This is a genomic window from Microcystis sp. 49638_E5 (genome assembly GCF_021300285.1).
GTDB classification, from domain to species: Bacteria; Cyanobacteriota; Cyanobacteriia; order Cyanobacteriales; family Microcystaceae; genus Microcystis; species Microcystis aeruginosa_C.
Genome location: NZ_JAJTDH010000036.1, coordinates 1 through 57671, shown reverse-complemented (window position 1 = coordinate 57671; position 57671 = coordinate 1). Strand labels below are relative to the sequence as shown.

The 57671-nt window shown below is 42.9% G+C and carries 40 protein-coding genes, 1 tRNA gene and 5 pseudogenes (1 of these 46 running past the window's edge); 24 read left to right on the top strand and 22 right to left on the bottom strand.

What is annotated here, in order from left to right; translation table 11 throughout:
• Both LW728_RS12225 and LW728_RS12220 read right to left on the bottom strand, forming a co-directional pair.
• Positions 1 to 3970 carry the 5' portion of a pentapeptide repeat-containing protein gene (locus LW728_RS12225; RefSeq protein WP_287766805.1) on the bottom strand. 5 nt of this gene lie to the left of the window's left edge, so only the first 3970 of its 3975 coding nucleotides appear in the window; its start codon is at positions 3968 to 3970; its stop codon lies off the left edge, out of view.
• 429 nt (positions 3971 to 4399) lie between these two features.
• Positions 4400 to 4690: a DUF2288 domain-containing protein gene (locus tag LW728_RS12220; RefSeq protein ID WP_002749972.1), complete on the bottom strand. Its 291-nt coding sequence runs from the start codon at positions 4688 to 4690 to the stop codon at positions 4400 to 4402.
• Between the two features lie 135 nt (positions 4691 to 4825).
• On the opposite strand from LW728_RS12220, the gene LW728_RS12215 reads away from it, so the two are divergent.
• The 6 genes from LW728_RS12215 to LW728_RS12190 all read left to right on the top strand — a co-directional run bounded on the left by LW728_RS12215 (position 4826) and on the right by LW728_RS12190 (position 9610).
• A complete protein-coding gene (locus LW728_RS12215) occupies positions 4826 to 5398 on the top strand; it encodes a TetR/AcrR family transcriptional regulator (RefSeq protein WP_287668203.1) in 573 nt (190 codons plus the stop codon).
• A 31-nt stretch (positions 5399 to 5429) separates the two neighbouring features.
• Positions 5430 to 6713, top strand: a complete 1284-nt coding sequence (locus LW728_RS12210) for an HlyD family efflux transporter periplasmic adaptor subunit (RefSeq protein ID WP_287766804.1) — start codon at positions 5430 to 5432, stop codon at positions 6711 to 6713.
• Between the two features lie 7 nt (positions 6714 to 6720).
• Complete coding sequence (gene devC, locus LW728_RS12205) at positions 6721 to 7893, top strand: ABC transporter permease DevC (RefSeq protein WP_287668199.1); 1173 nt, start codon at positions 6721 to 6723, stop codon at positions 7891 to 7893.
• Positions 7894 to 7911: 18 nt separating this feature from the next.
• Positions 7912 to 8631 carry a DevA family ABC transporter ATP-binding protein gene (locus LW728_RS12200; protein WP_004268947.1) on the top strand — a complete coding sequence of 240 codons (720 nt, stop codon included), beginning with the start codon at positions 7912 to 7914 and terminating at the stop codon, positions 8629 to 8631.
• A gap of 61 nt (positions 8632 to 8692) precedes the next feature.
• Positions 8693 to 8784: transfer RNA gene (locus tag LW728_RS12195), tRNA-Ser, on the top strand.
• Between the two features lie 19 nt (positions 8785 to 8803).
• Positions 8804 to 9610, top strand: coding sequence for a radical SAM protein (locus LW728_RS12190; RefSeq protein ID WP_287668195.1), 807 nt, complete (start codon positions 8804 to 8806; stop codon positions 9608 to 9610).
• Here the strand turns inward: LW728_RS12190 and mrdA are convergent.
• On the bottom strand, positions 9607 to 11481 hold the full coding sequence (gene mrdA / locus LW728_RS12185; protein WP_287766802.1) for a penicillin-binding protein 2: 1875 nt from the start codon (positions 11479 to 11481) through the stop codon (positions 9607 to 9609). The two genes, LW728_RS12190 and mrdA, sit on opposite strands and share 4 nt — an antisense overlap.
• Before the next feature lie 604 nt (positions 11482 to 12085).
• On the bottom strand, positions 12086 to 13195 hold the full coding sequence (locus LW728_RS12180; RefSeq protein WP_149107667.1) for an S-(hydroxymethyl)glutathione dehydrogenase/class III alcohol dehydrogenase: 1110 nt from the start codon (positions 13193 to 13195) through the stop codon (positions 12086 to 12088).
• Between the two features lie 83 nt (positions 13196 to 13278).
• Between LW728_RS12180 and LW728_RS12175 the strand changes: the two genes are divergently transcribed.
• Positions 13279 to 16917, top strand: coding sequence for a tetratricopeptide repeat protein (locus LW728_RS12175; RefSeq protein ID WP_287766801.1), 3639 nt, complete (start codon positions 13279 to 13281; stop codon positions 16915 to 16917).
• A 229-nt stretch (positions 16918 to 17146) separates the two neighbouring features.
• Here the strand turns inward: LW728_RS12175 and LW728_RS12170 are convergent, their stop codons facing one another.
• A complete protein-coding gene (locus LW728_RS12170; protein WP_287766799.1) occupies positions 17147 to 17446 on the bottom strand; it encodes a hypothetical protein in 300 nt (99 codons plus the stop codon).
• Positions 17447 to 17497: 51 nt separating this feature from the next.
• Positions 17498 to 17806 (bottom strand): hypothetical protein, encoded by a 309-nt coding sequence (locus LW728_RS12165; protein ID WP_287766798.1) that lies wholly within the window; start codon positions 17804 to 17806, stop codon positions 17498 to 17500.
• A gap of 312 nt (positions 17807 to 18118) precedes the next feature.
• Here LW728_RS12165 and LW728_RS12160 point away from each other — a divergent pair, with 312 nt between their 5' ends.
• From LW728_RS12160 to LW728_RS12130, 7 genes are all read left to right on the top strand, one after another.
• On the top strand, positions 18119 to 18616 hold the full coding sequence (locus LW728_RS12160) for a DUF29 domain-containing protein (RefSeq protein WP_002798842.1): 498 nt from the start codon (positions 18119 to 18121) through the stop codon (positions 18614 to 18616).
• Positions 18617 to 19042: 426 nt separating this feature from the next.
• Positions 19043 to 19675, top strand: coding sequence for a type I restriction endonuclease (locus LW728_RS12155; RefSeq protein WP_287766796.1), 633 nt, complete (start codon positions 19043 to 19045; stop codon positions 19673 to 19675).
• A gap of 219 nt (positions 19676 to 19894) precedes the next feature.
• Positions 19895 to 21025 (top strand): SpoIID/LytB domain-containing protein, encoded by a 1131-nt coding sequence (locus LW728_RS12150; protein WP_106908419.1) that lies wholly within the window; start codon positions 19895 to 19897, stop codon positions 21023 to 21025.
• Positions 21026 to 21149: 124 nt separating this feature from the next.
• The gene (gene metH / locus LW728_RS12145; RefSeq protein WP_287766795.1) at positions 21150 to 24713 is read left to right on the top strand and encodes a methionine synthase; all 3564 of its coding nucleotides are present in this window, start codon (positions 21150 to 21152) and stop codon (positions 24711 to 24713) included.
• Between the two features lie 517 nt (positions 24714 to 25230).
• Positions 25231 to 25833: a J domain-containing protein gene (locus tag LW728_RS12140; protein ID WP_149979390.1), complete on the top strand. Its 603-nt coding sequence runs from the start codon at positions 25231 to 25233 to the stop codon at positions 25831 to 25833.
• A 2-nt stretch (positions 25834 to 25835) separates the two neighbouring features.
• Positions 25836 to 26900: a hypothetical protein gene (locus LW728_RS12135; RefSeq protein WP_287668173.1), complete on the top strand. Its 1065-nt coding sequence runs from the start codon at positions 25836 to 25838 to the stop codon at positions 26898 to 26900.
• A gap of 232 nt (positions 26901 to 27132) precedes the next feature.
• Positions 27133 to 28191, top strand: coding sequence for a D-alanine--D-alanine ligase family protein (locus LW728_RS12130; RefSeq protein ID WP_002749933.1), 1059 nt, complete (start codon positions 27133 to 27135; stop codon positions 28189 to 28191).
• A 57-nt stretch (positions 28192 to 28248) separates the two neighbouring features.
• Here LW728_RS12130 and LW728_RS12125 read toward each other — a convergent pair whose 3' ends face one another.
• The 5 genes from LW728_RS12125 to cpcB form a co-directional block, all read right to left on the bottom strand.
• On the bottom strand, positions 28249 to 28992 hold the full coding sequence (locus LW728_RS12125) for a Uma2 family endonuclease (protein WP_287766793.1): 744 nt from the start codon (positions 28990 to 28992) through the stop codon (positions 28249 to 28251).
• Positions 28993 to 29058: 66 nt separating this feature from the next.
• Positions 29059 to 30735, bottom strand: a complete 1677-nt coding sequence (gene ribBA, locus LW728_RS12120; protein ID WP_287766791.1) for a bifunctional 3,4-dihydroxy-2-butanone-4-phosphate synthase/GTP cyclohydrolase II — start codon at positions 30733 to 30735, stop codon at positions 29059 to 29061.
• 137 nt (positions 30736 to 30872) lie between these two features.
• Complete coding sequence (locus tag LW728_RS12115; protein WP_004268965.1) at positions 30873 to 31751, bottom strand: phycobilisome linker polypeptide; 879 nt, start codon at positions 31749 to 31751, stop codon at positions 30873 to 30875.
• A gap of 176 nt (positions 31752 to 31927) precedes the next feature.
• Positions 31928 to 32416, bottom strand: a complete 489-nt coding sequence (cpcA, locus tag LW728_RS12110) for a C-phycocyanin subunit alpha (protein WP_004268966.1) — start codon at positions 32414 to 32416, stop codon at positions 31928 to 31930.
• 66 nt (positions 32417 to 32482) lie between these two features.
• Positions 32483 to 33001: a C-phycocyanin subunit beta gene (gene cpcB, locus LW728_RS12105; protein ID WP_004268967.1), complete on the bottom strand. Its 519-nt coding sequence runs from the start codon at positions 32999 to 33001 to the stop codon at positions 32483 to 32485.
• A 716-nt stretch (positions 33002 to 33717) separates the two neighbouring features.
• Between cpcB and LW728_RS12100 the strand changes: the two genes are divergently transcribed.
• Together LW728_RS12100 and LW728_RS12095 are read left to right on the top strand one after the other, a co-directional pair.
• Positions 33718 to 34008, top strand: a complete 291-nt coding sequence (locus LW728_RS12100) for a hypothetical protein (protein ID WP_287668163.1) — start codon at positions 33718 to 33720, stop codon at positions 34006 to 34008.
• Positions 34009 to 34141: 133 nt separating this feature from the next.
• Positions 34142 to 34571, top strand: a pseudogene (locus tag LW728_RS12095) (reverse transcriptase N-terminal domain-containing protein); the annotation flags it as partial.
• Here the strand turns inward: LW728_RS12095 and LW728_RS12090 are convergent.
• Positions 34565 to 34807: pseudogene (locus tag LW728_RS12090) on the bottom strand (hypothetical protein); the annotation flags it as partial. The pseudogenes LW728_RS12095 and LW728_RS12090 overlap by 7 nt on opposite strands.
• 122 nt (positions 34808 to 34929) lie before the next feature.
• Between LW728_RS12090 and LW728_RS12085 the strand changes: the two are divergent.
• From LW728_RS12085 to argC, 3 genes and pseudogenes are all read left to right on the top strand, one after another.
• A complete protein-coding gene (locus tag LW728_RS12085) occupies positions 34930 to 35919 on the top strand; it encodes a DUF389 domain-containing protein (RefSeq protein WP_004268972.1) in 990 nt (329 codons plus the stop codon).
• A gap of 86 nt (positions 35920 to 36005) precedes the next feature.
• Positions 36006 to 36269 (top strand): DUF3146 family protein, encoded by a 264-nt coding sequence (locus LW728_RS12080; RefSeq protein WP_004268973.1) that lies wholly within the window; start codon positions 36006 to 36008, stop codon positions 36267 to 36269.
• Positions 36270 to 36543: 274 nt separating this feature from the next.
• Positions 36544 to 37623, top strand: a pseudogene (gene argC, locus LW728_RS12075) (N-acetyl-gamma-glutamyl-phosphate reductase); the annotation flags it as partial.
• Positions 37624 to 37983: 360 nt separating this feature from the next.
• Here the strand turns inward: argC and LW728_RS12070 are convergent.
• Positions 37984 to 39276, bottom strand: a complete 1293-nt coding sequence (locus tag LW728_RS12070; RefSeq protein WP_287766790.1) for a D-alanyl-D-alanine carboxypeptidase — start codon at positions 39274 to 39276, stop codon at positions 37984 to 37986.
• A 149-nt stretch (positions 39277 to 39425) separates the two neighbouring features.
• Here LW728_RS12070 and plsX point away from each other — a divergent pair, with 149 nt between their 5' ends.
• The 3 genes from plsX (at position 39426) to fabD (ending at position 42731) form a co-directional block, all read left to right on the top strand.
• A complete protein-coding gene (plsX, locus tag LW728_RS12065) occupies positions 39426 to 40481 on the top strand; it encodes a phosphate acyltransferase PlsX (RefSeq protein WP_004268976.1) in 1056 nt (351 codons plus the stop codon).
• 183 nt (positions 40482 to 40664) lie between these two features.
• Positions 40665 to 41666, top strand: a complete 1002-nt coding sequence (locus LW728_RS12060) for a beta-ketoacyl-ACP synthase 3 (protein WP_287668154.1) — start codon at positions 40665 to 40667, stop codon at positions 41664 to 41666.
• Positions 41667 to 41804: 138 nt separating this feature from the next.
• Positions 41805 to 42731 carry an ACP S-malonyltransferase gene (gene fabD, locus LW728_RS12055; protein ID WP_287766789.1) on the top strand — a complete coding sequence of 309 codons (927 nt, stop codon included), beginning with the start codon at positions 41805 to 41807 and terminating at the stop codon, positions 42729 to 42731.
• 175 nt (positions 42732 to 42906) lie between these two features.
• Here the strand turns inward: fabD and LW728_RS12050 are convergent, their stop codons facing one another.
• Positions 42907 to 44127 carry a molybdopterin molybdotransferase MoeA gene (locus LW728_RS12050; protein ID WP_287766787.1) on the bottom strand — a complete coding sequence of 407 codons (1221 nt, stop codon included), beginning with the start codon at positions 44125 to 44127 and terminating at the stop codon, positions 42907 to 42909.
• An 11-nt stretch (positions 44128 to 44138) separates the two neighbouring features.
• Here LW728_RS12050 and LW728_RS12045 point away from each other — a divergent pair, with 11 nt between their 5' ends.
• Complete coding sequence (locus tag LW728_RS12045) at positions 44139 to 45020, top strand: glutaminase (protein ID WP_287766786.1); 882 nt, start codon at positions 44139 to 44141, stop codon at positions 45018 to 45020.
• Between the two features lie 148 nt (positions 45021 to 45168).
• Here the strand turns inward: LW728_RS12045 and LW728_RS12040 are convergent, their stop codons facing one another.
• Positions 45169 to 48288 (bottom strand): TIGR03032 family protein, encoded by a 3120-nt coding sequence (locus LW728_RS12040; protein WP_287766784.1) that lies wholly within the window; start codon positions 48286 to 48288, stop codon positions 45169 to 45171.
• Positions 48289 to 48595: 307 nt separating this feature from the next.
• On the opposite strand from LW728_RS12040, the gene tumA reads away from it, so the two are divergent.
• Positions 48596 to 48826, top strand: coding sequence for an antitoxin TumA (tumA, locus tag LW728_RS12035; protein WP_002771674.1), 231 nt, complete (start codon positions 48596 to 48598; stop codon positions 48824 to 48826).
• Between the two features lie 353 nt (positions 48827 to 49179).
• Here the strand turns inward: tumA and LW728_RS12030 are convergent, their stop codons facing one another.
• The 7 genes and pseudogenes from LW728_RS12030 to LW728_RS12000 all read right to left on the bottom strand — a co-directional run.
• The gene (locus LW728_RS12030; protein WP_287766783.1) at positions 49180 to 54033 is read right to left on the bottom strand and encodes a beta strand repeat-containing protein; all 4854 of its coding nucleotides are present in this window, start codon (positions 54031 to 54033) and stop codon (positions 49180 to 49182) included.
• 363 nt (positions 54034 to 54396) lie between these two features.
• Positions 54397 to 54801, bottom strand: coding sequence for a hypothetical protein (locus tag LW728_RS12025; protein ID WP_287766781.1), 405 nt, complete (start codon positions 54799 to 54801; stop codon positions 54397 to 54399).
• Between the two features lie 40 nt (positions 54802 to 54841).
• The gene (locus LW728_RS12020) at positions 54842 to 55000 is read right to left on the bottom strand and encodes a hypothetical protein (RefSeq protein WP_287766780.1); all 159 of its coding nucleotides are present in this window, start codon (positions 54998 to 55000) and stop codon (positions 54842 to 54844) included.
• Between the two features lie 50 nt (positions 55001 to 55050).
• Positions 55051 to 55116: pseudogene (locus LW728_RS12015) on the bottom strand (DUF4351 domain-containing protein); the annotation flags it as partial.
• 65 nt (positions 55117 to 55181) lie between these two features.
• Positions 55182 to 56606 carry a carotenoid oxygenase family protein gene (locus tag LW728_RS12010; protein ID WP_287766779.1) on the bottom strand — a complete coding sequence of 475 codons (1425 nt, stop codon included), beginning with the start codon at positions 56604 to 56606 and terminating at the stop codon, positions 55182 to 55184.
• A gap of 122 nt (positions 56607 to 56728) precedes the next feature.
• Positions 56729 to 57286 (bottom strand): annotated as a pseudogene (locus LW728_RS12005) (Uma2 family endonuclease); the annotation flags it as partial.
• Positions 57287 to 57307: 21 nt separating this feature from the next.
• On the bottom strand, positions 57308 to 57671 hold a 364-nt coding region (locus LW728_RS12000; RefSeq protein WP_287766777.1), incomplete at its 5' end, for a DUF874 family protein.

Here is a 57671-nt window from a genome sequence, read left to right as displayed (position 1 = left end):
TATCTTCAAATGGAAATGAAGATATTAAAAACAACAATCCTATAGGCATTGTAATCCAACCTAGTAAAATCAAATTAGGCAATGTTACAAAAATTAAATATCCCACACCAATCCCAAAAGCAAAACTGCTAACAGTAAAAATAATAGAAATAAATAAATTTCTACCGTTCCGTCTTATCTTTCTAATTACTAAAGCTAAAGATAAAATAGGAAGCCAGAAAATATCTCCTAGTAGAGAGCCAGCCGATGAAAATGAAATAGAACCCGTACCACCAATATGTTCATGCTCGCCTCCAAAAAGTATACAAATTCTATAAATAATATATATTATATAAGTAGTAAATATTAAGCCAATAAAAGGAATTCTAAGTTTTTTTCTAAGTTTTGTTATATCTTTGTCAGAAAAACGAGAAAAAAGTGGAGATATTAATATAGAAAATATGAGCCATACTACAATAATTAATTTTAAAAATAAAAGAATATTTGAATTGACAAAAGGAACTATAAGAGGTATGTAGCAAGCAAAAGAAAATCCCATTAAAAATAAACCTAATAAGTTTGCCTTTTTAAAGAAATTGACTAAAAAACCAAGCCATATCGTACTAATATTTTCAATAAAAATGGTTTCATTAAAATTAGTATCAGCATTAATATTCCAATTTTTCTTATTTGTTCCTATTAATTTAGCACTAGAAAAGTCCGTACCGTTGGCGTTGGCATTAGCAAAGTTAGAATTTCGCAAAGTCGCTTTGTAGAATGTGGCATTGTTGAGGTCAGAACTAGAGAAATCGCAATTGATCAGCGTGGCTTCGATAAACTGAGTACGGGATAGGTTTGCTTTGTTCAAAAATGTTCCAGTTTTTAGTTCAAAGTCTCCAATTAACATCCATAACAAAAATAAACAAAATGGCGCAAGAATTAAGTGTAAACCAAGAATATTATCAAGAAAAAATCCAGAAAAAGAGGACATCAACAAGGTGTCATTAACAAACTCTTTGTTTAAGCTTTCAGAAAGTGAACGTAAAAATGTTATCAAAGAATGACTTACAAATAGACCTATAAGCAAACCTAAAATCATAATAGGTATACTTAAAATATATCCTCCAAAATCATAAGAAAATGTCAATACTTTCGACCCCAAAAATCCCTGAACGACACCTATCAAGACGGCCACAATGAAAGTTATTTCTTGAGTGCGGCTTCGTCCTGCCTTTGTACCTGAAAAATCTGCTCCTTCAAGATTGGCATTGGTGAAATCACAACCGCGAATATCGGCATTGCGAAAGTTTGCTCCTGCTAGGTTTTGATTATCTTTAAATGAGCGATTCCTTAGATCCTGATTGGAAAAGTCAAGGGGGTTGACATTAGATACAGTATCGGTTTCTCCATCCTGCACATTGATGGGATGTTGATTAGAGGAGTCAAGCAATGTAGTAATAAGCTCTTGACTCAAAATGGCATCATTGAAATTGGTATCCGCATCAATACTCCAATTTTGAATATTGATATTTTTGAACTTTGCTCTCGAAAAATCTGTTCCGTGAGCTTTAGCATTAGCGAGGTTAACATTTTGTAGTTTTGCGCGGTGGAATGTAGCATTGGTGAGGTCAGAATTAGAAAAGTCACAATTACTTAGTATGGATTGACTAAACTGAGCATCTAACAAGTTTGTTTTACTAAAGGATGTCCCCAATATCTTCTGAAGTTCTTTAAATCCCATCCACAATACTGCAAAAAAGAAACATGATACTAAACCCAGAAGTAAAGTGATAACTGCAAGAAGATTTCCAACAATAAGATTGCCTTTTGTAAATTCATTAAACGTAGTTATAGCAACAAAATTAAATCCGTCTATAGCCACAAACATAACCGCAGAAAAAAGTATTGCTGTGGAAGTCTCTGGAACTGTTGTAGATATAAACAAAAACGTAAAAGCTATCCCTAACGACAATCCCAACAAACCCACAACCGCCACTGCCAAATGAATTATCGATGCACTAGAACACTCAAAGGCAATTTTTGCTGCAAACGCTCCCTGAATCATAACTACTAAAGCAACTGCAATTAAAATAATTTTTTGACGGTGGCTTCGTCCTGATTTTACACCCGAAAAATCTGCTCCTTCAAGATTGGCATTGGTGAAATCACAACCTCTTATATCGGCATTGCGAAAGTTTGCTCCTGCTAGGTTTTGATTATCTTTAAATGAGCGATTCCTTAGATCCTGATTGGAGAAGTCAAGGGGGTTGACATTAGATACAGTATCGGTTTCTCCATCCTGCACATTGATAGGATGTTGATTAGAGGAGTCAAGCAATGTAGTAATAAGCTCTCGACTCAAAATGGCATCATTGAAATTGGTATCCGCATCAATACTCCAATTTTGAATATTGATATTTTTGAACTTTGCTCTCGAAAAATCCGTTCCGTGAGCTTTAGCATTAGCGAGGTTAACATTTTGTAGTTTTGCGCGGTGGAATGTAGCATTTGTGAGGTCAGAATTAGAAAAGTCACAATTACTTAGTATGGATTGACTAAACTGAGCATCTAACAAGTTTGTTTTACTAAAGGATGTCCCCAATATCTTCTGAAATTCTAAAATTATTCCATAGAAGATGAAATATAACACCAACGCAAGAAATAAGGCTATAACAGCAATAAAAATTCCCCAAAGAAAGCTTCCTTTTGTAAATTCATTAAACGTAGCTATTGACGCAAATGCGAACCCATCCATAGCCACATACATAACCGGAGAAAAAAGTAATACCGATAGCACATTATCAAATATTGGTGCTAACGAGAATATGAACAAAAATGTAAAAGTGATTCCCAATGAAAATATAAGAGAACCCACAACTGCACCAGCAAACTCAATTAAAGAAGCATTTACAAACTTAAACGCTACCGCACTAGCAAACACTCCCTGAATCAGAATCCCAAAGACAACTGCCATTAAAATAATTTCTTGAGTGCGGCTTCGTCCCGCCTTCACACCTGAAAAATTGGCTCCTTCAAGGTTGGCATTGGTGAAATCACAACCGCGAATATCGGCATTGCGAAAGTTTGCTCCTACTAAGTTTTGATCATCTTTAAATGAGTAATTCCGTAGATCTTGATTGGAGAAATCAAGCCATCCAGTCTTTGCTTTTCTACTCCAAATAACATCATCGAATTTTGTATTATCATTGATTCTACAATTCTGAATGTACGCTCCCTTAAAGATTGCACCTGAAAAATCTGTACCGTCAGCATTGATGTTAGTTAAAACAGAATTTCGTAAGTTTGCTTTGTAAAATTTAGCGTTACTGATATCAGAATTGGAAAAGTCACAACCAGTTAACGTGGATTGAATAAACTGAGCGTAGGAAAGATTTGCCTTGGTGAACGATGTTCCTGTTGCTCGTTGAAATGTACGAACTGCCAATACAATTCCAAACCATGTTAGCCAACTGCAAAATATGGCTAGACTAAAGTAAAAAATTCCTCCAAAAATATTCCCTTTTATAAATTCTCCAAATCCCATCTTTCCTAAAATTATAATTACTCCCACAAACACAGCAACTATGGATTGACCCATTGGCAAATCCTTATGGTGTGTTTTTGTAATCAGGCGAAATAATAAATACAAAAAACACAATAAAACCCCACTCCCAAACGCAACACATCCTGCAAATAAACCGTTAAATGTGGTTACATTCGCAAAAATTTTTTCAAATATAAATGTAGCCAAAACCCCAAAGGCGAAGATAGCGACTGCAATAGAAATAAGTGTTTCTGTAATCACACACGAAATCAGAATAACCTGTTGCCTGAGACTTTTACCTGTCCTTACACCTGAAAAATCGGCTCCTTCGAGGTTGGCATTGGTGAAATCACAACCGCGAATATCGGCATTGCGAAAGTTTGCTCCTGCAAGGTTTTCTCCTGCAAACGAGCGGTTGCTTAGACTTTGATTGGAGAAATTAGTCATAATCGTCGAAATAATGACTGGTATGGTACAAAACAACGCTAGTGTTTATCAACTATTTCACGGCACAGGGATCTTCATAGCAATGTTTGGGGATTTTTGTCAATTGTTTTTGATCTAGAGCGAACTAATCAATTATCTCTTGCCAGATAAGGATTTAGTCGATTTATGCCCCCCTATCGAACCAGACCAAGTAACGAAGATCCTTTTTTCTTTCATTTCTTGACACAACTTCTCTATTTTACCATAGCAGGACTTATTTACGTCTCAAATTGAATTGCTATACATCATAAGGGACTTGCGTAGGAATAATATCCCAGCCAGAAAATCGCTCTCTAGAAGAACCAGACCAGCCAGATGGTACATTATCAAAGCGCAAGTCCCTAACTACTCTAGAAGAGCCAAGTTTTTCAACAATTCCTATTTTTTCATCTAAACTACGGCCTGAATTAACACAAAAGGTTGCACGATTAGTGTATTAAAAAGGTTATCGGGATGGGAATTCCAATCGCTTAATTGCTCCTGTGTCGGTTTTTCTAGTAGTTTTTCCCCGATCCAATTCTGCACTTGAGCAACCTGATCACCAGCGATCGCTTCTGCCACTTCGATTAAATTGAGGGAATCGGAAACTAGGATCAGCGCATCCCTTTGAGCATGGGGGATCAAGTCACTCCACTCCACTTCGGCTAATTCCTCTAATAACTGCTCGTGAATATTACCCATACTGTCAATCCTTGCGAAAAAGCTCGCTCAATAACGAATTAGCTCCTCTTTCTAGCATACAGGCAAAGGGACAGCCGATTTCCCCATTCATAGTAATGTTAAGCTAAAATATAACGAACGTTCGATATTAAACTTATGCCTAAGATAGTAGATGTAGAACAATACCGAAAAGAACTCCTCTTAAAAAGTGCCGAACTCTTTGCCGAGAAAGGCTATGCTAACATGACGACGAGAGAATTAGCGCAAGGATTGGGAGTGTCCACGGGAACGCTGTACCACTACTTTCCCAGTAAAGCGGCACTTTTCGAGCAATTAGTCGAGGAGATGTGCCGGCAGGATGTTTTATTAGCTAAAGCCGAGATTGATCGAGGAAAAACCCTGACAGAAAAGCTAAAAATTCTCGGCAAATTTATGACTAATCGCGAGGATTACTGCATCAAACAATTATTCTTATGGATTGATTATTCTCAATACCAAGGACGAGAAGAACTGAGTCGTAGTCAACTTTTTGAGCGCGTTGATCGCCGCTATCATCAGGCAGTAATCGAGATTTTAGGTATTAGCGATCCGAGTGTAGCTTGGTTAGTTGTCAGCGTTATTAATGGACTGATATTAGAGCGCCTGTGGTGCAATGAACAGATTGCGATCGATGAACAAATGGAATTATTAGGTAAAATTCTTACTACTTATTTGCAGAAAAACTGTTAACCCCCAACAATCACTTATTAACTAAAAAATTATGAAAGGTAAAACTTTTGTGAAACCAAATCAAAAGTTAATAATCGGGTTAATAGTATTAGGCACAGGATTATTAGGAATAACCACCTTTTATAGTCTTTCCCAATTCGCCAGCAAACCCGAAACCAAAACCCCTGTAATTGCGTCGCCCGTACCGCAAAAAATCACCGCTTTAGGCAGAATTGAACCGAGGACAGAAATTATCAGCATATCTGCCCCGATGTTGCTTGATTCCGATCGAGTCATGCAATTATTAGTCGATGAAGGAGATAGCGTCAAAACGGGACAAATAATCGCCATTCTCGAAAGTCAGGAAAGATTAGAGGATAACCTGCGACAGGCACAAGAACAGGTGAAAGTAGCCGCAGCCAAACTAGAACAGGTTAAAGCTGGGGCAAAAGTCGGTGAAATCGATGCTAATGCCGCTAACGTGCGAAAAATCGAGGCACAATGGGTAGGGGATCAAGCAAACCAACGGACAACTATCCAAAGATTAACAGCGCAATTAGAAGGGGATAGGGCTGCCCAAAAAGCGACAATTGGCAAATTAGAAGCAGAATATCGCAATGCCAAAGCTGAATTTGATCGCTACGAAAAACTCTATCAAGAAGGGGCAATTTCCGCCTCTAGTTTTGATAGTAAAAGACTAAATTTAGAAACCAGTAATCAACAACTAACAGAAGCAAAAGTTACCCTAGAGAGAATTGAAAGCACCGGTAAACAACAGATACAAGAAGCTAAGACTACCCTAGCCCGGATTGAATCCACCGGTCAACAGCAGATCAAAGAGGCCAGATCCACTTTAAATCAAGTCTCGGAAGTGCGGGGAGTCGATGTGCGGGCAGCCCAAGCGGAGGTAAATGCTGCCCTAGTTGCCGTTAAAAAGGCCCAAACCGAGTTAAATCAGGCCTATATTCGATCGCCAATTACCGGCAAAGTGATTAAAGTCAATACCCGTATCGGGGAACAAATCAGCGATCAAGGAATTGTTGACCTTGCTGAAACCGAGCGCATGGAAGTAATTGCCGAAATCTATCAAAGCGATATCGGGAAAATTCGCAAGGGACAAACTGCCACGATTACCGGATCGGCGTTTAAGGGCGAAGTTAGCGGAAAAGTGCGCTTAATTGCTTTAAAAGTTGACCAACAAAATATCTTCAGCAATCAACCGGGAGAAAACTTCGATCGCAAAGTGATCTCTGTCCGCATTGCCTTAGATCGCGAAAACAGTCAAAAAGTGGCAGGTTTAACCAATTCCCAAGTAACTGTAACTATCAATGAGTAGGTTTTCCATGAAACTAAGCCATCTATTCAAAAAAACGCCCCTATCTTGGTTACAGGTGACGCGAGAGAAAACCCGTTTGATTGTAGCTATTGCCGGGATTGCTTTTGCTGACTTCCTAATTTTTACACAGTTGGGGTTTCGGGATGCCTTATTTGATGCTTCCGTTAAACCTCATTATGTTCTCGATGCGGATTTAGTCCTGATTAATCCCCAATTCGATACCCTCTTTGCGGTGAAAAGTTTCTCACGCGATCGCTTGTACCAAGCTAAAAGAGTCGAGGGTATTCAATCCTTAGCCTCAGTTTATATTGCTTCGGCCCAGTGGCGCAATCCCGAAACTTCCCTAGAAAGAACTACTTTAGTCTTTGGTTTTGATCCCAGTCAACGGGTTTTTACCCTCCCAGAAGTCAATCAAAAATCCAGTGATCTAAAGATGTTAAATCGCGTCTTATACGATCAAGCAGGAAGACCAGAATTCGGTCCAATTGCCGATTTACTCCAGAAAAACCCCGATTTGACAGTTCAGTTAAATAAAAAAGAGGTACAGGTAGCGGGAATTTTTACCCTTGGTGCCTCCTTTGCTGCCGATAGTAACGTCATTACCAGTGATTCTACCTTTTTAAGGCTATTTCCCGAACGTCAACCCCACGAAATCGATATAGGACTGGTGAAACTGCAACCGGGGGCAAATATCGAAGCAGTTAAGGCCAATTTACAGGCACTTTTCCCTAAAAATGAAGTAATAGTCCTTACTTTAAAAGAATTTGCTGAAAGGGAAAAAACCTATTGGGCAAATGGTACAGCCATTGGTTTTATCTTTGGTTTAGGTACAGTAGTCGGTTTTATCGTCGGTATCGTCATTGTCTATCAGATTCTCTATTCCGATGTCACCGATCACTTACCCGAATACGCTACCCTAAAAGCTATGGGTTACGGTGATTGGTATTTAGTCGGGGTTTTGATGCAAGAGGCTTTATTACTAGCGGTTTTGGGGTATATACCCGGGTTTATCGTCTCTCTCGGTGTTTATAATCTCGCTTCCTCCGCTACACTTTTACCCATAGTGATGACTACCGCTAGGGCGATCGAAGTTTTAATCCTAACAATTATTATGTGTATTGCCTCTGGAATTGTCGCCATGGGCAAATTAAGGACAGCAGATCCAGCCGATATTTTCTAAGCTATCAAGGGTGAAATAATGCCGATTTTTCAAAAAGAGCGAGAATTAGTCGATTTTAGCCCTAATGAACCCGTAATTGCCATTAAAGGCTTAAATTACTATTTTGGCACGGGGGAATTAAAAAAACAGGTTTTATACGATATCGATCTGGAAATTAAAGCGGGGGAAGTAGTGATTATGACTGGTCCTTCGGGATCGGGGAAAACTACTTTATTGAGTTTAATGGGAGGTTTGCGATCGGCACAAGCGGGCAGTTTAAAAATTCTCGGCCAAGAAATGTTAGGAATTAGTAAGGGCAAAATGCTGAAAATTCGCCGACAAATTGGCTATATTTTTCAGTCACATAATTTACTAAAATTCCTCACAGCGAAACAAAACGTAAGGATGTCTTTGGAACTGCACGAGGAGTTTTTAGAACAAGATCTCGATCAAAAAGCGGCGGCAATTTTGGAGTCAGTCGGTTTAGGCAACCGCGTTGATTATTATCCCCACGATCTATCGGGGGGACAAAAACAACGGGTTGCGATCGCTCGCGCCCTCGTCAGTCATCCCAAATTAGTCCTCGCCGATGAACCGACCGCGGCCTTAGATAAACAATCCGGGCGCGATGTGGTGGAAATCATGCAGAAATTGGCAAAAGAACAAGGTTGCACGATTTTACTTGTCACCCACGATAACCGGATTCTCGACATCGCCGATCGCATTGTCAATATGGAGGATGGTCGTTTAGGCGATTAACTGCCCAAAAATTACTTGCCAAAAATCGGCCTTTCATGTTAGACTAAAATAATGTCATCTTGGAGAGGTGGCAGAGTGGTCGAATGCGGCAGATTGCTAATCTGTTGTACGAATCGTAAGACCGTACCGAGGGTTCGAATCCCTCCCTCTCCGTCTTCTTTCGGTATTTTCGATGACTGCTCGCCAAGATTATTTCTGCTCCGTATATGGTCCGGTTGCCTCTTGGCGTTTCGGCAGTTCCTTGGGCATCGATCCGATTGGTTTAGTTTCTACCTGTTCCTTTAACTGTGCTTACTGTCAGTTAGGAGAAATTGAGCAAAAAACCGAGCAACGAAGAGTTTTTATCACCAGCAAACAAATTAGCAGGGATTTAAGTGCCTTTGCCCCCTGGGACGTGGATATAGTCACTCTCAGTGGTAGCGGGGAACCCACCCTCGCCCTCAATTTAGGGGAAATAATGGCCACCGTCAAGGAAATAACCGAGCGGCCGGTGGCGGTCTTAACCAATAGTACCCTTTTGGGAGATGCCCAAGTGCGTCAAGACTTGAGCAAAGCTGATATCGTCGCCGCTAAAATCGATGCTGTTTCCGAGGCCCAATGGCGACGGGTTAACCGTCCGGTCTCCGGTCTGGATTGGCAGGAGCTTTGGTGGGGATTAAGACAATTTCGCCAAGAATGGTCGGGAAAACTAGCAATTCAAACCATGCTACTGGCCTCTTGGTCGCCCCAAGATCAAGACCGATACATCGATTTGATGCAACAGCTACAACCGGATGAAATTCAACTTAACACCCCGACCCGTCCCCGGGCAAGACAAAGACAATTAGAAACCCGTGGTAATAATCCCCTCAGCGCGGGCGACGGAATGCAAATTCTCAAACCCGTAAACGCTGAAATATTGGCGATTTGGGCGGAAAAAATCGCCACGGCCACGGGAATTACCGTGCGCTGTGTGCCGCTTACCGCCACAGGTCTCTAGGGCTTCGGCCGGGGTTTTTCTTCTTTCGGCTTGATATTAAAATAAGCCTCCATTACCTGACGTACCATAGGTGCGGCCACTTTACCACCACCACCGCCGGAATGTTCCGCAAAGGCGACCACGACAATTTCGGGCTTATCAAAAGGCGCGAAAGCTCCAAACCAAGCGTGGGACTTGCCTGGAGGTGCTTCTGCTGTGCCGCTTTTGCCCGCTACAGGCGGTAAAGCGGGGTCTGATAGGGCCCGACCGGTTCCTTCCGCTACCACGGCTCTCAGGGACTTTCTCAGGGTGTCTAGGGTGCTAGGTTTCATGTTCAAAGACTTGCGCCATTCCTTAACATCCCGGGCATCCTGTAAAAGGTGCGGTTTCACCAAAAAACCGCCGTTAGCGGGGACAGCAAACATCACAGCTACCTGTAGGGGAGTCGCTAGGGTAAATCCTTGACCGATCGACATATTAATCGTATCCCCTACCGACCAATCCCAGTTTTTAAAATTACGCAGTTTCCAATCGCGATCGGCAATTAACCCCGGAGTTTCTTCCGCTAATTCTATCCCAGTTTTCTGACCGAAACCGTAGCGCCGAGCCGTGGCAATTAAAGTCGGTCCCCCCACTCCGCGACCAATTTGACCGTGAAAAGTGTTACTACTCATGGCCATGGCCCGGACAAAACCGATCGGACCAAAACCGGCGTGATTCCATTCCCCGAAAGCTGTCCCCCCCACATAAAGGGCAGCAAAGGTATTTAAGACCGTATTGGGGGGAAATTTACCCGATTCCATGCCAGCAGTGGCAGTGACGACTTTAAAGGTGGAAGCGGGGGGGAATCCTTGCAGAGCGCGGTTAACAAACGGGTTGCCCTCCGCTTGTAGTTTTTTCCAAGTGGCGGTGGTAATTGGGGCCGAGAAAACATTAGGATCAAAACTAGGATAACTGACCATGGCCCGCACGGAACCATCCCGGGGATCGATCGCCACGATCGCACCCTTGCGTTTTCCTAAAGCGGCCTCGGCGGCTTTTTGGAGTTTTAAATCTAGTGTCAGGGTGACATCTTGCCCCGGTTTAGCAATTTTTTGGCCGAGAATTTGGATTACTTGTCCCGATCCGTTGACCTCTAACTGCATTCCCCCCCATTCTCCCCGCAATTTTGACTCGTAGGCGGCTTCTACACCCATTTTACCGACGACATCTCCCAATCGGTAGCCCTGTCGTCTTTTGGCTTGATATTCCTCCGGGGTTAGTTCCCCGGTATAACCGAGAATATGCGCCCCGATTTTACCATTGGGATAGTAGCGCACTGATTCCACGTCCACTTCAATGCCGGTTAATTCGTCTTTGTATTCCTCTAGGGCGATAATTTGGGCCGGAGTTAAACCCCTAGCGATGCGGATCAGGGTGGAGGGGTTTTCGTCCGCTTCGTTAATGCGTTTTTCTAGGTCGCTTCTGGGAATGCCTAAAATACTGGCTAAACGGTCAAGATTGAGTTTTTGGGCGGGATTACGCTGGGATTTTGGCCAAATATAGGCCGCATGGGTTAAACGGGCCGTGGCCAAAACTTTGCCATTGCGATCGAATAAGTTGCCCCGGACTGGGGGTTTGGGAAGAATGCGAATCCGGTTATTTTCTGCCCTTTCTCGGTTAATTTGTCCTTGCTGCAGTTGTAAATAGGCCAAGCGCGAGCCAACTCCTCCTAGCAGGACAAGGCTAATTAAGCCCATAATTAGCCATGACTGACGCTGACGACCGACTAGACGCTCTTTATCTTTGATTTTATTCTGTAATTTATTCGGCGCTGGCCGCGTCGGCGAGGTGAGCGTTTTTTTCCGTTTCAGTTTGACTTTGGTTTTTGATAGGAGTCCGCTATTACGCATTTGCTTAAAGTTAAAAATTTAAAAGTTATTAGTCATCAGTTAGGGACTTGCGTGGGAATAATATCCCAGCCGGAAAATCGCTCTGTAGAAGAATTAGACCAGCCAGATGGCACATTATCAAAGCGCAAGTCCCTAACATCTCGAAGGCTCTCGCCCTACTTAGGGTGATCAGCAAACCTGAGCGATCGGAGGGCGCAAGCTTTGCGCCCCTACAGTAACGGATTTTGTCCACAATGTAGGGGCGAACTGCGTTCGCCCAAAAGGTACATTATCAAAGCGCAAGTCCCTTATCAGATTTGAGTTCTAAGTGAGTAGTTTTAAATAGCACTTTCCTGATGTCTTTTCACTGTTCACTGGACGGCTACGCCGTGCCTTTGGCAACACTGAAAAGGACGCAATACTAGGTGATTTAGCTCCTCTGTTTACTAAAGTTCAGGGTATCTGCAATATATCTTAACAAAATCGGAGTAAATACTGGGAGTGGAAGGAACCACTCCAGACACAGAGGACACAAAGATTGATCGCTTCTATAGTAAGTTAAAGAGAGCCAGAAAACTGGCGCAGACATATAGTTAAGAGTTTGTCAAGTGTTTCTTAACTATGTTCAAAATGTAATCACACTGCGGATAGAATCCCCTTGGCGCATCAGGTCAAAGGCCTCGTTAATTCTTGCCAGAGGTAGAACGTGGGTGATTAAATCATCAATGTTAATCTTGCCCTCCATGTACCAATCGACTATTTTTGGTACATCTGTACGACCTCTCGCTCCACCAAAAGCCGTACCTTTCCAGACCCGTCCGGTGACTAATTGAAAAGGACGGGTACTAATTTCCTGGCCGGCCCCGGCTACACCGATAATAGTGGCAACACCCCAACCTTTATGGCAACATTCCAAAGCTTGACGCATAATCTGGACATTGCCGATACACTCAAAACTATAATCGGCCCCACCCTTAGTTAAATCCACCAGATAGGCCACTAAATCCCCCTCGATTTCTTGGGGATTAACAAAATGAGTCATCCCGAATTTGGTCGCTAAAGCTTGTTTCTGGGGATTGATATCGACCCCGACAATCATATCGGCCCCCACCAAACGGGCCCCTTGAATAACATTTAAACCGATACCTCCCAGACCAAAAACCACCACTTTTGCCCCCGGTTCCACTTTAGCGGTATTAATCACCGCACCGATACCTGTAGTGACTCCGCAGCCGATATAACAGACTTTTTCAAAGGGAGCATCGGGGCGAATCTTGGCTAGGGAAATCTCCGGCAGTACGGTATAGTTAGAAAAAGTCGAGGTTCCCATGTAGTGATAAAGAGGCTGACCATCGAGGGAAAAACGACTGGTTCCATCTGGCATTACTCCCCGACCTTGGGTAAGACGAATTGCTTGACAGAGATTGGTTTTAAAGCTGAGACAGTATTCGCACTGACGACATTCGGGAATGTATAGGGGAATAACATGATCCCCCACTTTCAGGCTAGTGACACCTTTTCCCACTTCTACCACGATTCCGGCCCCCTCATGGCCTAAAATTGAGGGAAATAAGCCTTCAGGATCGGACCCAGAGAGAGTATAGGCATCGGTGTGACAAACTCCCGTGGCTTTGATTTCTACTAACACTTCCCCCGCTTGCGGTGCTGCTAATTTTACCGTTTCAATAGTTAGGGGTTTTCCCGCTTCTAGGGCAACTGCCGCTCGAACATCCATAGGCTAAAAGCAATAGGTTTTTCCCAGTATAATAGCGTTAAACTGCTGAAGAGTTGTAATAGAACAATTCTAAACTTATCTCTATGTTAGTCCTCACCATCCGCGAAGAAGGAATTAACGATGGTGGCTTTACTGCTACTCTCAATTTTGATAGCGGTAACAGCTACCCAATTACGGTTACTGACCCCTTTACTAACCAAGAAGAAAAAGACCTAGAATGGTACTTTGAGGAATGGTTAGTATTTCCGACGCTAGAGACGGATAAGGCGCAAAAAGCCGCCAACAGTGTCCAAAACTATGGCGAAAACCTATTTAAACAGGTTTTCCAGAGTAATTTAAATGCTTATGGGGAATATCGAGACTTGCGAAAGCAGTTAAGTCAACTGCAAATTATCATCGAAAGTCAGTCGCCAGAATTTCAAGCTTTACATTGGGAAGCGCTGAAAGATCCTGATTTACCGCGTCCCTTTTCTATAGATTGTATCATCTCCCGCCAGCGTCGAGGGGCTACAGTTGTCCCGGTGCAAATGGCCACTTATCCTACTATCAATCTTCTGGTGGTGATTGCGCGTCCTAATGAGGAATCTGATGTTAACTATCGCACGATTTCCCGTCCTTTAGTAGAACTGGTAAATAGTAGTGAAATACCGGTAAAAATTGATATTTTGCGTCCCGGAACTTATGAATCACTAACCAGACATCTGGATGAGAAGGGAGAAGGATACTATCATGTTATTCATTTCGATGTTCATGGCGGATTAATGGAATATGAACAGTACCAAAGACAGGTTCACGGGGATTCTTGGCGCTATCAAAGGGGATGGGGACTGGAGGATTTAGCAGAATATGAGGGAGTAAAAGCTTTTCTGTTTCTGGAAGGAGAAGAAAAAGGTCAAGCGACTCCGGTAGAAGCGACGGAATTGGCGAATTTACTCACTGGGAAAAATATCCCTATTTGTATTCTCAATGCTTGTCAGTCAGCAAAGCAAATTTCCCAGGAATCAGAAGACTATCGGGAAACCAGTTTAGGGAGTCGTTTAATGACTGCGGGAATGCAAGCAGTGGTGGCGATGGGATATTCGGTGACGGTTTCTGCAGCTAAGTTGATGATGAAACCAATTTATCAGCAATTATTGAACGGAAAAGACCTAACGGAAGCGATGCGAAAGGGACGGTTAGAGTTATTCAATAATAAGCAACGCCGCGCCTATTATAACACGAGAATAGATTTAGAAGATTGGTTATTACCGGTGATTTATTGTCGCGGTAAAATTAATCTCAATTTGCGTCCATTTACTCCAGAAGAGGAGGAAAAATACTGGGAACATATCGGCAATCAATATGTCTTTCCCTTACCAGAATACGGCTTTGTCGGCAGGGATTTAGAGATTCTCAAGATGGAAAAGGCGCTGCTGAAACATAATATCCTTTTACTCAAAGGAATGGGAGGGACAGGAAAAACTACTTTACTCAATTATCTACGAGAATGGTGGCAGAAAACCAACTGGGCGACCCATATTTTCTATTTTGGTTATGATATAAAAGCTTGGACTTTAGAACAGATTGTTTATGAAATCGGTCAGGGAATTTATAATCGCTTTGAACAGGCGAGTTTCCAAGCGATGAACCTGAAAGCGCGAGTAAGGAAACTAGAGCAAAAACTCCGCAGTGAGGCGTATATTCTCATTTTAGATAATCTGGAGTCGGTGACGGGACAACCGTTAGCAATTCAGAATACTTTACCGGAGAATGAAAGGGAAGCAATCGCCGAATTTCTCAAGAATTTGGTCGGGGGAAAAACGAAGGTGATTTTGGGTTCTCGCAGTGAGGAAACTTGGCTGCAACGCAGGACTTTTAAGGAGAATATCTATCACTTACAAGGATTAGACCAAGAGTCGAGAACTGAATTAGCGGAGAGAATCTTAGAACGTCAGGCGAAGAGTCGGAAAAATGCAATTAAAAAGGATGATTATTTTAAGCGCTTGATGAAGTTGTTGGCGGGATATCCGTTGGCGATGGAAGTGGTATTAGCGAATCTGAAGCGACAGTCACCGGAGGAGATTTGGCAAGGGTTACAGTTGGCGGAATTAGTTAATGTGGGGGATGAGGATAAGACTAATAATATCATCAAATGTGTGGAATATTCCCACAGTAATTTGTCTGAGGAGGCGCAGAAGTTGTTACTCTGTTTAGCGCCGTTTAGTGGGTTTATTCCCAGGGGTGTTATTCCTATTTATAGCCAAAAACTACAGCAATTAGAACCTTTACAAGGCTATCAATTTGACCAATTTGATGCAGCGATTGAAGAAGCGATTCATTGGGGTTTGCTTTCGCCGATGAGTGAAGAATTGCCGAGTTTATTGACTATCCAGCCCATTTTTCCCTACTTCTTGAAGACGAAGTTAAAGGAATTAGCACCAGAGACACAAGCAGCAATTTGGGAGGGTTTTAAGAATCATTACCGAGACTTGGCAGGTTCTTATAATAACTTGCTAAATTCCAAAAATCCGCAAGAGAAGCAGTGGGGGATATTGTTCTGTCGCTGGGAGTATGAAAATCTGTTTAATGCGTTGCAAATCGCCCTCAATCAGCAAGAAAGCGTACTTAGTATTATTACTTGCTTGCATAGTTATCTGGATTTAAACCAAGATACTCAGACTAATTTAAAGCTCCTAGAGTTCGTTCTCGAAACTTTTGAAAACTATCCCCCTGAAGCCAAACAAGGGCAGGTGGCAATAGAAATCATTGGTATAATTGTCGAGGCAGGAAGCAAATATTTACTAAGTAAAAATTATCAGAAAGCGAAAGAGATGTACCAAAAAAGCCTCGAATTAATCAAGCCAATTAGTGAAAGTTACAGTCAATCTAAGCAATCTTTGCAAGCCAGCACCCTGCACAATTTGGGAAGGGTAGCGCAAGAATTGAGGGAATGGGAGCAAGCCCGAAGCTACTACCAGCAAGCTATTGAGATCTACATTGAATATGGGGATCGCTACTCCCAAGCCCGCACCCTGCACCAGTTGGGAATCGTAGCCCAAGAATTGAGGGAATGGGAGCAAGCCCGAAGCTACTACCAGCAAGCTCTTGAGATCAAGATTGAATATGGCGATCGCTTCTCCCAAGCCCGCACCCTGCACCAGTTGGGAATAGTAGCGCAACAATTGAGGGAATGGGAGCAAGCCCGAAGCTACTACCAGCAAGCTATTGAGATCTTCATTGAATATGGGGATCGCTATGAGCAAGCCGGAACCCTGCACACTTTAGGAAACCTAGCGCAAGAATTGAGGGAATGGGAGCAAGCCCGAAGCTACTACCAGCAAGCTATTGAGATCTACATTGAATATGGGGATCGCTTCTCCCAAGCCAGCACCCTGAACAATTTGGGAATCCTAGCGCAAGAATTGAGGGAATGGGAGCAAGCCCGAAGCTACTACCAGCAAGCTATTGAGATCTACATTGAATATGGGGATCGCTACGAGCAAGCCGGAACCCTGCACGAGTTGGGAAGGGTAGCCGAAGGAGTTGGGGAATTGAGCCAAGCCAAAAGTTATTACCTGCAAGCCTTACAAATTTTTGCAGAATTTAACGATAGTTACACCATACAAACCTATTCTTTGCCTCGTCTTGTTGCTCTTTATCAGCAAACGCAAGATGAGGAGATTTTTGTTGCTGCGGCTGATATTTTGGGGGTTGGGGTTGAGGAGTTGCGGGGTTTGGTCTAACTCCCCCCTAATACTAAATCCGGCTTTAAAAAGAGAGGGTGATGGGGTGATGGGGGGGTGATGGGGTGATGATCCTCCCTCACTCCCTCACGAACCTGGCTTGTTGTTGCGCTTCAGCGCTAACTATTTCGGGCTTGCTGAAAAAGTAAGGGCGAAGCATTCGGATAGGAAATCTACGGTTTCAGCGATAGGTTATCGCCCGAATGCTTCGCCCCTACAATGTTGTGATCTACGGATGAGGTGTAATAGCGAGAATGGTGATTTCCCCCGAATGAGGTCCATAGCACCAGAAAATTCGATAGGCTCCCGGTGTATTCTGTTGGGCGTAGGCTTCAAAAACCTTCTGTGTTGCATCATAAGGGTTATCGAGGGAATTAAATTCGTGGGTTTTTAGTCCCGGATGTCTTGGGTTTGTACTGAGGAGCTTGAGGGCTTTTGTTACCTGTTTGTAGAGACCCTCTTGTTTCGATGCTTTTGTCCTACCTTGAGCTAGGCGAGTCTTTTGAGCCTGTTCCGCTTCTGCTCGCAATTCAGATAGAGTATTTCGAGCTTCCTGTGTCTGTCGTAAAGAGAAATTTAATTACTCCTCGACTTCTTCAGGAATAGATTCAGCTAACTTAAGCATAGCGCCTAAATCGACTGTTTCTTCAGCGAAATTTCCTGTGCGGGCTTCTGCGAGTCCCCGTTTGAGCGACTCGCGGACCCTAGGATTCTGAAATACCCATAGCTCTTGCTCTGGAATCGCAACCATGGGAACCAAAAGAAGTTCCCCGCTTGCATTCATCAGTATTCGATAGTGACGGTTGCTACATTGAGTCCCAAGGCTAATCCGTCCCCAAGCATCAGCCTGAATATCTTCTTTAATGAGCGAAAAATTCTGATACTCCATCACGTCTCCTCCTCTCTTCATATACTTATTCTAGATAAGTTACCCAATTTGGGCAATAGGGTTATGTCCATTTAGCTTCTCACTATCTAAAGAAAACAGGTTAAACTTGTTCGGGCTGGAGCCTTGACAACAAACCCAGTTTGTAGTTGCGCTCCCTTCGCTAAATTCTCTCCCCTTTCCTTGTAGGATAGGGTTCAGGGGAGAGGTCAATAATTAAGAATCCAATGCGATCGCAATATCTGGTAATGATCAAGTATAATAATAAATATAAAGACCAAATTATTCATCTACCGTTAACTTAATCAAAGCCAAATGAACTTATTAAAACAATCGGACATTCAAGAAAATCCCACAACACTTTACGAACAAGATCTTCAGTTGTGGATTGAGCAAACTATTCATCAATTACAGAATCGACAGTTTGAACAACTGGATATAGAAAACTTAATTGAGGAGTTAAAAGATTTGGGTAAGTCAGAGAAACGCGCCTTAGAGAGCAACTTAATGGTCCTGTTGATTCACTTACTCAAATTAAAGATACAGCATGATGCTCCTGAGACAATGAAAGCAAGTTGGTATAACTCAGTAGATGAGCATCGCCAGCGCGTTCAAGATGATTTACTTAAGACTCCCTCTCTTAAATCTTATCTCTTAATCTCCATCACACAAGCCTATTCCAGCGCTCGTAAAGTCGCCATCAAACAGGGTAAACGCGCTCAATTTGGTATTCGTATTCCCCAAGAAAGTGAGTATCCCCTCGCTTGTCCTTTCACACCTGAACAGATTCTAAATGAGGACTTTTACGGGTAAAAACGAAAGTAAACATTATCGATAATAAAACCATGAAACCAGAATATGACCTTGCCAACATGAAAAATCGCCCGAATGACCTAACCCCCCTTCCCTGGGAAATAAAGGGGGAATAAAGTTTTTAACACCTAACTACTTACATCTCAATAAATCTCTTGGATAAATCATAGCAAAGTGAACCTTTCATGTACTCTAAATTAAGGAGAAGACGATGGCTAATCTGGATGATGTAGGAAGAGCGAAAGCAGCTGATAAAAACATGAACGATGCTAACCGAAGCGATGTGCAGGTAAACAAAACAAGACCATATCCTTAACTGTTCTCTCTGATTTAGAGCAGTTAACCCTGTCAGTAACGGATATTTTGCTTGGTTAAATTAAAAATAGCAAATTACCATTAACGTAAGTGTTAATTAAAGAGGTAAATATGGTTCAAATTTTACAAGCGAAAGAAGTCACTTTCAGAGATTTAATTAATCATTTTCAACTACAGTTTATAGAAGATGAGCATTTTTTTGGGGAATGGCAGCAAGACCTAAAAGCAATCTCTGAACAGGAAAAAGAATTGTTAGATAAAATCAAAACAGGTTATTTTAACTTATTGAATTATCCTCCCTTTTTGGAAACTTCGGTGAGGATGACGGTTTTAGACCCATTATTATTTATTGGTAACTTTTATCTATTTTCCTTTCAGATTAAAGCGGAAGAGTCCGTTGAAATTATTACAGAAGATCAAGATTTAATAATTAAAGGAAGGTTAGATACTTTAATTCTAAAAGAGCAATTATGGGTAATGATTATTGAATCAAAACGGGTTATTTATTCCGTTGAAGTAGGTTTACCGCAATTATTAGCTTATTTAATGGTCAATCCTCATCCAAACCGTCCTAATTATGGAATGTTGACCAATGGTTCCGAGTTTTTATTTGTTAAATTATTATGGGACGGTAAACCTTTATACGAAACCTCTCGTTTATTTGCCATGAGAAATCCGGGGGATTTATACGAGGTTCTCAAAATCCTTAAACATCTCTGTCAGTCTAGCGAGGGGGTGGAATGAACCACAGAGACACAAAGGACACAAAGATCGATCGCTTCTATGGTAAGTTAAGCTGATCACACAGAACCTAGAAGAGCCTGGATTAGAGGAGATTCGGCTAATCTAAGGATGGGCGGTTAAGAATTTTTTCGGCTTTTCTTGACTATTTCAGCCTTATTTGTCCTGACAAGCTCAAGAATACGAGATTTTTTCTCTAGAATTGCCCGGCCTGAGAGGGGAATGGTAAAGTTAGATAAGAAAATTAAAGATGGTGTGATTAAAGTGAAATTTGCTGCTAGTACCTATTTTTCCCTGCTGCGCCATTGTGCCGTTCCTTTGTTGTCGATCGCTACTTTTACGCCAATTCTCTTAACTTATTTAGCCAAGGAAAAACCAGAAACCCCGCAACCGCAGGCAAATCTAGAGACTGCTGCCTCCCCTGCTCCTATTATCCCATCTCCGATCGCACCCTTAACCGCACCATCGCCGAAACTATTCCCCTCTCCCCAATCTTCCCCCTTGGCGCCGAAAAAATTAGCGCCATCGGTTCAAACTTCCCCTAATACTTCCCCTAATACTGCCCCCGCTGCCGCGGTTAAACCGGTAACTAGACAACCCTTATTGGTTCCCGCTAATTATACGCCGCCAGCCATAGAAATTCGCGTGGCGATTAAAAGGGATGTGGCCAGTGTTTTGATTGGAGTTAACGGGCCGGCGGTGATCACCGATCGCCAAGGTCGTGGTTTAAAAACGATTGCCACTAACGAGGGTTTACCGGTCATTCCAGGTGCCAATGGCTTAAAAATGGGCGATTTATCGCTGCCAGAGGTGATTTTTGTGCAGCCCACCAGTGCCGATGGTTTAGTTTATGTGGATGATGGTTGGTATCGGGGCAAAATCCTCCTTGTTGCCCAAGGCGATCGCTTGTTAGTGGTCAATCATGTTAATTTAGAGGCCTATCTCTATAGTGTGGTGGGGAGTGAAATGCACTCCACTGCGCCAATGCACGCTTTAAAGGCACAAGCGATCGCCGCCCGTTCCTACGCCCTAGTACATATAATCCGCCCCGCTAATGCTTGGTTTCATCTGGGCAATACCCAGCGCTGGCAGGTATATAAAGGCATTCGCTCGGAGTATCAATCGACTCACCAAGCGGTTAATGCCACTGCCGGGCAGATTCTCAGCTATAAAGGGGGTGTAGTCGAGTCTCTTTATGCCGCCACGGATGAAATTGTCGCTTGGGCCCACGGTGGTCGCGGTATGAGTCAAACTGGAGCTTATAAATTAGCGGAAAAAGGCCTAGATTATCAACAAATTCTCGGTAATTATTATCCCGGAGTTGGTTTAGCCCGTCTAGTTCTACAAAATTAGATTGATTGGCTTCCTCGACTGAAAACTCAAATCTGATCACTGATAACTGAAATGCCGACCATAGCAGATTTCTAGTAACTGTATTACAATAAACTTTCAAAATGCTATAGCAGTAAATCTCTCTATGAATAGCCCCTTTCTTGACTACCTCAACGGTCCAAAGCATCCCGTCCTCGTCTTTGATGGGGCGATGGGAACTTCCCTACAAAGCCAAAATCTGACGGCCGAGGACTTTGGTGGGGCAGAATACGAAGGTTGTAACGAGTATCTTGTCCATACTAAACCTAGCGCCGTAGCGAAAGTCCACGAAGCCTTTTTAGCAGTGGGTGCGGATGTGATTGAAACCGACACCTTTGGGGGAACCTCGATAGTTTTAGCCGAGTACGATTTAGCCGACCAAGCCTATTATCTCAACAAAAGCGCCGCCGAACTGGCCAAGGCTTGCGCGAATAAATACTCTACCCCCGAAAAACCCCGTTTTGTGGCGGGTTCCATGGGGCCGGGGACAAAACTGCCCACTTTGGGTCATATTGACTTTGATAGCCTCAAAAATGCCTATGTGGAACAGGTAGAGGGCCTGTACGATGGCGGAGCAGATTTATTATTAGTAGAAACCTGTCAGGATGTCCTGCAAATTAAAGCGGCTTTAAATGCTATTGAAGAAGTATTTCAGAAAAAAGGTCAACGATTGCCCCTGATGGTTTCGGTGACGATGGAAACCATGGGAACGATGTTAGTAGGAACGGAAATTAACGCCGTTGTCTCTATTTTACAACCCTATAAAATTGATATTTTGGGACTTAACTGCGCCACCGGTCCCGATTTGATGAAACCCCATATTAAATATCTCTCGGAAAATTCCCCTTTTATTGTTTCTTGTATTCCTAACGCTGGTTTACCAGAAAATGTCGGCGGTCAAGCGCATTATCGCCTCACTCCCGTAGAATTAAAAATGGCTTTAATGCACTTTATCGAAGATTTGGGAGTACAAATTATCGGCGGTTGTTGTGGTACTCGTCCCGACCATATTCAAGCTTTAGCGGAACTAAGTCAGGGTTTAACTCCGAAATCTCGTCATTATCATTATGAACCCTCCGCCGCTTCTATCTACAGTACCCAACCCTATATTCAAGATAATTCTTTCCTGATTGTCGGGGAAAAATTAAACGCCAGTGGTTCTAAAAAATGTCGGGAACTTCTCAATGTTGAAGACTGGGATAGTTTAGTATCGATGGCGAAAGCGCAGGTAAAAGAAGGAGCGCATATTCTCGATGTCAACGTCGATTATGTGGGCCGGGATGGGGTGCGCGATATGCACCAATTAGCCTCTCGTTTAGTTAATAATGTCACCCTACCTTTAATGTTAGATTCCACCGAATGGGAAAAAATGGAAGCGGGGTTAAAAGTAGCGGGGGGTAAATGTATCCTCAACTCTACTAACTACGAAGACGGGGAACCGCGTTTTTATCAAGTCTTGGATTTAGCGAAAAAATACGGCGCAGGGGTAGTAATTGGAACCATTGATGAAGAAGGAATGGGACGCACTGCCGAGAAAAAATTCCAGATAGCTAAACGGGCCTATTATGCAGCGATAGAATACGGAATTAATCCCTACGAAATCTTTTTTGATCCTCTAGCTTTACCGATTTCTACCGGTATCGAAGAAGACCGAGAAAATGGCAAGGCTACTATCGAAGCAATGCGTCGAATTCGCCAAGAACTGCCCGAATGTCATATTCTTTTAGGTGTGTCTAATATCTCTTTTGGGTTGAATCCGGCAGCGCGTCAGGTATTAAATTCCGTCTTCCTCAACGAAGCGATGCAGGTGGGGATGGATGGGGCAATCGTCAGCGCCAATAAGATTCTTCCTCTGGCAAAAATTGAACCAGAATATCAGCAAATTTGTCGGGATTTAATCTATGATAATCGTCGTTTTGATGGCGATATATGTGTTTATGATCCCCTGACCAAATTAACCGAATTATTTGCGGGGAAAACTACTAAAAAAGACCCCTCTAGTAATGCTAATTTACCCGTGGAGGAACGCTTAAAACAGCATATTATTGATGGGGAAAGATTGGGACTGGAAGAGGCTTTAAAGCAAGCTTTACAGGACTATCCACCCCTCGATATTATTAATATTTTTCTCCTGGATGGGATGAAGGTAGTGGGTGAGTTATTTGGTTCGGGACAAATGCAGTTACCTTTTGTTCTCCAATCGGCCCAAACTATGAAAGCAGCCGTTGCCTTTTTAGAACCCTTTATGGAGAAAAAAGAGGGTGATAATAATGCCAAAGGGACTTTTATTATCGCAACGGTTAAAGGGGATGTTCACGATATTGGTAAAAACTTAGTTGATATTATCTTGACCAATAACGGCTATAGGGTGATTAATTTGGGCATTAAACAACCTGTAGAAAATATCATCGAAGCCTACAAAGAACATAAGGCCGATTGTATCGCCATGAGCGGTTTATTGGTGAAATCGACGGCTTTTATGAAGGAAAATCTAGAGGTTTTTAATGAAAAAGGAATCACCGTTCCTGTTATCCTTGGCGGGGCAGCTTTAACTCCCAAATTTGTCCATGATGACTGCCAAAAAACCTACAATGGACAGGTTATCTATGGTAAGGATGCCTTCTCTGACCTGCATTTTATGGATAAATTAATGCCCGCTAAAGCTGGCGGTCAATGGGATGATAGTAAAGGCTTTTTAGCGGAGTTTGCCGAGGCAGAAAAACCCCCGGTTGTCGCCGAAGAATTAAAGGTTAATCCCGATACTATTTTTACCGATGGCAGCGTCAACCAAGAATTAGTTATTGATACCCGTCGTTCCGAAGCGGTGGAAGTTGATATTCCCCGACCAACACCACCCTTCTGGGGTACTAAAATATTAACGGCAGCAGAAATTCCCATCGAGGAGGTTTTCTGGTATTTGGACCTACAAGCTTTATTTGTCGGTCAATGGCAATTCCGCAAACCCAAAAGTCAATCTAAGCAAGAATACGACCAGTTTTTACAGGAAAAAGTTCATCCAATTCTGACAGCATGGAAAGAGAAAATTGTCAAGGAAAATTTACTAAACCCCACATTAATTTATGGTTATTTTCCCTGTCAATCCTCTGGTAATTCCCTGTTAATTTACGATCCCGAATCGATACAAGCAGGCGAAAAACCCGAAAATCTGCAACCGATAGCCATTTTTGAGTTTCCGCGCCAGAAATCCGGTCGCCGTCTCTGTATTGCTGACTTTTTCGCCCCGCAGGAATCCGGTATTATCGATGTTTTCCCTATGCAAGCGGTGACGGTGGGGGAAATCGCCACGGAATACGCTAAATCTCTCTTTGATGCCAACGAATATACGGAATACCTCTATTATCACGGCATGGCTGTCCAAACCGCCGAAGCCATGGCCGAATGGACTCACACCCGCATCCGTCGCGAGTTAGGTTTTGCAGAGTTCGATCCCGATAATATCCGCGATATACTACAACAGCGTTACCAGGGTTCTCGCTATAGTTTCGGCTATCCCGCTTGTCCCAATATTCAGGACCAATACAAGCAACTAGATCTGTTAGGATGCGATCGCATTGGGATGTATATGGACGAAAGCGAACAATTGTACCCAGAACAATCCACCACCGCCATTATTACCTATCACCCCACCGCTAAATACTTTAGTACCTAATCAGTGATCAGTTATCAGTGATCAGATTTGAGTTTTCATTGCAATTATTGCGGTTGTTTAGGAGTCAGTCCCGATGCAACAAGTTACACCGCCAAACATGAAAATATTCTGATTGATAAATTTGCGTTATTTCAGCTTCTATTTTCCAGTCAGTGCCTCTCCTGATATGTAGCCTATACTCAACGGATTTAGTATGATTGACGAATTTGCGTTATTTCAGCCTCTATTTTCTAGTCAGTAGTTAGTAACACCACCCTTATCAAGGGTAGGGTTGATTCATGAATCAACCCTACCTTATCAAGGGGAGCAGGGGGGATCGAACCTAAAATCCATTTTTAATTTAATTATAACGAGCTACTTAAGAATAAATTTAACCACTTGACAAAGTGGCCACAGCAGTGGTATTAATTTAGGATAGGAAGTTTTCGGGAGTCAGTCGTCGGTCGTTCATACCAAATTAGCCTACACTTCATCTTGATAAGAAAGGCTAGATTTTTTGCAGCTTCTTAGGGAAATTATGACCACTAATCCTCTTAACTCGCTCATTTTAGAGCAGATTAGTCATATCTGTGAGCAATACTCGATCGAAAGTCGTATTCTCGAAGATTTTGCCGATTTTGTCATCAAAAACCACCGTAAAAAGTCTCCTAAACCATCGTTAACTAAATCAAAAACTACAGCCACCACCACCACAAGCTCAAAAGTTAAACCTTTAACTCTAACGCAACTTAAACAGGCAGTTTATGCCTATTTTGAGGTTAGCAATACCACAGAATTAAAAAAATCGAGTATGTTTCAAATGGCTACTAGAGCCTTTGATAACATCAATTTATCTCAGCGAGAAAGTTGGGAAAAAATTTACAGAGAGTATGTAGGTATTTTACCAGAAGAAGATGGGGAAACAGGTAAGCATTGTATTAATGGTATTAATATATTTAAATATTTTTATCCCTATCGTGTTTTCGAGCTTGATCCAAAAACTGCCACTAAGGAAGACATTAAAAATGCCTATTATCGTCTTTCTAAGATCTATCATCCCGATAACCAAGAAACAGGAGACGCAGAAGTTTTTGATTGTTTAACTGTCATGTATAAGTCTATCACCACGGAGATAAAATAATCATGCCTCAGAAAGCAAATACCTTCCTGATCCGGGATACCGAATTAGCTCAATGGTTTTCTATTACTCTTGAAAAACTAGACAAAATTGTTGATATTTTTGATGCTGATCCTAATGATGATTGGGATTTAGTTGAAGGTGTCGATTATCAATTTGTCAACAAAAAAGATAAAGTTAGATTGTTTTCTTTTGAAGGTGCTTTAAAAATTGCTTCCTATATTGATCAGCATGAAAAGCGAGGAATTTTATACAGATTTAGAGAATTTTTTACTAAGCACGATCAAAAAATTCGTCGCTCTTTGGCACGAAAATTAATTTTTAATGAATTGGCTGACTCTGGCGAAATTAAAGTTTATCAAGGAGTGGCTATGATTCATAAACAGAGTTTGCGGCGAATTTTAAAAACTAATGGAGCCAAGCTAAATCAAACATTCAATAATCTTAAACTCCACGAATCTTCATCTTTGAAAGTTGATGATGAAGAACTTGCTAAGGTAATCAAAAATACTAAAACAGAAGTTCGTCCTTTAAAAATAGGAGTAGATTTTTACGAAGATGAAAAAAGAGAGTTTTGGTTCTCTGAAAGTGGAGTTGTTCGCATTTCTAAATCCATGAGTGAAACTTTGACGAATAAATCGCGCCAAGAAATGTGTAAAATGATTGAAATCGAGTTTCCTCTTGCCTTTAAAGAAATTCAGGAAAATCTAGATGACGATACCAAACAAAAAATCGAGATTGAAAAGGCTAAAAAACGAGCTAAAACTAGAGATAAAAACACTTGTCAGGTGACAGGGCAAAAACCGGATAGAAATAATAAATTTAATCTCGCTGTCCATCATCTTTACTCTGCCCAAAAATATCCCCATCTAGCGACATTAGATCTGAATTTGGTGACTATTAAAGAAGAAATTCACCAAGAATTCCACGGTAACTTAGGGGGATTTCATCAACCTTGTACCATCGAGGATTTTATCGAATTCTTGCACGTTTACTATCCCGAACATCAGGGCAATTTAGCCTTAAAACTTCAGAAAACTAAGAAAAAACTGGAAAAATTAGCTAAATAATCATTCAATTTCGGGGGGTGAATAGCTCCAAAGTGATTATCCATTTTTTTAGGGAAAGAACGACCACATCTCATCATGAGCGATAATTAATTTATCGAGAATTTGGGTTAAAACTCCGATCTGACGAGGGACAGCCGCATCTAAATCATTGGCAACTATTGTCAACTCCGCCCATAGTATATATGATAGTTGAACTCTAATTTAGGATCTAGCTGGGTCTAGAGAGGATAATATGGATAAGATCAAGGTAGGATTGTTGTTTGGTGGTCGATCGGGAGAACACGAGGTATCTATCAATTCGGCTCGATCGATCCTGCAAGCTTTTAATTATCCCGAAAATCTTGACAAATACGCCGTTATCCCCTTCTATATCGATAAAAATGGCTGTTGGCATTCGGCAGCAACTGCTAGACAAATTTTAACCTCTGGGCAACCCCTAGCTATTGAGAGTGATATAAAAGTCAATATCTGGCAATTTCCCCCAGAAGTGAGCGAAATTGAGGTTTGGTTTCCAATTCTCCACGGACCGAATGGAGAAGACGGCACTTTACAAGGATTACTCACTCTCATGCGGGTTGCTTTTGTGGGTAGTGGGGTCCTGGGTTCATGCCTAGGCATGGATAAAATTGCCATGAAAACTGCTTTTGCAGCCGCTGGATTACCCCAAGTTAAGTATAAGGCTATAACCCGCTCGCAAGTGTGGTCAAATGCCTGTGTTTTTCCGCAATTGTGCGATCAAATCGCCGAGGAAATAGGTTATCCTTGTTTTATTAAACCCGCTAATTTAGGTTCTTCGGTGGGTATTAGTAAAGCTCGCAACCGGCAAGAATTAGAGGCTGCTTTAGATAGTGCTGCTAGTTATGATCGACGGATTATTGTTGAAGCAGGAGTAACCGCAAGGGAGATCGAATGTGCGGTTTTAGGTAATGATAATCCCCAAGCTTCTTTGGTGGGAGAAATTACTTTTGATAGTGATTTTTATGACTATGAAACTAAATATACTGACGGGCGATCGAGTATGGTGATTCCCGCTAATATTCCCGATAAAATTGCTAATCAAGTGCGAGAAATGGCTGTAGAAGCATTTAAAGCTGTGGATGCTGCGGGATTGTCGCGGGTGGATTTTTTCTATGTGGAAAAGACTGGGGAAGTGTTTCTCAATGAAATTAATACTCTGCCGGGGTTTACTAATTTTAGTATGTATCCCCAACTCTGGAAAGCCACTGGTTTAGAGTTTGATAAATTGGTCGATAAGTTGGTACAATTAGCCTTAGAAAGACAGGAAAAATAAGGTTAAATTACCACCATTTCTAGGATAGGAATTACCTATCCTAGAGATATTTATCAATTAGATAGTTTCAGGATCAATGCCCAATTCTCGTAATTTTTGGGCTAATTTTTCCTTCTCCAAGATAGCTTGTTCTTTTTCGAGGATAGCCTGTTCCTTCGCTTGTCGTTCCTGTTCCCTTTCTAAAAGAATCTGTTCCTTTGCTTGTCTTTGCTCTAATTCAGCTTCTTGGGGAGTGGGAACCAATTGACCATCGACGGTAAAATAACGCAGTTTACGGTCAAATATGCCTAAATATAGTTCTAATTGTTCACTCCATAAATAGCCGTTTTCATTAGCAGCAATAGCCTGATATTGTCCAGCAATTAATCTAAATCCTTGCAGTTCTAAACTTTCAGGATCAAACCAGAAATAGTTAGGAGTCCGAAAGGTATTTTGATAGAGAATTTTCTTTTTATTGCGGTCAATATTGGCCGTAGAATCGGAAAGAATCTCCACGATCACATTGGGATATTTACCCCCTTCTCCCCAAACCACCCAACTTTTGCGGGGACGTTTTTCTGTATCTAAGACGACAAAAAAATCAGGACCACAAAAATCACGTTTTTTTAGTTGTTCTTCGTTATAGTAGATGGTAAGATTGCCCGAAGCATAGTAATTAGTTCTTTCTTGCCATAACCTTTCTAAACAACCGATTAGAATTGTAATTTGTTGTAGATGTAGATCACTTTCCAAGGGTGGTTCATCACTCCATAAATCGGTGGGGGGACAGGTAACTTCCGGTAAAATGTCGAGAGTTGTCATAGTTTTTCCCCGTTATACTAGCTTTGTTTAATTATAACTGTTACGCTCTTTTCTGGTCATCAAAAACTAATTTTTTGCTGAATCACGAGTAAAACTGTAGATAATTTGGGTAGCTAATTGTGGTAATTGTGAGAAATCTTCATCGGACATTTTTTGACGATCGAGTTTCATTTGTAATCCCGTCATCGAATCGTCTCCGTCGGAAATTAAAAATTCTAAGCGTTCAATTTCCGACCAATCTTTAATGTCATTTAATATCTTGTCAATAACCAGAAGATAAGGATGGGAAGGATTTTTATACCAATTACTGCTGACACCCTGACGAATATCTAAACCTAAATGTACGATCAAAGGGGCGCGATCAAAAAGGGCATTGGCTACCGGTCGGGTTTCTTCTTGGAGAGATAATTGATTAGCGCGACTTAACTGCCGTAATTTCTCTAATTGATGATATCTTTGCGAAATTGACGGCGGATTTTCCCCCCAACTGAGAGCGATGGTGACTAGATAGGTTTGTAAGAATAGATGTCCTAACTTTTCCGCTTTTGTGGCCAGATAATTGGAATTATAATCATTAGCCTCGATCAGCAAAGGTACTCGCTCGACTATTTCCAAACCATAGCCTTTTAATCCGGCAATTTTACGCGGATTATTGGTAATTAAACGAATATTTCTCACCCCCAAATCGTTGAGCATTTGCGCTCCCATCCCGTAATCGCGCAAATCGGCGGGAAATCCTAACCTTTCGTTGGCTTCCACCGTATCTAATCCTATATCCTGTAAAGAATAGGCTTTTAGCTTATTAATTAAACCAATTCCCCGTCCTTCCTGTCGCAGGTAAACCACCACCCCTAAACCGTTGTTTTCAATCATTTTTAGGGCAGCTTGTAACTGTTGCCGACAATCGCAACGCAAGGATCCCAAAGCATCCCCGGTCAGACATTCTGAGTGCATTCGTACCATTACAGGTTGATCACCAAAGAGAGCGGGATCGCCTTTCACAATAGCGATGTGTTCGGTTTGATCTAATAAATTTCGGTAGGCATAAAGCTGAAAAGTGCCGAATTGACTAGGAAAATTACAGACCGTTTCCCGATGGACAAAGCGATCGTGTTTTAAGCGATAACCGATCAGATCGGCAATGCTAATTAACTTTAAATTATGTTGACGAGCGTATTCAAATAGTTGCGGTAAACGGGCCATGGAACCGTCGGGATTTTGGATCTCACAGATAACTCCCGCCGGATACAACCCGGCTAACCGAGCTAGATCCACGGCTGCCTCCGTATGACCGGCGCGTTTTAAGACCCCACCGGCTTTAGCACGAATCGGGAAGACATGGCCAGGACGGGTGAGATCGTCGGGACGAGTGACCGGATTAATGGCAACTTGCACGGTTTTCGCCCGATCTTCTGCCGAAATGCCAGTTTTAACCCCTAAATGGGGAGCGGCATCGATGCTAACGGTAAAAGCGGTTTGATTGCTATCGGTGTTTTTTGTCACCATCAAGGGTAATTCGAGAGCATCAAGACGCTCTCCCGTCATTGCCAGACAGATTAAACCGCGAGCTTGCACTGCCATGAAGTTAATCAGATCGGGGGTGGCAAATTGGGCCGCACAGATTAGATCTCCTTCATTTTCGCGATTCTCATCATCAACTACTACAATAGCCCGTCCGGCTTTGATTTCCGCTAAGGCAGTATCGATAGAGTCAAAAGCGATCGAAGTGACAGTCACAGGCATTAAAACGATAGAACTATTTTCATTCTACAGGTTTGCTCGATCTGCTGAGGGTCAATTTCTGCCAGTTCCCTAGAAAGAAGTCTCCCGGTGAACCTGACGGCTGCCCGGGAGACTTTTAGCTATCTTAAGCTAGAAAATTAGTTCAAACTAGCGGGGGTGATGCTGGCAACTTTGCCACCGAGACGGTTGATCTGTTGCAGGGTGTTATTTAACTGTTCAAAGGGGACGATAATCGCTTTGCTACTGCGACGGACACGGGGATAACCCGGTTTGCTGATGGCGGCAATTTCCACGCGATAGAGCTTACCCACATCACCATAGGCCACACTACCACCAAGAGCTTTACTGGGGGTGTTGCGTTGACCGGAGGGACGATAGGCCCAACCATCGCTGCCACCGGAGGGACCGACTACTGCCGAAGCGCCGTTTTGGGCTAATTCCACCGCTAAACGGGAGGTTTTGCCGGCAATCTGAGAGCGATCGCTGTTGGCATAACCGCGATAGAGTTGGAACATCCGGGTAAATCCCACGGTTTTTTGACCGGGTTGGCTGGCAAAACCACGATAGTAGGGAACGATACTATCGCCGAAGTTTTCGGTATATTCGGCGGAATCGATGTAGGAGTCGATATCGGCCTCGAATCCTTTGTTTTCGTAGAGATCGAGGTGATAGACCACTTCCGACTCATCGTAGGGAGCGCGACCTAAAAGATGTTTGATATTAAGTTCGATGACGCGGGTTTGGAAGTTACCGTAGAAGAATTTGTTCTTATACAGTTCCGATTTGGCCACGGCGCGGACGAATTCCCGCACGGTGATCGAACCGTTGCAGAGTAAGGATTCGGCACTGGTAAGGCGCTCGGAACGCATGATATAGTCATTGCCTAGCACCTGACGATAGACAGCGCGAATAACCGCCTGTGCCTCGTCACGGGACCAATCGGGACGTAATTCCACGGGAGCAACCTCGCTAAAAGCGGTTGTCCCTAAACGGGAAGCTGAGGTAGTAATTGCCACTAAAGTTCTCCTACAAAAAAATGATCATTTTCTGATCGCTCAAAACTAGGGGAGGATCAGTTCGATTACCTAGCCACCTTGACGATGGATATAACAAGGTCTGGAAGAACAGGTGATTGCTAACCCTTTTGCTAACAACCTCCTGTCTTTCCAGACCAGCAGTTTTTTTGATCGGACTAGCTGAGAGCGTTGATAGCGTAGTCGATATAGGAGTTGGCTTCTACTGCGGGGTCGCCACTTAAACCATGGTTGGCTTTGATGTATTTGAGAGCTTCGATGTACCAGCTAGGAGACAGGTCGAAGGTGCGGTTGATTTCGTCAATACCAGCGATGAGGTACTCGTCCATCGGACCGGTTCCACCAGCAACTAAGCAGTAGGTCACCATGCGGAGGTAGTAACCGATGTCGCGAGCGCATTTCTCTTTACCGCGTTGGTCCGCCGCAAAGTTAGCCCCTTGCATTTGGGTGGTGTAGGGGTACTTGTTGTACACGGCTTGAGCGGCACCGGAGATCAAAGAACTAGCTTTTTCGGTTAAAGCTTTAGCGGCGGTGAGGCTGGCAGAAGCTTGACGAAAACGACCGAAAGCAACTTGGATTTCGGTGCTGCTTAAGAAACGACCTTGAGAATCAGCGGCTGCTACGGCTTCGGTAAGGGGGGTTTTCATTGTTTGGTATCTCCCAATAATCTTGCAATAAGTTTCCTACGGTTTAATTGAGACTAGCCCCAGGGACTAGGCGACAGCAGCGGCGGCGCGGTCGAAGTAGCTGGCAATTTCAGACATTAAAGCACTGCAATCGCCGGGGGTGACACCGTTGCGATCGTTAGCGATGGACAAAGCAGCTTCTTTCATTTTGCTTACGCCAGCAGCTACGGAAGCTCCAGGTACTCCTAAAGCTACATAGGTTTCGCGAAGACCATTTAAGCAACGATCATCGAGAACACTGCCGTCGCCAGCGAAGGTAGCGTAGGTGACATAGCGCAAGATGATTTCCATGTCGCGTAAGCAAGCGGCCATACGACGGCTGGTGTAGGCATTACCACCGGGGGTGATCAGTTGGGGCTGTTCAGCGAACAGGCTACGAGCGGCGTTGGCAACGATGGTGGAAGCGTTACTGGTGATCCGGTTAACAGAGTCCATCCGTTTGTTGCTGTCCGCAACCATGGCGCTGAGAGCGTCTAGTTGGGAAGAACTTAAATATTCGCCACGAGCATCAGCTTGGGATACTACCCGGGTGAATGCGTCAAACATTGTGACAATCTCCTAAATTTAAATGGGATTCGCTTGCAATTAAAAGGTTTTCCCTCTTAAGGGATTTCACGGTGAGCCTAGACGAGCCTTGACCGTGATTGTTGCGACCTACTTTAAGAAACCTGAAAAAACTTCATGTCTCTCTCATAAATCACCTAAGGAGGTTAAACAAGTATCCAGCTTAACTTTTGTCTGTTATCTTGGCCCCTCAAATTAAATTTATACACTGCTGTCGAAACTTTGTTTGTTACATATTATTAAGTTTTTTGCTGTCTTTTTGTAACGGTCACTTAACAATAACTCGATCGAGTTGGTCATCAATTCCTGACCATGGCTCAAAGCCTCTCACCGTCGGGAAATCAGAGACAGCAAGGCTTTAAGGGTATAAAGAGCAGCAAGATAAAAATTTTAAGTTTTTTTTAATATTTCCCCGCTTTCCCTTCCCCTATTACCCAAGGATTGCCCTTTCCAGCCCTCAAATTACGATGAAGTTTTGTAAAGAAGGGAGAGGGGCGTGGGAATTATGAATTATGAATTATGAAGTGGGGGAGTGGGGAGAATCAATAAAAAGCTGTCTCCTGACGACCGACGACCGGCTCCTGACCTTAAACTAGAAATCAGTGTGCGAAACGTTTAGGCATGAAATAGGGTTGAAATACCCGAAATAACCGCCTAGTAAGGTCTTCAGTCCCTTGACTGAATCTAAAAGGTCAACCTTGACCAACCTTATAACTGTTTATCTGTCCCGACGTTTAGTATCACCCGATACCAAATTATGCAAGGGAACTCAAGGTCAATACACTTGTAATAATCGTTACAAGTTGAGAGTAACGGCGATAGCCCCCCCAGATTCAGAAATCACAACTCTGGGACTGAAGCGGGGAACGGAAGGCACAGAGGCGAAACCTAACACCAGAATCGAGACCACTGCCAACCATCCACGATTAGGCTGGGTTCTGAATGTCCGACCTGAACCATCGTTAATTATCAGCAGTGAAATAGGTTGACACACTGCGTTCAAAAGAACAAGGGTTTGAATGTAAGGATAGAGTCCAGTAGGAGTCTATATGACGAAACCCTTGAGAAAGTAAAGGATTCGGGAAACCGGAAACCACTAAGACTACGAATGTATGGAAAGCTATCAATTGGGGTAAAATCCAAAGATACGTTTTCAAGCTCCAAAAGAGAATATTCCAAGCAGCTAAATCGGGACAGGATGCAAAGGCTAGAAGGTTGCAACGTCTATTAGTGAAGTCATACTAAGCTCGTCTATTAGCGGTAAGAAAAGTGACCCAAGATAATCAAGGAAAAAGGAACACTTAAAGCAAAACCGCTAAGGAGGGTATGGATTCCTAAACCAGGAAGGGATGAAAAACGCCCATTAGGAATACCAACCATTAAGGACAGAGCTAGACAAGCGTTGATTAAATCGGCACTCGAACCAGAATGGGAATCAAGAATGGAAGGAACCAGTTACGGTTTCCGGCTGGGAAGGTCTGCCCATGATTCAATTGCCAGAATCTACACAAGTATCCGTCTTAGTAATTACTTTGTGTTAGATGCTGAGGTTAATTTCGAGAGACAATTACGCACCTCCGCACGAGTGGGAGAATTACGATAGGGTTCTAGGAGAGTGCTATTTAGGGCAATTTGACCTAATAATCCTAGATTATTGACAGTTATTTGCCCCTCTGGATGAGGCGAAAAAAATAGAGCAATCTGTCGGGTTTCGTCGGTAATTTCTTTGCTAATTTCTACTTGGCCTAGGGGCGTTAACGAAGGCGGTCGGCGGTCGGCAGAGGGCAGGAGGTTTCATCAATCGAGGCGAAGAAAAAAACGGTAAGATTAGTTAAAGAAAATGATACAAATATATATTGATTAGACAAAAAAAGCTATAAGTAAAAGAAAAGTCAATCTTCCTCAGCCCCATGACGAGAAAAGAACAGCCCCACTCGTGGTTCTCAAGAAAACCCTTAACCTGGCAACAATCGCGGGCTATGTGGCGCGATTTATGGTTAGAAGCGTCCCTCGATTTTCCCTATCTAGCTTTGATTGTTAGTTCTTGTGCAATCGCTACCTTTGGCTTAGTCGCCAATAGTGCGGCCGTGATTATTGGGGCGATGATTATTGCCCCTTTGATGTTGCCGATTCGTAGTCTGGCTTTTGGTGGTTTAATTGGCAGTTGGCGATTAATTCGTAAGTCGGCCTTGGCGATTTTAGTTGGTACGATCATCGCTTTAGCAATAGCTTGGTTGCTAGGATTATTGATCGGAATTTCTGAATTTGGTAGTGAAATTCAAGCCCGTTCTCAACCGAATCTTTTAGATTTAGGAGTAGCAATTACGGCGGGCGCAATCAGTGGTTATGCCAAAATAGAACCGAAAATTTCAGGTACTTTAGCGGGAACAGCAATCGCCGTGGCTTTAATGCCGCCAGTTTGTACGATTGGTTTAGGATTATCCCAAGGCAATTGGGTCCTAAGTTTGGGGGCAACTCTGTTATATATTACCAATTTATTAGGCATTGCTCTCTCCTGTTTGTTGGTCTTTTTGCTGGCAGGTTATTCTAATTTTCATCGGGCGCGTAATGCTCTAATTTTGACTTCTATCCTGACAGCAGTTTTGCTAATTCCCTTAGGAATAAGTTTTGCCACTCTGGCCAATCAAGCTCGCTTAGAAAGGTTGATTAAAAAAGCTTTATTCCAACGAACGATTACTTTTCAACGGGCAGAATTATTGGAATCTTCGATTAATTGGCTCAAGCAACCTCCCCGGGTGAGATTAGTAGTAAGAACCGCCGAAAGCATTACCCCCAGACAGGTGGAATTGTTGGAAGAATTCATTACTAAGGAAATGGGGCGCCCTTTTCAATTAAATGTCTTGGTTTCTAAGGTTAATGAAGTCACTGCCCCAGAATAAAGTCGATAAAATTAGCGCAAGTAATGACAAACAAGGATTAATTCGCTATCTTAATGTTTGATATTTAATCTATAGGTAGGGTTCAGGTGAGTAGCGGCAATCGACCAGAAAGCACGGCTTATGTGCGGATAATTAAGCAATCTTGGCAAACGGGGAAATTAGAGGGGGAAGTGCGGACGGAAGAATATCAATGGCGGTTTCAATGGCATTTTCTTCAAGGTAAGTTATTAGTACAACCTTCCCTAGGTAGGGCTTTGATTTTTGAACCCTTGAATCGGTTTTTAGAACGCTACGATTATCAATTAGAACCGGGAGGAGATTATGAATTTACGGTGCGATCAAAATTGTAAAGATGGAGGATTAAATCACAGGTTTTCTCCTAAAGAGGAAGTTTAACCTAATTTGGCCTCATCTCCCGATGACCGATTCCCTAAAAGGAAAACTTTGTACCTCATCATTAAGATAACCGGCTATTGATCAAGAGAAATTGACGTTTTATGGACAACCCGGCCGAGATTCTGGGTTTTTACAGGAAGTTTTTTGATTTAAATCCCACTGGTTAGGCTAAAATTCAGCCATAGCAAAGCGTTATATTAACGATAAGAATTTTTAGGAATAAGGGAAATGACGCAAGGACAGAAGGTTTCAGTGGGTATTGTCGGCGCTTCGGGATATGGTGGCGTACAGTTGGTACGTTTGCTCAAAGAACATCCCTTAGTAGAATTAGTCTATCTGGGGGGCGATAGTAGTGCGGGGAAACCCTACAGTGATTTATATCCCCATCTCGGTCATAGTATTAATCTTAATGTGGAGGCGATCGATTTAGACATAATTGCCTCCCGTTGTCAAGTGGTTTTCTTGGGTTTACCCAATGGTTTAGCCTGTGATTTAGCCCCTCCTTTGCTCGCTAAAGGGTGTAAAGTGTTGGATCTGTCAGCAGATTATCGTTTTACTAGCCTAGAAACCTATAGTAAATGGTATGGCAAGGAACGTCAGGATCAAGCGATCGCATCTACGGCTGTGTACGGTTTACCAGAACTTTATCGGGAAGATATTAAAAATGCCTCTTTGATCGGTTGCCCCGGATGTTATCCTACTGCTAGTTTAATGGCGATTTCTCCCCTGTTAAAACAGGGTTTAATTGTCCCGGAAACCACGATTATCGATGCCAAATCGGGAACTTCGGGAGGGGGAAGACAGGCTAAGATTAATATGTTATTGGCAGAAGCAGATAGTTCGATCGGGGCCTATAATGTAGCGGGAAAACACCGTCATACTCCCGAAATTGAGCAGATTTGCGGTGATTTAGCCGGTCATGAGGTGCGCGTCCAGTTTACTCCCCATTTAATGCCCATGGTTCGGGGTATCCTGTCCACAGTTTACGCAACTTTGCGGGATCCCAATCTGGTGCGGGATGATTTGATCACTATCTACAATGCTTTTTATCGCGCTTCTCCCTTTGTCAAAATCCTACCGGGGGGAGTCTATCCACAAACTAAGTGGGCCTGTGGTACTAATTTATGTTATCTCGGTATTGAAGTGGATCCGAGAACCGATCGGGTGATAGTGATGTCAGCGATCGATAATTTAGTTAAGGGACAATCGGGACAAGCGGTACAATGTCTCAATCTCATGATGGGTTGGGAAGAATCCCTTGGTTTACCGCTTTATCACTCAATCCAAGCCTTTGGGGGGTTCTACCCCCCAAACCCCCCGTTGGGGGCGTGGCGCCGCCCCCAAACCCCCCGCGCATTAGTTTTTCGGTGGGATGCTTACACGCGATTGTTGATATATTTGTACCAGTTTAAGAGTCACTGATAATTGCTGATTGTCGGTATTTCTGCAAATGTGAGATGCACCCCGTTTAACCACACATCACATCCTTTGCTCAATTTCGGGAAAAACTGGCAAAATTTTGTCACTATGATTTGTTTACCGATTGGCAGCAAAGACAAGGAGAAAATGGCAGAAAAGTAGTCAGTTTATCGGCAAAAGTGAATATAAAACCTTGCTAAAGTTCCTCACCACCAAACTAAATTTGATTGTCAAGTTGATATCAACCCCTTAGAAACCTTGACTTATTCGACTGGGATCACCTAGAAAGGCCCTTGCAGGAATCGATCCTTTAGTAGCTTCCGGGAGAATTTGCCAGTGTTGATCTAAAGCTTGTAACACCCGGTCCTGCTGATTTCTGAATCCCTCGATATTGCTACTACCAGCATTCATAATTACAAACCAAACTTTACCCCTTTCTTGGGTGGGAATTTCTCCGGCTAAGGCACTAACTTGGGCCAAAGTTCCAGTTTTAATCATCACTCCTTTAGGAATGGCCCGCCACTGCATAGTTCCTTTGGTATCGCGTCCCCCCACCGGAAATAAATCGGCGACTTTGATCGGTTGATTGGCTAACTTGCGATCCAATGCTTTCAGAATCTCAATAACTGCCCGGGGAGACAAGCGATTTTCTACCCCCAATCCCGAACCATTAATTAATTGAATTTCCTCCGCTCCTACCCCAGTAATTTTAGTATTAATTGCGTCCACTGCCGCGGGACCACCGAGCAACTCCGCTAACATTTCTGACATGACGTTATTACTATAAATATTCATCTGACGCAACAGTTCCGTTAAAGTTAAGGACTGATGACGCAACAATAATCGGGCATTTTCGGGGCGAATTTGACTGGCTCGAACCATGCCCAAAATCTTCACCTGTGGGGCTTGTGTGCCGCTAGGAAGACTCTGAAAAGCTTTTTGGGTTTCTTTTGACCATTTCGATTGATCAAGCCCAATTTTCAGCAATTCTCCCGCTTTGAGGGGATCGGTTTGAAAATTCATGGCGAATTGACCCGTAATGATCAGATCGCCTTTGACCTGACGGATACCTAATTGATCGAGGCCATTGCCCACTGCGATCGCTTCTTCCCAGACAAAGAGAGGATCCCCTGACCCTTCAATAATTAAATCTCCCTCCAACACCTCGTTTTTAAGCTCTCCCGTTGTGTAAAAACGAGTAGCAAAACGATGATCGAGAGGCCAGGTTTCCACGGCGGCGAGAGTAGTGGCGATTTTAGTTAAAGAAGCCCCCGAAGCGGGCAGATTACCCTGATGGTCAGCTAAATCAGCCCATTCCGTCTCAATTAAGACCCGTTGTTGACTAGAGTTTAAACCTTTTTTCGTCAAGTCTTGCAGATAATCGGCCACGATCGCCGCCACCCGGGGATCGGGAGCGGTGGGAAGGTCAAAAATAGGCTGATTTTGCCAAGAAATTAGGGGAATATTGGCGATCGGTTGGGATTGCCCCCCCAGCCAACCGAAGAGAAAGCCGAAAACTGCCAAATTAAAAACTGAGAACATCTTTTCCTTAATCGCAATGATGCCTTATTGTATAGAGATGATTGGTAATTTTTAACAATTGCTCGATCAGAAAACACTAATCCTCGATCGGCCAGCTTTTCTCAAGAGCTGCCGCTCAACTTATTAAAGATTTCTATCCCACTGACTCAATGGCAGAAACGGCATTAAATCGGGCAAGAATCGCGGTAGATGCGATGGGAGGTGACTACGCTCCCAACGAGATCATCGCGGGATCGATGCGAGCTTCCGAAGAATTAGATGTAGAAGTATTATTAGTCGGCGATTCTGAACGGATTGAGGCTTATTTCCAGCATCATCCCCGTCCCAAGAATCTCACCATCGTCCACGCAGAGGAAGTGGTGGCTATGGACGAAGAGCCGATCACCGCTATCCGTCGCAAACCGGCGGCCTCGATTAATGTGGCCATGGATTTAGTCAAACAAAATCGCGCCGATGCAGTGGTGGCCGCCGGTCACTCCGGGGCAGCCATGGCGGCGGCGTTGCTGCGTTTAGGTCGTTTAAAAGGAATCGATCGCCCGGCGATCGGTGCGGTGCTGCCGACGATGTTAGCGGGTAAATCGGTGATTATCCTCGATGTCGGGGCGAATGTGGACTGTAAACCCAAATATTTAGAGCAGTTTGCCCTAATGGGGACAATTTACAGTAAATACGTTATGGGTGTTGAAGATCCGAAAGTCGGTTTACTCAATATCGGCGAAGAACCCAGCAAAGGTAACGATCTCGCCCTAAAAACCTACGAATTATTAGAAAATAACCAGCAAATTCCCTTTATTGGCAATGCTGAAGGCCGGGATGTGCTATCGGGACAATTCGATGTGATCGTCTGCGATGGTTTTGTCGGTAATGTCCTGTTAAAATTTGCCGAAGCGGTGGGAGGGGTTATCCTACAAATTCTCAAAGAGGAATTACCTAGGGGGATACAGGGTAAAGTCGGGACGGCTTTAATTAAACCCAATCTTAAACAGATCAAACAACGCATGGATCATGCAGAACACGGTGGTGCGCTGTTATTTGGAGTCGATGGGGTCTGTGTGATCAGTCACGGCAGTTCCCAAGCACCTTCAATTTTTAACGCTATCCGACAGGCGAAAAATGCCGTTGATAATCGCGTTTCTGAGCGCATTCAAGCCTACAATGACCACCATCATCAATTAAAAAAGTTGTCGGTGAACAGTGAAGATTAAGCTGTCAGCCATCTTGAAGCCGTCGGGAGTCAGGAGACAGGAGACGGGAGACAGTTATCAGTTATCAGTTCACTGTTTACTGAAAACCTCCCCACCTCCCAATTCATAATTCATAATTTAGAATTTATAATTCCTACTTCCCACTGATAACTGATAACTGATAACTGAAAAAGGGGGAATATTTTGAACGGATTCGGGGCAGCAGTCGTCATGACCGGTTGTGGATCAGCCACACCAGCGCAATTTCTTAGTAATGAAGAACTCAGCCAAATTGTCGAGACTTCCGATGAGTGGATTAAAAGTCGTACTGGCATCGGTAAACGTCATTTAGCGGATCAATCGGTGTCTTTAAGCCAACTAGCGGCCCAAGCGGCGATTAAGGCTCTAGAAATGGCTCAGGTATCACCTAGGGACATCGATCTGATTCTCTTGGCTACTTCTACCCCCGATGATCTGTTCGGTAGTGCGGCCCAAGTTCAAAGTCAGATCGGGGCCAATCGGGCGATCGCTTTTGATCTCACCGCCGCCTGTTCGGGTTTTCTGGTGGCATTAGTCACCGCCACCCAGTTTATCCGTACTGGTACTTACCGCAATGTCTTGGTTATCGGGGCCGATGTTCTCTCCCGTTGGGTGGATTGGAATGATCGCGCTACCTGTGTCCTCTTTGGTGATGGGGCAGGGGCGGTTCTTTGTCAAGCAAATGATACAAAAGATAACATTCTCGGTTTTGAACTCCATAGTGACGGCAGCCAGAATGGTTCTCTTAATCTCGCCTATCAGGGGGAGGAATTGCCTCTTAAGGAGGGGATAAGGGTTCAAAAAGGGACCTATAAGCCTCTAACGATGAACGGACGGGAAGTCTATCGTTTTGCCGTGGCGAAAGTGCCAGAGGTCATCGAAAAAGCTCTCTATCGGGCTAATTTAACCACCAGTGACATCGATTGGTTAGTTCTGCACCAAGCTAATCAAAGAATTATGGACGCGGTGAGCGAGCGCCTGAAACTGCCTCGGGAAAAAGTGATCAGCAATCTCAGCGAGTATGGCAATACTTCCGCGGCATCGATTCCTCTAGCCCTCGATGAAGCTGTCAGGAGTGGTAAGGTCAAAAAAGGTGATATTATTGCTTCTTCCGGCTTTGGTGCCGGTTTAACTTGGGGTGGGATTATCTTCCGTTGGGGAGATTAATTCAGTGAACAGTAAACAGTGATCAGTAAACAGTAACCAGTAAACAGTAAACAGTAAACTAAAAACTCACATCTGATAACTGATAACTGATAACTGATAACTGACCCAAACACATCTATCTATCTATTTTAAGAACTTATGAAAACAGCGTGGATATTCCCGGGACAAGGATCGCAAGCGTTAGGAATGATTGGAGATTTAGCGGAAAGTGCGCTTGGCCAAGAGAGATTAGAAATAGCAGAAAGAATCCTCGGTTGGTCGGTCTGGGAAAAATGTCAAGGGGATGAAGAAACCCTATCTCGTACTCTTTATACCCAACCTTGTTTATTTGTGGTGGAGAGTATTTTAGCGGATTTGTTGCAAGAAAAAGGTCATTTTCCCGATCTAGTTGCCGGTCATAGTCTCGGTGAATATTCCGCTTTGTATGCAGCCAGGGTGTTTAATTTTGAGACAGGATTAAATCTAGTTCAAAACCGTTCCCGTTTGATGGATGCGGCCGAAGGTGGTAAAATGGCCGCCTTAATGAAATTTGATCGCACCAGTCTAGAGACAGTGATTAATCAGACGGAAAATGTAGTTATTGCTAATGATAATAGTGCCGAACAAGTGGTGATTTCTGGGACTCCTGAAGCGGTGGATTTGGTATTAGGTCAAGTGAAAGTTAAGCGGGTTATGCCGTTAAAAGTATCCGGTGCTTTTCACTCTCCCTTGATGGAAAATGCCGCTATTCAGTTTCAGCAGATTTTAGAATTGGTTAATTTTAGGTCTGCAAAAGTTCCCGTTATTTCTAATGTTAATCCTAGCCAACCGATCACCGATGCGGAGGAATTAAAAATATATCTGATCCAGCAGATGACTAGCTCGGTTCGCTGGCGAGAAATTATGTTAAAATTGCCAAATGTGGGTGTGGAAAAAGCGATCGAAGTCGGTCCGGGTAAAGTTTTAACTGGTTTAATTAAACGAACTACTCCCGCAATTGAGTTAGAAAATATTAGTCAATTAGCTGATATATACAATAGTAGCGACGATGTTAAATTGCAGGGTTCATTAATTGGTGTTGGTTAAATTATCTGGCAATATTTTCGATGAAGTAAATTGATGGATACCTAAGTAGTTAGGTGTTAAAAACCATCAGACACCCCCCTTATCAAGGGGGGATTAAGGGGGGATCGACACCCAAAATCTATCTTCAATTTAATTATAACCAGCTGCCTAGCCAAAAATTTGGTTAGGTATTTTTTCAAGAAACTATCATAACTTCTACTGTTTCTCCTGCTTGTATAGTAGTTTTACCCTGGGGAATTATGGCTAAAGCATTAGTACCCGCTAAATTAATTAAATTAGCCGAATTGTGTTGTCCGGAAGCGAGTTGAAATTGATAAACTCCCTCGATAATTTCTATTTTTCCCCAGAGATAAACTTCCCTTTGTCCCTTAGATTTGAGAGTATCGCGGGTGATAACTCGCAGAAATTTGTTCTGATAATCTGTCAATCCTGATAATTTTTTAATGGCCATTTGTACGAAGCGCCAACAGGAAACTAAAGCAGAGACGGGATTACCGGGGATACCAAAGTAAACACAACCGTTAGGAAAAGTAGCAAAGGTTAGGGGTTTACCCGGTTGAATAGCAACGCTGCGAATCAGAATTTTTCCTCCTAATTCCCCTAAAATTCCCTCGATATAATCATAATCTCCTACAGAAACACCTCCGGTGGAAAGGACGATAGCACTAGAATTAATGGCTTTTCTGATAGTTTCTCTGAGAAGATCGGGATTATCTTTGATTATACCTAAAGGTCTGGGAATTGCCCCTAAACTGGCGACAAATGCGGTTAAAGCGTAGCGATTTGAGTCAATAATTTGACCTTTTTGGAGGGTTTCATCGGGATTAATTAATTCATCTCCCGTGGAGAAAATTGCCACTTTCGGACGGGAAAAAACTGTTAATTCGGTAGCTTGTGCCGTGGCTAAAACTGCTATTTCTGGAGAATTAAGGGCAATACCGGCTTTTAATAAGGTATTTCCTGCTTGATAGAATGTGCCACGTTGACGCACGAAAAGACCTATTTTTTCGGGAGGGATAAGAATCGCCACTCGCTCCCCTTTTTTGTTAGTATTTTCCTGCATGATAATCGTATCACTGCCGGCGGGTAACATCGCTCCTGTAAATATTCGGGCTGTTTCTCCTGGTTGAATAATTTTTTCGGGGGCTTTGCCGGCGGGAATTTCGGCGATAATCTTTAAAGTAACGGGATTTTCTGGGTTAGTGTCTTTGACATCTTCGTAGCGGACAGCATAGCCATCCATTGCGGAATTATCCCAGTAGGGAAAGTCTAAATCACTGCTGATATCTTCGGCTAAAATGCGCCCAAAAGCTGCCTCTAGAGAAACTTTTTCGGTTTCTTGTCGGGGTTGAATTTGAGTTAAAATTATAGATTCTGCTTCTTTGACTGAGTACATGGATTAAAAAAATGAACCGATTAGCTAGATTAAGGGTGGAAGATATACAAACTTGGATCGGGGAAGTGCATTTATCGGATATCAAGGGTCAGACTCCCTATTATATTCCGGTTTTGAACCAAGTTCATCCCGATGTTTTCGCTCTTCAGATTCACTGTCTTGAGGGGGAGATTTTGTCTTGGGGAGATGAAACTGTAACTTTTCCTTTGATGAGTGTGATTAAACCTTTTTTGTTATTATATCTTTTAACTCATTTAGGGGAAGATGCTGTTTTTCGTCGCGTAGGAAAACAAGCTTCTAGTTATCCTTTTAATTCTTTAACTCAACTGCAAGAGGATTGCGGTTTTCCCCGTAATCCAATGATTAACAGTGGTGCGATCGCATTAGCGGATTTATTAGCAGGAGAAACGCCAGAATCTCGCTGTGAAAATTTGCTTTTATGGTTAAATGAAATGGGTAATTGTCAATTATTTCTTGATCGCTCTGTGCTTGCTTCTGTTCACTCCTATCCTAATACCCACAATCAAGCTTTAAGCTTAGAATTAGAAAAAAACAGTTATATCAATCATCGTTATTTAGCCCTAGAAACCTACAATCGAATCTGTTGTTTGTCTGGAAAAATTGCAGATCTTGCTAATTTAGGTAAGTTGATTTTAGCTGCTCCTTTTGGCGAAATTATTCTAGAAATTATGACTAATTGTGGACTCTATGAAGCTTCCCAACAATTCGCCCTTGAGGTAGGTTTTCCCACTAAATCGGGAGTTAGTGGAGCTTTGTTATCAATTGTACCGGAACAGGGAGCGATCGCTTGTTATAGTCCCCTGTTAAATGAGCAAGGTAATTCAATTTTAGGACTTAATTTGTTAACATATATCAGTCATTTTGTCAAGTAAATTTAATCTATGAAAATAAGCTTTAATTACTCAAAAAAACACCGATACTTTTTCTAATTTTTCTGGCCAAGTAACGTGAAACCCCGGAGGGATAAAGTTGATTTTGTCAAGGATTGTTAAGATGCGCTTACCCTGATAATTCCAGTGATCAATTGGCTATCCTGATCATCTCTGGTGATTTTCCCGCAGCATAAATATCCCACATTGTCCGATAAGCTTGTTCTAAATTGCGGGTAAAAAGAAGGGTATCAAATAACGGATAAGTCAGACGATTTTGGGCTAGTTTCTGTTTAATTTCGTGCAATTTATCAGGAGATCTTGCTAAATTAATCGCTAAATTTTTATACTCCTCTAAATTCTTAGTAATTAATTCAGGTAGGCCAATAGCTGTCAGTAAACTAGCACCAACACGGGAAGGAAAAGTTGCACCTGGACAAGTTATAATCGGTAAACCTGCCCATAAAGCATCACTCCCAGTAGTATGAGCATTATAGTATAAAGTATCAAGAAATAAATCAGCTAGTTGATGCCGCGCCAAATGTTCCGGCTTAGGTTGGAGATGGGCAAAAATTAAGCGATCGCCCTCAATTCCTCGCGCTTGTGCTTCCCGACGTAGATTTGCTTCAGCTTCAGCTACTCTCGAAAATAACCATAACACACTACCTGGAACATTAGCCAAAATTTGCATCCATACAGTGAATATTTGCGGCTCAATTTTATAGGTGTGGTTGAAACAACAAAAGACAAAACCCGATTCAGGAAGACCATAATGGGAACGAGTAACAGGTTTAGATGATATAATTTGTTGATAATCATTAGCCTGATAACTATCCGGTAAAATCACCAATTTTTCACTAAAATTATCAGCAGACTCTGGTGGTGTAACTATGCCATCACCAATAATATAGTCGATAAAATCTGCTCCCATTGTCCCCGGATAAACCAAATAATTAACTTGAATCGGTGCAGGTTTTAAAGCCAATATTTGCGTCCGCGCTTTATCAATATATCCCATCAAATCTACTAAAATATGCACCCCATCATCAAAAATCCGTTGTGCAGATTCCGTAATTGATAAAGTAGCAATATCATAAAAGCGATCGCAATCATTAGCAATGCGACGACGATACTCACTACCATCATCAGGACCATAGGAATAGGCAATTATTTCAAAGTTATTGCGATCATGTAAACCAAAGACACTTTGCATCAAATGACTGGTGGGATGGTTACGAAAATCATGGCATAAATAACCTATTTTTAATCGTCCAGATCGGGTGCGTGAATGGTTAAAATTGAGTGGTTTAGTAACTAAGGCTAATTGTCTTTTAACCTCTTGAGCATAGTTACAAGCTACTTTCAACTGTTGACTAGCAGACCAAGGTTTATATAAGGTATCAAAGGGAGTTACTGCGGTAGGTTTTCTCTCTTGTAACTGGTTTTCGGTTAATTGCCAAAGTTGAATTAAATCAGACTCTCTTGTGTCCCAATTACAAGTCATTTCCTTCATGGAAAATAAGCAAGCAAAAGCCTCTGGGGAATTAGGTTGAATAGCTAAAGCTTGCTTAAATACGCTCATAGCTGCTTCTACTTTGTCCTGTCTTCCTAATGCTAAAGCCAAACTATTATAAGCTTTAATATACTTAGGATTAAGTTTAATTGCTGTTTGAAAATAAGCGATCGCTTCTTCAATTTTTCCCTGTAGTTGTAACACATTGCCTAAATTCAAGCGTGCCTCTGGATAATTAGGGTTTTTCCTGATTGCTTCTTGAAAATTGACCGCAGCATCCCCTAACTTATCCTGCATTTGTAAGACTAAACCTAAATTATTATCAGCAAAAGCATAGTTTTGATTGCCACAAATAGCGTGGTTAAAGCAAATAATCGCCTCGTCTAAATCTCCCTTGCTAACTGCTATTATTCCTAAATTATTGTGAGCTTCTGCATAATTAGGATTAATCAATAAAGCTTGCTTGTAAGCCAAAATAGCTTGATCAATTTGTCCTAAACTATCCATGATTACCCCCAACTGATGCCAAGCAGCTGCATATTGAGGATGTTGATTAATTAATTGTTGATAGAGAGCGATCGCTTCTTCAAGCTTAACCTGTTTTTGCAAGGTGTATGCTTGCTGATAAAGGGTATCTGCTGGCGAAGTATCAGGCTGATTATTTGCTAGATTTCCTCCAAATAAAGGAGAAATAGGATCAAGAGTAATAATTTTACTGATGTCATCATTTTGGAATCCTAAAGCTTGGGGACGTTTAACTCCTTCTAAGACTTGTATATCATAAAGTTCAGTCACTTCACCTTCTAAGCGTATCCAGTGAACAACTTCACCTGTTTTCAAGTCAATAATTAGCAGACCACAGCGAGGATCTGCTTCTTTAGCCATTAAATTATCATCTAAGATTAACCCCGAAAAAGTCTTATCTACCCCACGACTTTTAGATAATCCAACAATGGCATAATTTCCGACAAATGCTAAACCGCGCAGAAAACCAGGACAAAAAGTAACAGGCTCAAAAATGCCTTTGTCTTGATCAATATAACCAAAGTAACCCGTACCCGCATTTAATAACCATAACTTACCCTGATAAAATCGGGGAGAATGAGGCATAGATAAACCAGTAGCAATCACTTCATTAGACTGAATATCAATGACACAACCGCCAGTTTGTCTTCTGTCTCTCCACCCATCCACCACATCTGATTGACTACAAGCGGTAACATAACGCGCCTTCCCATCTACCAAAGCTAAACCATTGAGATGACAACGATCTTCATTGACTAAAGCGGAAATAAACGACGGTTTCCATAGGGGAATACAACTATGGCGATCGCTGACTGTCGCCAGACAATTTAACATCGTACTGATAAATATAATTCTTTCAGAGAGATTCTCTATTGCCAAATCGTGAATATCTAAATCCCCAGTAGTATAACTAATGCGGGGGATATAAAGTTTATCGTAACCATCATAAAGTTGTTCGGATGATAACACATTATCTAGTTGCCAGATTTGATAGCGGGAACTAAGATAAATCCTTTCTGGGGTAGCATATAAACCCATGGCGCGGTCAAATATCCGCTCAAATCCCGACATCCCCCTGTGGGGGTTAACTCCTAAAAACATCAGTCGAGAACTTTGATAGGTAGTAAAAGCCAGACTAATCTGCTGAGACTCTAACCAATCAATGAAATTACGGGAAGCAATTATCTCTACGGGGATAGATTGATTAGTATTGGGAGTTGATTGATTCATCATAACCACAAAGACACAAAGATTAGCCAGTAGGGTGTGTTAGCGATAGCGTAACGCACCAATTTAATAATAGAGGTGGTGCGTTACGGCGGCTTGTTAATTTTGGTTTTTTGACCGAATTCTACCTTTTCACCGATAGGTTATTGTCCGAATGCTTCGCCCCTACAGGACGCGGGCCGATGAAGACGCAAGGTTTTGAACGACGATTCTCTCAAAATCTTGCACCTGTTTCGCTCGTAAAGCCCCAAAACCTTTACTTTGCCTACATTTCAAATTTATTCAGCAAACCCTATTTTGGAGTAAAAGAAAAATGCGTAAACAGACCATTCAATATACATCATCTTTAGATGCTTTGATTGCTGTTGCCAAGCGACTTAGCGTTTATGAGAACCAACATAAAATGGATTCCGAAGATTTTTATAACCAATACAATCAGGGAACATTATCAGATGATATAATATTTATAGAATGGGCAAACGATTATCGTCATTACCTTGCTTTGCGTCAAGAATTAGAACAAATATTAAATCATGCTGCTTAAACTTTTATCTGATTACCTCAATCAAGTAGAGCAAGCAATTGTGCAGCCAGTAGGGTGTGAAGCGCGATAGCATAACGCACCAATTTAATGATAGAGGTGGTGCGTTACGGCGGATTGTTAATTTTGGTTTTTTGACCGAATTGTTAGCCGCAAATACGCACCCTACTGGATTGTTTAAACTGGATTGTTTCAACTGCGACCTCTTCCCATGATTGATGTCCTCAGCCAGTAGGGTGTGTTAGCGATAGCGTAACGCACCAATTTAATGATAGAGGTGGTGCGTTACGGCGGCTTGTTAATTTTGGTTTTTTGACGGAATTGTTAGCCGCCTAACGCACCCTACGCCTACTTAATTAAACAAAGAAATTACCCACTGGAATGCTCCCTAAAGCTGGTAAAGTACCAGTAAATCCAGTGATATTTATTAATAAATCATTACTGGATTGGAAGCCAGCCGTGCTATCATTAATAACGAGGTAAGTTCCAGCTATTGCACCAGTTGTTACTTGCACTAAGGCGGCACTATTAACCGCTAATTCTTGATTACCTGTAGTGGCTCCATTGGCATCAGTAAATACTTGATTGACTAAATTCTGTAAAGTGGTGACAGTGCTATTAGCAGCACGACTGAAATTGCTAGGCGCACTCGTGGCAGTTCCACCTTGAGTTAATAAGTCGATTTTATCACTATTGATGGCAAAATCTGTGATACGATCGCTTGCGGATATGGTAGATTGACCAAATTGGAAGATGAAAGTATCTGCACCTAAACCACCGGTTAAAGTATCAATTCCCGCACCTCCATTGATTTGATTAATACCACTATTTCCGGTGATATTATTGTTACCAGCGTTACCTGTACCATTAATATTATTAGTGCCAATTAGTCTGAGGTTTTCCACATTGTTGGGTAAAGTGCGAGTAATTGCGCTTTGTAGGGTGTCAGTAATAATTACCTGTCCAATTGCTTCGTCGGGATTGATGGTAGCATTAACCGGATTGGAGAGGGTGACGGTGAAGACTTCATCAGGTTCATTGAGGTTATCATTGAGGATGGGAATGCTAATAGTAGCAGTAGAAGTATTAGCAGCAATGGTGATAGTTCCAGTTTTGCTAGTGTAATCTACATTAGCGGTAGCGTTAATGGGTGCAGTGGTATAGTTGAAGGTAATTGGTTGTGAATTGGGATTATCAACTGTGACGGTGAGGATGGCATTATTATCTTTACCTTCCACTACGGTGATGTCATTGATGGAGAGTTGCGAGGTGACACTGGTATCATCATTATTAATTGTTCCCGTAACTGGAGTAGTCGTACCTATCGTATAACCTGTCCCCGCAGCAAGGGTTAAAATAACAGTTTCGTTACTTTCTACTATTGTGTCAGCAGTGGGGTTAATTGTTACAGTCGCAGTCGCTAAATTAGCCGCAAAGGTTACACCTGTGGGAATCGAAGCGTAATCGGTTCCATTAGTTGCTGTCCCACCAATACTATAGTTAACCGTTAAAGCATTACTTGTTACTCCACTACGGGTAAAGGTGTAGATGAGATTACTTGTCCCGTCTTCAGTAACACTACTAGGAGAAACCGCAAGAGTCACACTGGTATCGTCATTGAGAATTGTTCCCTGTCCCTGATTATCGGCTAAGGTGACGTTACGACCATTGGTTTGTAAATTACTCAGATTAACGAAGAAAGTCTCGTTACTTTCAACTTGGTTATCGCCATTAACAGCTACAGTAATCGTCTTAGAAGTCTCACCAGCATTGAAGATTAAGGGAGTAGCAGCAATCGCCGTATAATCGTTATCTGTTGTGGTAGCGGTTCCATTGGCTGTGGCGTAATTAACCGTTACTGCTGTATCAACTGCATTAGAAAGAGTGACAGTAAATACTGCATTAGTTGTCCCACTATTTCCTTCGGTAATTGTGACATCACTAATCGCAATCGATGCGCTGTCATCATTGGTAATCGTACCTTGACCTTGATTATCAGCTAAGATGACATTACTGCCATTGGCTTGTAAATTGCTGAGATTGAGGAAAAATGTCTCATTGAGTTCAACTTGGTTATCGCCATTGACTGGAACTGTAATCGTTTTAGAAGTTTCTCCCGGATTGAAGGTTAAGGTGGTGGGAGGAAGGGCTGTGTAATCGGTTCCTGCTGTAGCTGTACCGTTGGCGGTGGCATAATTGACGCTAACAACGGTACTGGCGGCACTAGAAAGGCTAACGGTAAAGACCGCGTTAGTGGTGCCGCTATTGCCTTCGGTAACGGTTACATCGTTGATAGTAAGAGAAATTGGGGGTTGAGAAACATCGGTAATGGTGACGGTGGCGGTGGGGTCAGCATTGAGGAAGACTGAGACGTTGCCTCCGTTATAGTTCGCCGTTGCCAAATCGGATTTGCCGTCGCCGTTGAAGTCCCCTACTGCCACGGAACGGGGACTACTCCCCACAGTAAAGTTAGTGGCGGGTCCAAAACTGCCCGTGCCAGTTCCTAATAGCACTGAGACGTTGTTGTTGCTACCGTTCGCCACAGCCAAATCGGATTTGCCGTCGCCGTTGAAGTCCCCTACTGTCACGGAACGGGGAACAGTCCCCACAGTAAAGTTAGTGGCGGTGCCAAAACTACCCGTGCCGGTTCCTAATAGCACTGAGACGTTGCTGCTGCCAGCGTTCGCCACAGCCAAATCGGATTTGCCGTCGCCGTTGAAGTCTCCTACCGTCACGGAATAGGGAAAACTCCCCACAGTAAAGTTAGTGGCGGGTCCAAAACTGCCCGTGCCGGTTCCTAATAACACCGAGACGTTGCTGCTGTTAGCGTTCGCCACAGCCAAATCGGATTTGCCGTCGCCGTTGAAGTCTCCTACCGTCACGGAAGCGGGACCAGTCCCCACGGAAAAGTTAGTGGCGGTGCCAAAACTGCCCGCGCCGGTTCCTAATCGCACTGAGACGTTGTTGCTGCTACCGTTCGCCGTAGCCAAATCGGATTTGCCGTCGCCGTTGAAGTCCCCTACTGTCACGGACACGGGAAAAATCCCCACGGAAAAGTTAGTGGCAGTGCCAAAACTGCCCGTACCGGTTCCTAATAGCACCGAGACATTGTTGCCGTAACGGTTCGCCACAGCCAAATCGGATTTGCCGTCGCCGTTGAAGTCCCCTACCGTCACGGAAGAGGGAGCATTCCCCACGGAAAAGTTAGTGGCAGCACCAAAACTGCCCGTGCCGGTTCCTAATAGTACCGAGACGTTGTTGCTGCCACGGTTCGCCACAGCCAAATCGGATTTGCCGTCGCCGTTGAAGTCCCCTACAGTCACGGAAATGGGACTACTCCCCGCAGCAAAGTTAGTGGGGGGGGTAAAGCTTGCGCTAGGGTTGTAACCCAGAATGTAGTCTCCCCCCGATGTCAGGTTGACTTTGACGGTTTCGTTGGGGTCATTTACTGCATCGGATAGGGCGACCACGTTGAGGGTGGCGGTGGTGGCCCCGGCGGCGATGGTGAAGGTGTTGGCGGTTACTGCGGTGATATTTGTGCCAGCAGTGAGGGAATAGTCGGCGAGAATGGTGGCGGTACTGCCGGTGGTGTTGAAGTTGACCACTGTCCCACCCGTGGGCGCGGGGGTGTCTAGGCTGATGATAAAGGTGCCGACGGTTCCCCCTTCTACGGGGTTGGTGCCGGGGGCGATGGTGATTTTCGGGGTGGTATTGAGGATGACTGAGACGTTGTAGCCCGAACCGTTCGTCGTAGCCAAATCGGATTTGCCGTCGCCGTTAAAGTCCCCTACTCTCACGGAAATGGGACCATTCCCCACAGTAAAGTTAGTGGCGGCACCAAAACTGCCTGTGCCGGTTCCTAATAGCACCGAGACATTGCTGCTGTTAGCGTTCGCCACAGCCAAATCGGATTTGCCGTCGCCGTTGAAGTCCCCTACCGTCACGGAACGGGGAGCAGTCCCCACAGTAAAGTTAGTGGCGGCACCAAAACTGCCTGTGCCGGTTCCTAATAGCACCGAGACGTTGCTGTTAAAGTTCGCCGTTGCCAAATCGGATTTGCCGTCGCCGTTGAAGTCCCCTACTGCCACGGAATAGGGACTACTCCCCACAGTAAAGTTAGTGGCGGCACCAAAACTGCCCGTGCCGGTTCCTAATAGCACCGAGACGTTGCTGCTAACAATGTTCGCCACAGCCAAATCGGATTTGCCGTCGCCGTTGAAGTCCCCTACCGTCACGGACCAGGGATAACTCCCCACGGTAAAGTTAGTGGCAGTGCCAAAACTGCCCGTGCCGGTTCCTAATAGCACCGAGACGTTGTTGCCGTAACGGTTCGCCACAGCCAAATCGGATTTGCCGTCGCCGTTGAAGTCCCCTACCGTCACGGAACGGGGATTAATCCCCACAGAAAAGTTAGTGGCAGTACCGAAACTGCCCGTACCAGTTCCTAATAGCACTGAGACGTTGTTGCTGTTAAGGTTCGCCGTTGCCAAATCGGATTTGCCGTCGCCGTTGAAGTCCCCTACCGTCACGGAAGCGGGACCATTCCCCACAGTAAAGTTAGTGGCGGCACCAAAACTGCCCGTGCCGGTTCCTAATAGCACCGAGACGTTGTTGCTATTATAGTTCGCCACAGCCAAATCGGATTTGCCGTCGCCGTTGAAGTCTCCTACCGTCACGGAAACGGGACTGGTCCCCACAGAAAAGTTAGTAGGGGTACCAAAGGCCATTTCCACACTAATCGCTTGCCCATCAACGGTAATAGTCGCCGCGTCATTTTCCTCTCGTATCGCCGCGATTTGCTCCTCTGTCAGCACTTCTCCCCGCACCAACGCCGAAAATAACTGCCCCTCATCCCCCGGCGTATCGCTGCTGTTGATTTGCGCGTCGATAAAATGCCCAATTTCTTCTAATAACACCGCTTTGAGGGTGGTAGCGTCCCCCGAATCAATCAGCGCTTGAGAAATATAAATCTTATTAATACTGCTGGAATATGCGCCGAAAATCCCTGAATTGCCAAGGTTTTTAACTGTAATAGGGGGAAGTTGACTAAAATCTCGACTTTGCCACTGCTGTCGTAATTGCGTCGCTTTAACCACATCATAACTTGTGCCAAAAGCAGTTTCTAAATTTGCCCAAAAACCATCAGATTGAGCGAAATCGAACAAAATATCGTAAACAGCAGGAAGGCTCGGCAACAGGGTAGAAGTCATGACATTGAACGCAAAAGACGACTGGTGCTATTTTATGCAAAAAATCGCCAATCTTTCAAGGGTGCTATGACAAAAATTAACATTTATACAAGAAAACGGGTTTCTAAATAGGCGTTGCTAATTTTAGTAGCTCTTCTAAGATAGTAGGGTTAGTGATTTTGCCGATTATCTCTTCAATTTCTGAAGAAATCTCTCCAAACCGCACAGTTAAAACTGTTTTTATGTCATCACGGCTTTTTTCTAACGCACCAATTTCCGGTTCTTCGGTTTGTCTTATGCAATGGACGGGATTGTAAGGAATAAAACCCTTATAGAGACAGGCGTTGCTGCGATTTTTGCCAATTGTTTTCGATCTAGAGCGAACTAATCAATTAAATCTATTGCCAGATAAGGATTTAGTCGATTTATACCCCCTATCGAACCATACCAAGTAACGAAGAACCCAATTTCCTTGCCTATTTCCTTACCAATTTCCTTACCAATTTCCTTGCCAATTTCCTTGCCTATTTCCTTACCGCGTTCTATCCCTCGTAACTCCATATTACTTACTAAAGGCATGGTTCTTTCCTCCTCAAATTGTTTGATTTTACTCTCTAAACTTGACTGCAATTCAGAGGATAAAGTCATCATATTGTCGATGATTTCAAACAGTTTAATTATCTGTTCTCTCTCGAACTCCTTTTCATATAATCCCCTGATTAACCTCCACTTCCACTGTTCCCGTTCTGGCAGCTTCCCAGTAGTCGCTTTTGTTTTCAGGTGTGCCATGACGATTATAGCAAAGGGATTGCTACTTGCTTCCAATTAGTCACTGATAACTGATAACTGATAACTGATAACTGATAACTGATAACTGATAACTGATTAGTTGGTGAACTTCAGGAAAGAAGAAATGTAAAAACGCCTCAAAATACTCGGTTAAAGCTTCTTTCCAGGGTTCATCATAATTAGCGGTTGTTTGTTTCATTATGACAATTTTAGCGGGTGATGGACAAAAGGCGATCACTAACGTCAAAACTAGGCAGTTAAAGTATTTAACCAATTGATTAAATCTTCAACCGTTGAGAAGTCGAATAAAGCTTCTCTCTCACAAGTCCAGAAAATGGGTTTCTCAAAGAAACCCGTTTTCTAATTAAGAAACCCGTTTTCTAAATAGCGCCTTTTTCTGATTTTTCTTGCCAAGTACCGTGAAACCCCGGAGGGATAACACTGGGTAATTGCAGACAACAAAGGGGTTCTTTTTCTAGCTGCTGACTATCATAGATTCTCACTTGGCTGCTGTGATTATTGCCGTCGTAAACTACGACGATTAACCATCCTGTCTCTGGAGATAAACCATCGCAGACAAAAATCGGTTCAGTACCATAACAGTTATTTTCCAGATAGGCAATAGTTAACTTACCTGTGGAGTGATTATAACAAGCGGGAAGTCCGATAATTTCCCGACGAATATCGCTATCGGGACGATGGACAGCTAAAAAAGTATTTTGCCATTTTTGTCCCACCAGTTGCGGGGAAACCACTGGAAAATCACAGCTTAAATCCGAGAGAATTTCCTGATTAATTACCTTTGCTGATAGGGGATTAATGGTAATACTTGCCAATTTTCCAATGGCTAAGGTTTCGGTTTCACCCGTGGCAACTTCTTTTAAAAATTGATTAGTCTTAAAGTCATCATAACGGACAAAAACAATTTCAAGATTGCCTTGGTCATTTACACAACCATTAGCAAAGTGCCATTGAAACCATGAATCTGTAACACTTTCACTGACTAACTGTAGAGAATCTCGCTCAAAAATTAGTATTCTTGTTCCTAATTCTGGCTGCCACTGAATGGCATCACTAAAAGTTTTAAATCCCAACAGTATCGATAACTTATCCGCTTTTATCGGTGGGATGAAAAAGACGATATACTGTCCTGCTAAAACAAAGTCATGCAGCAGCGACAATCTATCTAAATCAAAAGTTTTTTTGTGGATAATTTGACCAGTGGAGTCAGACTTATAGAGATTTAAGCTAACTTTAGCACTGATTGTCACCCCGAAATTAAAAATCTCTCCTCTGGACAAATCTACTTTAGGATGAGCGGAAAAAGTTTCCTTTGCTTGTAAGCTAGATAAATTATCTAAACCTAGGGTTTCTAAAGATTGTAAATCTAATTTATGGGGAAAACCCCCTTCCCAGAGAGCTAATAATTTATCGGGTAAAGCTAACACCGAGGTATTAGCGGCATTTTTTACCTCTTTTCCCCAATTATTCCAAAAGAAGCCGGGGGCATTCATGCCATAATTAGGAAATAAATATTGATTAGCGGCGCTTTCTTGCTGATAACCAGCAGTCTGAACATAACGATAGGTGGCACTGGCTCCCTTATCATGAAAATGTACAGCTAAAACTGCCCCATCTCCGTCAAACCAATGACCAACTTTTTGCTTACCTCTTTCTAATCTCCCCGGACCATTGCGATAGAGACTCCCCCGCAATCCCTCGGGAATTTTCCCCGATAATAAGGTTAATTGCGTTTCAGAAAATTCCACTGCTGGTTTTTCTAAAGATTTTGCCCAAGCTTTCATAGATTTGTTCTTTTTACTGATTACATAGTTAAGTATAGCCCTAGGCTAGGTTCAATGACGATAACTTAGGCAGTTAACCAGTTAGTTAGTATTCGTCACAACCCATCAATTATGTCATTATAAAGTATCGGGAAAAATTTCTGACCATCTAAACCATAAATTTCTAACTCATCTCCTCTCAATTCAAATCTGATCTTTAACCGAGGACTAATCCATCCCTTAATCTCAGGTATAGAACTTAATAGTCCTTCCTGTCTCCACCATCCCTGAAAATTATGAGAATCTGGATCATAGAGATAGTATTCTTCCACTCCATAACGTTGATAAAAGAGTAGTTTTCGCTCCATTTCTTCTAAACTATTAGAGGGGGAGAGAATTTCAAAAACCACTTGAGGAGCGATGTTATCTTCTTGCCATTGTTTATAGGAACCCCGTCTTCCTTTCGGACGACCAAATACTACCATAACATCGGGAGCAACTGGTCCAGTAATTTTCTTATCTTGGACGGGATACCAGAGCAGATCCCCCGCAATAAAAACGTTAGGAGAATTAGCAAAGAGAATCTCAAGATTTTCTTTGATTTTAACGATCCATTCGTATTGTTCGGTATTATCGGCCATGGGTTTACCGTCACTATCGGGGTATTCAATATCTGGATCAATAGCTGGTGTAAAGGTCATAATTTATCCTCCTTGAAATATTCATAAAGTATCGGGATCAATTCCCAGAGAACGGATATATTCAGCTAAACGTTCAGCTTTAAGACGTTCTTGTTCTAATTGTAAACTTGCTTCTTCAGCTTTAAGACGCTCTTGTTCTAATTGTAAACTTGCTTCTTCAGCTTTAAGACGCTCTTGTTCTAATTGTAAACTTGCTTGTTCTAACTGTAAACTCGCTTCTTCAGCTTTAAGACGCTCTTGTTCTAACCTTTGAGATAACTCGATAGAACTTAAAAATTTCTGACCATCTAAACCATAAATTTCTAACTCATCTCCTCTCAATTCAAATCTGATCTTTAACCGAGGACTAATCCATCCCTTAATCTCAGGTATAGAACTTAATAGT

Bases quoted from the DNA above. Each gene is read 5' to 3' on its own strand.
- LW728_RS12160 (WP_002798842.1), top strand. From the start codon at position 18,119: ATGAACTTATTAAAACAATCGGACATTCAAGAAAATCCCACAACACTT.
- LW728_RS12025 (WP_287766781.1), bottom strand. From the start codon at position 54,801: ATGGCACACCTGAAAACAAAAGCGACTACTGGGAAGCTGCCAGAACGG.
- fabD (WP_287766789.1), top strand. From the start codon at position 41,805: ATGAAAACAGCGTGGATATTCCCGGGACAAGGATCGCAAGCGTTAGGA.
- LW728_RS12155 (WP_287766796.1), top strand. From the start codon at position 19,043: ATGGTTCAAATTTTACAAGCGAAAGAAGTCACTTTCAGAGATTTAATT.
- LW728_RS12190 (WP_287668195.1), top strand. From the start codon at position 8,804: ATGACTGCTCGCCAAGATTATTTCTGCTCCGTATATGGTCCGGTTGCC.
- devC (WP_287668199.1), top strand. From the start codon at position 6,721: ATGAAACTAAGCCATCTATTCAAAAAAACGCCCCTATCTTGGTTACAG.
- LW728_RS12045 (WP_287766786.1), top strand. From the start codon at position 44,139: ATGAACCGATTAGCTAGATTAAGGGTGGAAGATATACAAACTTGGATC.
- LW728_RS12070 (WP_287766790.1), bottom strand. From the start codon at position 39,276: ATGTTCTCAGTTTTTAATTTGGCAGTTTTCGGCTTTCTCTTCGGTTGG.
- metH (WP_287766795.1), top strand. From the start codon at position 21,150: ATGAATAGCCCCTTTCTTGACTACCTCAACGGTCCAAAGCATCCCGTC.
- LW728_RS12200 (WP_004268947.1), top strand. From the start codon at position 7,912: ATGCCGATTTTTCAAAAAGAGCGAGAATTAGTCGATTTTAGCCCTAAT.
- LW728_RS12215 (WP_287668203.1), top strand. From the start codon at position 4,826: ATGCCTAAGATAGTAGATGTAGAACAATACCGAAAAGAACTCCTCTTA.
- LW728_RS12020 (WP_287766780.1), bottom strand. From the start codon at position 55,000: ATGAAACAAACAACCGCTAATTATGATGAACCCTGGAAAGAAGCTTTA.
- LW728_RS12125 (WP_287766793.1), bottom strand. From the start codon at position 28,992: ATGACAACTCTCGACATTTTACCGGAAGTTACCTGTCCCCCCACCGAT.
- mrdA (WP_287766802.1), bottom strand. From the start codon at position 11,481: ATGCGTAATAGCGGACTCCTATCAAAAACCAAAGTCAAACTGAAACGG.
- LW728_RS12030 (WP_287766783.1), bottom strand. From the start codon at position 54,033: ATGACTTCTACCCTGTTGCCGAGCCTTCCTGCTGTTTACGATATTTTG.
- LW728_RS12210 (WP_287766804.1), top strand. From the start codon at position 5,430: ATGAAAGGTAAAACTTTTGTGAAACCAAATCAAAAGTTAATAATCGGG.
- cpcB (WP_004268967.1), bottom strand. From the start codon at position 33,001: ATGTTTGACGCATTCACCCGGGTAGTATCCCAAGCTGATGCTCGTGGC.
- LW728_RS12180 (WP_149107667.1), bottom strand. From the start codon at position 13,195: ATGGATGTTCGAGCGGCAGTTGCCCTAGAAGCGGGAAAACCCCTAACT.
- LW728_RS12220 (WP_002749972.1), bottom strand. From the start codon at position 4,690: ATGGGTAATATTCACGAGCAGTTATTAGAGGAATTAGCCGAAGTGGAG.
- LW728_RS12010 (WP_287766779.1), bottom strand. From the start codon at position 56,606: ATGAAAGCTTGGGCAAAATCTTTAGAAAAACCAGCAGTGGAATTTTCT.
- LW728_RS12085 (WP_004268972.1), top strand. From the start codon at position 34,930: ATGACGAGAAAAGAACAGCCCCACTCGTGGTTCTCAAGAAAACCCTTA.
- LW728_RS12130 (WP_002749933.1), top strand. From the start codon at position 27,133: ATGGATAAGATCAAGGTAGGATTGTTGTTTGGTGGTCGATCGGGAGAA.
- LW728_RS12135 (WP_287668173.1), top strand. From the start codon at position 25,836: ATGCCTCAGAAAGCAAATACCTTCCTGATCCGGGATACCGAATTAGCT.
- LW728_RS12165 (WP_287766798.1), bottom strand. From the start codon at position 17,806: ATGGAGTATCAGAATTTTTCGCTCATTAAAGAAGATATTCAGGCTGAT.
- plsX (WP_004268976.1), top strand. From the start codon at position 39,426: ATGGCAGAAACGGCATTAAATCGGGCAAGAATCGCGGTAGATGCGATG.
- LW728_RS12175 (WP_287766801.1), top strand. From the start codon at position 13,279: ATGTTAGTCCTCACCATCCGCGAAGAAGGAATTAACGATGGTGGCTTT.
- cpcA (WP_004268966.1), bottom strand. From the start codon at position 32,416: ATGAAAACCCCCCTTACCGAAGCCGTAGCAGCCGCTGATTCTCAAGGT.
- LW728_RS12140 (WP_149979390.1), top strand. From the start codon at position 25,231: ATGACCACTAATCCTCTTAACTCGCTCATTTTAGAGCAGATTAGTCAT.
- ribBA (WP_287766791.1), bottom strand. From the start codon at position 30,735: ATGCCTGTGACTGTCACTTCGATCGCTTTTGACTCTATCGATACTGCC.
- tumA (WP_002771674.1), top strand. From the start codon at position 48,596: ATGCGTAAACAGACCATTCAATATACATCATCTTTAGATGCTTTGATT.
- LW728_RS12040 (WP_287766784.1), bottom strand. From the start codon at position 48,288: ATGATGAATCAATCAACTCCCAATACTAATCAATCTATCCCCGTAGAG.
- LW728_RS12050 (WP_287766787.1), bottom strand. From the start codon at position 44,127: ATGTACTCAGTCAAAGAAGCAGAATCTATAATTTTAACTCAAATTCAA.
- LW728_RS12150 (WP_106908419.1), top strand. From the start codon at position 19,895: ATGGTAAAGTTAGATAAGAAAATTAAAGATGGTGTGATTAAAGTGAAA.